We start from the raw sequence: 56,821 nt of genomic DNA, 5'->3' as shown, positions 1-56,821 counted from the left end.
GGCCCTAGAACCGGATACGCTGGTACTGGATGAGCCTACTGCCTTACTGGATCCGGAAGGGACATCTGAGATTTGGCAGCATGTACGTACGTTAGGTCGTGATAAAACATTGTTAATAGTTGAGCATAAAATTGAAGAGATTATCGAATTTGTAGACCGGGTTTTGGTACTGGATCAAGAAGGAGCTTTGGTAGTTGATGGTTCTCCAGAGGAGGTACAACAGAATCATCGCTCGTTACTGGATAGATATGGAATCTGGCATGCAGAGAGCTGGGGTGTTCATGATCAGGGATATCAAATAGAGGTAGAATCTAATACCAATTTCCCAAATGATTCTGAACCCCCATTGCTCGATATCAAACATCTCAAAGGATTTTATAATGAGAAAACTTGTATTACCATGCCCAACGTTCAGGTTCAGGAGGGAGAATGGATTACTATTACCGGTCCTAATGGCGCAGGCAAGAGTTCGTTGTTGATGGCTTTGATGAAATTAATCACTACAAAGGGATCAGCCCAATTGCAGGGCCAGCATATTAGTGATACTACAGAATTGGCATCAGAGATCGGTTTTATTTTTCAAAATCCGGAGCTGCAGTTTGTTGCTCAAAGTGTATATGAGGAGGTAGCTTTTACGTTGCGGAAAGAGCAGCTCCCAGATCAACAAATAGGTATAAAGGTAGAGCATATCTTAAAGCAGTTTAGCCTAAAGGCATTGGCTGATGAAAATCCCTACCGGTTATCTACAGGTCAACAACGTCGTCTTAGTGTAGCATCCGTATTGGTCGCAGATCGCAAATTGTTATTGCTAGATGAGCCTACGTTCGGGCAGGATGCAGGCAATACTTTTACTATTCTCAAGGAACTGGAGAGGTATCGTAAACAAGGTGCGTCGCTGTTAATGGTTACTCATGAACCACATATTATACAGAGGTACGCCACGCGTGTTTGGGAGATTGAAGATGGGGAGCTACAGGCTGATTATGTTGGGAATCGCTTTCAAGAAATAGAGGGTAAAAGCCATGCTGTATAAAGAAAAGTACTCGTCGTGGATTTCTCGTATCAACCCATCGCTAAAACTAGTACTTATGATGGGTGGAATTCTTGTGATACTCTTTATCCACAATATTAATGTTATGATACCTCTGGTAGTAGGATTCGCCGGAATGCTGCTATTGGGGACGGGACAGCCAAAAGGAAAGGTACTACTGTTTGTGCTACCTTTACTGTTTATATTTTTTTCAACGGGGGCTTCGATGATCCTCTTCGGAAAGGGAGATACGGTATGGTGGCAATGGGGGCCGGCGGTGATAACCCGGGAAAGTTTTTATAGAGGTGTACATATTGGATTCCGTGCCCTCAGTTTTGGGTTAATTGGGTTGCTTTTCGCCCTTACAACCCGACCGGTCTTACTGTTCTATTCTATGATGCAGCAGTTGAGGTTGCCTCCGCGATATGCATATGGCTTTATGGCATCATTGCGTTTATTGCCTCTTATTTATGAAGAGTTTAAGACATTACAAAAAGCCTATAAGGTGAGAGGCGTTAGGTCAAAAAGAGGATTGAATGGGTGGTGGCAGAGAATTCGACGATATGCTATTCCACTACTGGCCCAGAGCATCAGAAGAGCACAGCGTATCGCTGTTGCTATGGAAGCACGTCGTTTTAATAATAGTGTACAGCGAACATATTATTATCAGCCCGGTTTTTCGTCCGCAGATGGACTCATGGTTATTTGGTGGGTTGGTATTTTCGTGGGGGCATGGACCGTAGGCGTACAATGGCCGCTATTTGAAATAACAGATGTACGTTTTAACAGTTAATAAAAATGATTATGAGTAAAAAGACAGAACATATAGCAATTATCGGCGGTGGTATCATCGGTCTGGGTATCGGTTGGCAGCTAGTACGCCGCGGTGCAAAGGTTACAATTTATGAGAAAGGAGAAATAGGAAAAGAGGCCAGTTGGGTGGCAGGCGGTATGTTAGCACCCTATGCTGAGGTGAGTTTTGAAGAGATCAAGCTTATGCGGTTTGGTGAACAGAGCTTGAATATGTATCCCCGTTTGTTGGATGAACTTTCTGAGGATACAGAAAATGTACCTGTCCTTGATTCCTGTGGTACCCTGATGGCCGGCATCGATCGCGATGATACAGAGAAGCTCAAGCGTTTGTGTGAATTTAGAAAAGAGTTGAAACTGGATGTGAAAATGGTAACCGGCACGGAAGCCCGGGAGCGGGAACCATTGTTGTCACCCAATGTGGTGTCAGGATTGTGGCTGCCTGATGATGCCCAGATTGATAATAGAAAGTTGTTAAAGGCGATGAAAAAAGCTTTTGAAAAGATGGGTGGTATGGTCAAAGACCATACAAAAGTTGAGGAAGTTGAAATTAAAGGAGAGGCCGTGATGAGCGTTATTTCGGAAGAGGAGACCTATGCTGCTGATCGGGTTGTTGTAGCAGCCGGTTGTTGGTCGCAACAACTCGCTGGTATTCCTGGTCAGCAGTTACCTCCCATTAGACCGGAAAAAGGACAGATTATAACGATGGAAAAAACGGATGACTGTCAGCTCAAAGGTATTATTAGATCCCCGCGGATGTATCTGGTACCAAAAGAAGATGGAACACTTCGTCTTGGAGCAACAGCCGAAGAGCAAGGGTTCGATAAGCGGCCTACTGCCGGCGCGCAGAAAGAGTTGTTAGAGCATGCCTGGGAGATGGTACCGGCTATTTATGAGCTACCATTGGTAGAAACAGTTGCAGGTCTGCGTCCCGCCGGTAAAGATCACCGACCCATTATAGGAGAAAGTGATATATCGGGATTATATTATGCGACGGGGCACTACCGGCATGGAATTATGTTAATGCCGCTAACCGTTTATGCTTTGGTTGATGAAATATTGGATGAAGAGGTATCGGATTGGCTTGCCCCTTTCCGTCCACAACGATTTAATGCAAATTAGTGGAGATATTGTGATGAAATTAACAGTAAATGGAGAACAGGAAAAGACGGAAGTAGAGACATTACAAAAATTACTTCAGTCTTTTGATATTAAACACAGTGAAAAAGGGGTTGCCGTTGCTGTAAACAGTACAGTCATCGCACGAGAGCAGTGGCAGAACTATCAGCTAAACGACGGTGACAAGGTTGAAATAATTCGGGCTACTCAAGGCGGATAAATCTAAAAGGAATATGGTTTTATGAGTTCATTACAAATTGCTGACCGAAAATTTGATTCTCGATTAATTGTGGGTAGTGGTCGATTTCCTGATCCTGAGACAATGCGGGGAGCTTTGCGGGCCAGCGGTACCGAAATGGTGACCGTGGCTTTGCGACGTGCTAATTTAAATACCGATGAGGGTGAAAATATTCTTAAGTACCTCCAGAATGACGGCTACTTTTTGTTACCCAATACGGCGGGATGTTATACCGCCGAAGAAGCTATTACTACCGCCAAACTCGGACGCGAAGCCCTGGACACCAACTGGGTAAAACTGGAAGTTATTGGTGACGATGAAACCCTTTTCCCCGATGTGCCGGAACTGTTAAAAGCTGCCGAAAAACTCATTCTTGAAGGTTTTGTAGTACTGCCCTACGCCAATGATGATCCTATTACCTGCCGTAAATTAGCGGATATGGGATGTGCCGCCGTAATGCCGTTGGGAGCCCCTATTGGTTCGGGGATGGGGATCCGAAACCCTTATAATTTGCGTATTATTAAAGACTTGGTGGATGTTCCGGTTATTGTGGATGCGGGAGTTGGAACGGCTTCGGATGCAGCTATTGCTATGGAGCTGGGAATGGACGCGGTATTGATGAACTCCGCAATATCTCAGGCTAAGCATCCGGTAATGATGGCGGAAGCGATGAAGAAAAGCGTTGAGGCCGGGCGCCTGGCCCTAGAGTCGGGACGTATGCCAAAGAGGTTGTATGCCAAAGCTTCAAGCCCGGAAGAAGGGCTAATTGAGGTGGATCGTGAAGAAAAATAGTATCAGTTTTCGTTATTATTTGATCACAGATCGTAAAGCTTCCGACAAACGATCTCTCTTAGAAACGGTGGAGCTTGCTTGTAAGGCCGGAGTACGGGCTGTTCAGTTGCGAGAAAAAGATATGACTGATGAATCGCTTGTTGCCTTAGGTAAACAGATCAGAAGTATCACCAATGAGTACAATGCCAGACTGTTTGTTAATCGTCGCGCTGATATAGCGCAGTTGCTGAATGCTGATGGGGTACATAGTCCTGAGAATGGGATTCCTTCCATGGCTATAAAAAGAAGTTGGCCTGAACTTACGGTAGGAGCGAGTATTCATTCTGAGAAGGCAGCTAAGCGTGCGGAAGAGGACGGGGCAGATTTCCTGCTTTTTGGGCCGGTGTATTATACAGTATCAAAGGCAAAATACGGCGAGCCGCAAGGAGTTGATAGGTTAAAGGAGGTCGCCGAAAAGTCCTCGGTTCCGGTTTTTGCTGTAGGAGGGATAACACCTGAAAAAACTGCCTCTTGTTTGCAGGCAGGTGCTTTTGGACTAGCAGGTATTTCTGCAATAATGAAAGCTGGTAACGTAGGTCAACAGGTACATAGTTTTAAAAAGCATCTCGGAAAGCTCTAAAGAAAATGATCAGAAATGAGAAAGCAGATATTGCAAGGAGTATATTTAATAACGGATACAGAAGGGCAGGATCGCTATTCCCATATTGAATTGGCAGATGCCGCTTACCGGTCCGGAGTTCAGATGGTACAGTATCGTGCTAAGGATCGGTCAGACCGAAAGGCACTGGCTGAGATTCGGGAAATTGCAGATCTCAAAAGTAAAGGAGATCAGCTGTTGATCGTAAATGATCGCCCCGATCTTGCGAAGATAGGTGGCGCGGATGGAGTACATCTGGGGCAGGATGATCTTCCTATTTCGGCAGCGAAGCAGCTTCTGGGGGAGGAAGCTATCGTAGGCGGGACTTCGGCAAATTTGGATGAGGCCCGGCAGGTTGAAAAGGCGGGTGCCGATTATGTGGCGTTGGGACACATTTTTGCGACATCCACAAAAGAGAAAAAGTATGCCCCCCGTGGATTGAATACTTTAGCTAGGGTGCGCCAAGAGATCCACTCTCCCTTGGTAGCTATAGGGGGCATAACGCTGGAAAATGCTCCACAAGTGATTGATGCTGGGGCAGATGTAATTGCAGTGAGTTCAGCAATATGTCAGGCAGAAAACCCCCAGCAAACAGCAGCCGGGCTAGTGGGTTTGTTTCAATAGCAAGGGGCACGTCTTTTACCTATCTTTGGCATGAAAATATTTGATTAAAAAGAGGTATCTATGGTTTACGAATTTCTTAATAAAAAGCCACAATTTCCTGAGTCATCTTTTGTAGCCCCCAGTGCAGATGTAATTGGTGATATCACCTTTGGGGAGGAGAGCAGTGCTTGGTTTAACGTTACTATTCGTGGGGATGTTAACTGGATTGAAATTGGAGATCGAACAAATGTGCAGGATAACAGTTGTATCCATGTGATGAATAAAACCGGACCAACAAAGATTGGCAATGAGGTCACTATTGGTCATAACGCGATGATTCACGGCTGTACCATTCACGATCGAGCACTTATCGGTATCCATGCTACTATTTTGGATGAAGTAGTGGTAGAATCGGATGTTATTGTAGCAGCAGGAAGCTTAGTTCCGCCAGGCAAAAGATTGGAATCGGGATATATGTATATGGGCAGTCCAGCAAAAAAGGTCCGTGAACTTACTGAGGAGGAGATTGCCTCTATTAAAGAGCATGCTGATAACTATGTGAGATATGCCCGCACTTATATGCAAAAAGATACCTACGAGGAGAACCCTTTTTATGATGATGATCGGGAGTAGGTATTTAATAAGGTAGAGAATGACAGCTATTTGGTAATAGCCAACGTTGTTAGTATTCATATATGTAATTCTTCATCCTCAATTCGAAAGACACTTTGTCTGGAATCTATCTTCATATCCCGTTTTGTAAGCAAGCATGCTCGTACTGTGACTTTTATTTTGTAACGCGAACATCTGAGCGGGAGCATTTTGTACAGCAGTTATTAAAAGAGATTTATTCTTATGCTGATACCCAAAATGCAGAAGAGACGGTAAAGACAATCTATTTCGGGGGTGGTACTCCTTCGTTGCTTGAACCCCGGCAGGTAGAGAAGATTTTAGAAGCGCTTGAACAGATCTTCCAAGTTGATAGCCGTGAAATTACTTTTGAGATGAATCCCGATGATGTCACGGAACCTTTTTTGGCTGATTTGCGAAACCTGGGGGTGAGTCGGGCGAGTATGGGCGTACAGAGTTTTGATCCCGAGTTGTTGAAATTTATGCATCGTGCCCACTCAAGTGAAGAAGCTCTTCATTGCCTGGAGCTGTTAAGTAATTCTCCGTTTGAATCGTACACGGTAGACCTTATTTACGGGAATCCCAATCAGTCAAATGAGCAGCTCGAAACCGATCTTAATAAGCTTCTTCCGTTTAATCCGCCTCATGTTTCAGCCTACTCTCTAACGATTGAGCCCCGAACCCGGCTTGGAAAGCAGGTAGAGCTGGGACGCATTGCGCCTCCTGAAGATGATAAAGTAGCTACCCATTTTGATATTGTTAATAAGCGGCTTTCTGAACATGGAATAAAACGATATGAGGTAAGTAATTATAGCCGTCCGGGTTGTGAGGCTCATCATAATAGTAGTTACTGGGAACACGAAAACTATCTGGGGCTGGGGCCGGGCGCACATTCTTTTTGGTGGGGTGAAAAAGCCTATCGATGGAAAAATGAAGCTGACCTTCGCAGCTATTTGCGTGATGAGGATAGCAAAGAGAAAGAGCAGCTTTCCCTTCAGCAATTGGCAGAAGAGCGTTTAATGATGGGGCTTAGAACTCGTTTGGGTGTTGGTGTCAAAGAATTAGAAAAAAAATATGATTATATCTTAACAGATCGCCAGCAACAATATTTAGTCAAGCGACAACAAGAGGGGAAGTTAAAGGTAGATAACAGGATTAAACTAACTGATAAAGGTATAAAAATAGCTGATGCTATCATTCTTGATTTGGTGACTCTGTATTGATTGCTTTTCTTTATCAAATGGAACAACTTATGATCGTCATTGCCAGCTACAAACTTAACTGACCACAGACCCATGGACGCAAGCCTAAAAGCCTTTATGAAAGGTATTATCGATTATGCCGGTCTCTTTCCCCCGGCAGACCTTTCACTGGATACTGCTATTCGAAAATATAGTATGTATCGTAAGATTGATGACTCTTGGATGTTATCCCGATTTATAATGCCGGGCTGGCAACTTGATGAGCTCAAGCCGTATGGAGAGGAGCTTTTTCAAGAAGGAGAACCTTTTGCTTTTTCTGTGTTAGGGAAAGGTACCGAAACAGTATCTGACTATCAGGAGCATTTGGAAGAGCTTATTGACGTTCTGCAGCGGTTTCATGCAACTCACGGCGACCGGGTTACAACAGATATTCTGGAGATTAAATTACCGCGTGAGGCTGTGTTTGCTTATGATGACAAGTTGTTGGCAGAGATCTATACAGAAACTTTAGAACGGATGGATAGTTCTGCTTCGACACCTAACGAAATTTTCTTTGAGGGCTATTTTGATAAAAATTGGAAAAAGGAGGTAGGGTTAGCCATTGAAATGCTCCATAGTGTTAATGCAGATTTTGATGGGGCTAATGTTAAACAGGGCGCCTTTAAACTACGTTGTGGTGGGGTAAAAGCAGATATGTTCCCTTCGGTAGAACAGGTGGCTTTTGCACTTAATAAGGTTCGTGAGCAGAATATAGCGATTAAATGTACAGCGGGTTTGCACCATCCTATTCGTCATTACGCCGATTCTGTAAATACAAAAATGCATGGATTCTTAAATGTTTTTGGCGGGGCTATGCTAAGTTACGCTCATGATCTTTCAAATAACCAGCTCGAAGAAATTATTCGAGATGAAGATCCCGATCGCTTTAGCTTTGATGATGAAGGATTTTATTGGAACGATTTAAAGGTATCTACCAAAGAGATTGCGGAGCTTCGTGATGTGGCTCTGATCTCTTACGGGAGCTGTAGTTTTGATGAACCACGTGAAGATTTAGAGCAGCTTGGCCTTATGTGATGTTCGAGATAACAAGGGAGGTTAATCTTTTTTATATCTATTATGATTGTAACCAATTGATAACTCAAAATTTTTAATTCAATATTACAAAGATGCATCCAACAAACGATCCTAATTTAGACTCATTTATTGATGTAGATGACAAATCTCATTTCCCAATTCAAAATTTACCATACGGTTTGGCTCGTCCCAAAGGGGGCGGTGAAGTATTTTTATGCTCTGCTATTGGCGAATATGTAGTGAATTTGGCGGCATTAGAAGATGCCGGACTTTTTGACGGTCCAGAGCTTAGTGGTAAAAGAGTATTTCAGGAATCTACCCTTAATGCTTTCATGGATTTAGGGCATAAAGCATGGACTGAAGCACGTACCTATCTGAGCAAATTGTTAAGAGCTGATGAAGCTACATTGCGTGATGATGAGTCGCTACGACAGCTGGTATTTACCCCTATGGAGAAGGTAGAGATGTTACTGCCTATGGAGATAGGTGATTATACCGACTTTTATTCCTCTGAGCCGCACGCTACTAATGTGGGCAGTATGTTTCGTGATCCCGAAAATGCTTTAAAGCCCAATTGGAAACATCTGCCGGTAGGTTATCACGGGCGGGCCAGTTCTATCGTAATAAGTGGTACAGATGTACACCGTCCCCAGGGACAGATTCTACCGCCCGACAGTGATGATACTCCTATTTTCAGTGCTTGTAAGCTTTGTGATTTTGAACTGGAGATGGGTTTTGTAGCCGGCAAGGGAAATGAGCTCGGAGATCCTATTCCCGTTAATAAAGCCGATGAGCACATTTTTGGTTTAATGTTAGTGAACGATTGGAGCGCCCGCGATATTCAGAAATGGGAATATCAGCCGTTAGGACCGTTCCTGGCTAAAAACTGGGCAACCTCGGTGTCTCCGTGGATTGTGTCGCTGACCGCACTGGAGCCGTTTCGTATAGAAGGACCTGATCAAGATCCGGACCCTCTTCCCTATCTGCAGTCAGAAGGAAATTGGACGTTTGATATTAATCTGGATGTCTTTCTGCAGGGTGAAAATATGGATGCTCCGCATAAGATCTGTGCCTCCAATGCCAAGAATTTATATTGGAATGTAGCGCAACAGTTAGCTCATCAGACAATTACCGGTTGTAATGTTAAGGCCGGAGATCTCTATGCATCAGGAACTATCAGCGGCAAAGAAGAAAGCTCCTACGGTAGTATGCTGGAACTTAGCTGGAAAGGAACTGATCCGGTTGAGTTACCGAATGGTGAGGAGCGGACCTTCCTGGAAAATGGAGATGAGGTTACCATGACTGGATATGCTGATACTGATGATTATCGTATCGGTTTTGGTGAAGTCACTGGAAAGGTATTACCTCCTAAAGATTTAGGTTTGTAATTACAGAAATAATACAACGTTAGTGAATGGCGAGGAGTGTGTGCTACACTTCTCGCTTTTTTATTTTAACAGCAAAGGATCTGGGAGTGTAAGTAGGCAGGTGATAGATCGAAAAGAGCAGACGGGAATGGTTATTTCATACTGTCTTCTAAAAAGAAAGATGAAGGTTTAATGAAATCGCTCGTTATTAATTGGTATAGCTTGATACTCTATTATAAATCTAACAATCCATACATTTTTTTAAGGTGAATTGGATGGGTTGAGTAAATTAAGCTTTTGCTAAGATTACTTAACTAAAACGAAATGGGTATTAATCTTGTAAGCCCGCGTTTCATCTCTGCTACTTAATGATAGTCATCTTTTTAGTCTTAACTTTTTGATTAGTCTGCAATCGATAAAAGTAAACTCCGGATGCTAGATCTGAGGCATTAAAGTATTCTGCATGTACTCCTTTGTTCTTACTCTCGTCTACTAATGATCTCACTTTCCTGCCCAGGATGTCATATACTTCCAGCTTTACAGAGCTCTTTTGGGGAACGAAGTATTCAATTAGCGTTTGGTTGTTAAATGGGTTCGGATAGTTTTGGCTTAACTGTATTTTGTCTGGATATACCGTGCGTACAAATAATTTATAGTTGGCATGTTTGGAATCGCTGCCATTAGCAACTATAACACCAAGTTCCTTTAGATCTTGCCAAATCCATTTTGTTTGATGAATAATTGTGTTTTGGCCGCTAGCAGGAAGCATTAACTGTTCAGTAGTACCGTCTTTAAAATAGGCCACAACACCGACTCCCATATTAGGAATAGATAAATTGGTAAGTTCGATGCCAATGGATCCTTCGAAAAGAGAAGGTGTAACTTTTACATATTTTGCCGATAGGGGTTGTAATAGATCTGTTTGGTTATTTGGCAGGTTAAGACTGTCCTGCCCCGTAAATTTGTAATTGATGGTTGGTTCGGGATAGTTAGTGCTCTCATCAAAACCCCAATTAGGTATAGCTTTTTCAGAGCCGGATGTGAAATGCCAGAGGTGTGATTCAATATAGTTTTTGGTGTATTCAGCTGATCCGCCAAGTTCGTTGCGAACAGCTTCAACCATGGTAATACCCTGAGGGTTTGATTTAAGCTCTTCCCAAACATTTACCCAGAAATCGGACCCAAACTTTTCTTCAAAATAAAGGGCCCAAGACACATGGTAATAGGAGCCGGGGTAAAAACTATTTTGTGGGTTGCTAAATATCGAAAAGTCAGATTCTAAGTAATTGTAATAGTCATTCACAACATCATAAACTACTTCCTCCATCAGTGTGGCGTCCATTTCAGCCCAATAATCTGACTCTCCTTTCCATTCTGTGGCTTCATACTGGATAGCATGTTTAAATTCATGGGCCATCGTTACTTTTACGGCTCCCAGCTGATCTCCTTCTGGATCGTCATTGGGGGGGAATCCTTCCGAAAAGTCGTTTTCTATTCTGATATACGTTTCGCCTCCATAGGGGCTTGGTACCCGTGTTTCGCCATAAAACCCACCGAGATTCTGTATTTCCACGCGATAAGTTCCCATGGTTGGCAAGGGATCACTATAGCCCAGAGTTTGCACTTCATGACGATATGATGAGTCTGCGGCTGCTGCCACTTCTTCTACATAGTCAGGGATGTTATTATTGTTTTCATCAGCAGCAGGCACGGCATGTTCTCCTGATGTGTCGTAATGTATGGTGAAATTACCGTCTGGAGATTCATAAGCCTCCGAAGCTTGCATACTACTGCTCGCCATTATCGATTCTATCTGTCGTCGGGTAGTTACAGATAGTTTTTCGCGATTTCTGATAAAGTCAGCAACTGCGGGAGTCCCGCATTTGAGAGGGGATTGCCTTTTTCCTTTAAATGCAGGAGGCAGCTTTTGAGCCGAACTCGCCGCATAAAATTTATATAATACCTTTTGATCAATGTTAAGTTTTCCCTGCTGGAATGCTTTATCAATGGTGGTATAAATGGTGTGGTTATGGGTTCGGATCTTTTTTTCTTGACCACTTACCGTCTGCAGCAGGGGGCACAGGAGTAAAGAAATGAGTAAGAAAGAGCGCAGAAACTTCATCGAATAGATTTTATTAAGCAAAAGGGGTTCATTTCTTCAAAAATTAGCCTTAATTTTGGGTTCTACAAAAGAAACAAATCGTAAGTACGCATTTCTAATAATCGATAGCAACAGCTATGTACGAAGTAATACTGTATTATAAGTTTAATGAAATTGAAGATCCTGAAGCATTTTGTGAGGAACACAAGGCGTTTTGTAAAGAGCTAGGTGTAAAGGGGCGCATCTATATCGGAGAAGAGGGCATCAATGGAACCTTGGGTGGTACTCCCGAACAAATAAAAACATACAAAGAACATCTTACCGGTATTCCCGGATTCGATGGTATTGATTTTAAGACAGATACCAGTGAGTACGTTCCGTTTGCCAAATTAAAGTGCAAGACAAGGGATGAACTTGTGGCTATCCATAAAGAAGACATTGATCCGGAAGATGGCGGGGCATATCTTGAACCCGAGGAGTGGAAGCAAGTTATGGAGTCGGAAGAAGAGTATGTGCTTATCGATGTGCGAAATGATTATGAATCTAAGATTGGGCATTTCGAAGGAGCTGTTACTCCCGAAGTCGAAAACTTTTACGAATTCCCTGATTGGCTCGAAGAGTTTGAGAATAAGGTCGATAAGGACAAAAAAGTATTGATGTATTGCACCGGCGGTATTCGCTGCGAGAAGTTTTCAGTACTTATGAAAGAAAAAGGCTGGGATGATGTGAACCAGCTGCATGGCGGTATTTTGCGTTATGCGCATGAAGAAGGTGGAGATCACTATAAAGGGAAATGCTTTGTGTTTGATGATCGCTTGGTGGTACCGGTGAATGAAGATGATATGGAACCCATTGCAGAATGCGAAATTACTGGGAAGCCGGCGGATACCTATATTAACTGTGCAAATATGCAGTGCAATAAACTTTTTGTCTGTTCCGAAGAAGGAGCAAAAAAGATGGAAGGTTGCTGCAGCGAAGAGTGTCGCCAGAGTGAATACAAGCGCCCCTTCGATCCCGAAAATGCCTTCCGTCCTTTCCGAAAGTGGTACAATTATTTTGATGAGGATTTTAAGGAGCGAGAGGTGGAAGAGAAGAAGTAATCATAATTTCTCGTTAAGACTTTCCAACTTTCCAAAACTTGGAAAATCTGTCTTTGATTCTCCGGCTCTGAAGGAGTTGTACTCCTGAAGAAGTAATATGGCAATGTTTGGTAGTGCCTGTCATTACTTCGCTATTGGTATCGGCAAGTCGCTCCCTACTCATTTTAGGTGCACGCTTATGGATGATTTTTTACTTTTCAAATTGGTAACTGTATAATCCTTTATTGGTTCCTAAGTATAACGTCTCCTGTCCATTCTCTGTAACCGAGATCATATCATTTACCTGCAGGTCCGTCGGGCTGTCGTCCCACTGCACCCGTTCCCAGCTGTCGCCGAAGTCGCCGCTGGCGGCAAAGAAGAGCGTGCCGCAGGATTCGGTGATTCACTGGTACAAGTGGGCTTCGCGGGGATTTGCCGGCCGGTTTACCGAGCAGCAGGTGCAGCGACTGCGCAAGCATCCGCTGGTGGACCATGTAGTCAAGGATGTGTATTACAAAGCCATCCAATACCGAGAGGCACCTACTGAGAGTCGTTCATCCGAAATGATGGCCTCGCAAGCCACGCCCTGGGGTATTAACAGAGTGAATGGCCCCTTGCCGGGTGGCAGCAAATAGTGGATTAAAGTTCACACTCTCTGCAGGGAATGATGAGGATGATTCCAACAATTATTCACCAGGTCGGGTGGAACACTCCAATGTTTGGACGGTTTCGGCGTATGATATTAACGACGTATTTGCTATTTCTTTTTCAAATTTTGGGAATCCGCCTATAGAATATGGTGGCCCGGGAGTTAATATTTTATCTTTATGGAAAAATGGCGGTACTAATGCCATTAGTGGTACTTCTATGTTTGCTCCGCACTTGGCGGGCTTGTTGTTGGCTGCCAGTACCCTAGATACGGATGGGACGGTCAGAGGTGATCTGGATCAAGATCCCGATCCTATTGTTGTTTCGGCAGTACTCGATGTTTCAATTTCCGGTCCCAATTCTCTGGCATTAGGCCAGCAAGGGACCTGGACGGCCTCGGCTACCGGCGGTAATGGCAGTTATTCGTATAAATGGTACTACAGGTCTGCCGATACCAATAATCAGTGGAACGGACCGGTGAGCTACACCAATTCGTACTCCACACAAATGTATAGTTTTGACGACTATCTGGATCTCCGGGTGGATGTAGTTGCCGGAAATGGGGTTGAGGGGAGTAGTATCAAACATGTGGCCTGCTCCGATTGTGAGCCCGGCGGCGGAGGCCGCCCGCTGAGTGTGGATCCTAATAACTAATGTAAAAAACGGTGATTACCTATTTTCTCCCGATAGCAATACCGGGGGGATTTTTTATTCCTCAAAAAAAGCTTTTGCTATAGCGGTAAACCGGTTCGGTTTATCCAGAAAGGCGTAGTGCCCTGCATTGTCAATGACCACCAGTGCTGCCTTTTCAATGCCTGCTTCCATACGTTCGGCTTGGTAGAGTGGGGCCGCATCATCATGTTCTCCCCAAAGAAGAAGTATCTCATGAGGTATGTTGGGCAGGCACGGCTCCAGGTATTCAGTAACTGTTTGTACGAAGGTTTCACGCATCACCCCGCTGAGCTTGCTGTAGTCGCTGGACCCCAGCGATTTCCAGAGGGCCGTTTTTCGGAGGCGCTGGAGTGCTTTTTCACGGAGATTGGGAGGTAGAATATAAAAAGGGGCTTTAAGCGATTTTGCCAAGTACTTTTTCAGATAATAGCCTGTACTGCGTTTAGGTTTCATGCCCGCTCCCCCCGTAATTAGCACTTTATCTATAAGCGATTCTGCTATCGGACGTGCACATAGTTTTAAAGCAATACGTCCCCCAAACGAATGTACCAAGAGATCTGTCCTGTCCAGTTCCAGATCATCAATAAACTGTTGAATAAGGTCAGCATAGTCGTCAATATTCCAGGCTTTGTGCGGAATAGAGGAGTTGCCAAATCCGGGGAGATCAAGGACAAAACAGTCTCGCTGTTCGGAGAGCTGCTTTGCCAGGGGGCTCATAACTTCTTTGTTACTACCCCAACCATGAAGGATGAGTAAAGGCTTATTGTTGTCCATCCCCAGCCGTTGGTATGAGATAGAGAGATTTTGGTAATGATATATTTTTACTGTTTCCATATCTGAGCCAAACATCGAATTATTTTCGACATCAAACAAGCGCGATATTGTAAGGATTACCAATTAGAGTGGTCTTACTTCTAAGAGTGCAATAAAATATCTTGAGAGGGAGAAGATTATGAAGCGGAAAATATTTTTTTGGTTAGAAAATTTGAAAATAACTCCTAAAGAGCGCATGACCATTTCGGGATTATTGATCATACTGGTTGTTTTAACAGTCGCCAATTTCGGAATATCACAACCGGAGCCATTTGATGAAGAAGAGTATCTCGAACTTGAACAGCAGTTCGAAAGGCGCACAGAAATACTTGAAAAAGAAAGGGAGCATTTGTTGGCAAAGTACCATCCTTCAGAACAGCAAAGACATATTATGGCTGATATGGATACTATTCCTATTGATACTACCGCTTCTGAAAAGGAGGAGTCCACGGGTGAAAACAGCCATAAACAGCGAATTAACGTAAACACAGCCTCCCAGGCACAGTTAGAATCTCTGCCGGGGATTGGTCCGGCCTATGCTAGGCGAATCATCAAATATCGAGAAGAAAAGGGGAAATTTAACGCTATTGATGAGCTCAAAAAAATAAAAGGAATTGCCCAAAAGCGACTGGATAATTTGAAACCATTTATCAAACTTAAGGATCCTAATTAATATAGACGGATCCCTATGCCAACACGAATTTTGTGGGCTGACGATGAGATCGATCAGTTAAAGCCACACATCATTTTCTTAGAGAATAAAGATTTTGAGGTTACCCCTGTGACCAATGGGGATGATGCTATTACTCTTATCCAAGAGCGTCCTTTTGATATTATTTTCCTGGATGAACAGATGCCTGGCATGGATGGGTTGGCTACGTTGAATAGGATTAAGACATTGCAGCCGGCCCTACCGGTTGTTATGATCACAAAGAGTGAAGAAGAATCGATCATGGAGGAGGCGATCGGGGGTAAAATATCAGATTATCTTATTAAGCCGGTGAATCCCAACCAGATTCTTTTGACGGTGAAGCGAATTTTAGAACGGCGTCGAATTCGAAATGAGAAATTTGCCCAATCCTACCTGCGTAACTTTAATAAGCTTTCTGCCAAAATCAGTAAAGAGGCTGGCTGGGAGAAGTGGATTGAGATCTATCAGCAACTGACTCGATGGGATATTGACCTGGAATCGGGAGAAGAATCATTACGTCAGGTATTGGCAGACCAATATCGAGAAGCTAATAAGATGTTTGGCCGTTTTGTAGAGGTAAACTATCAGTCATGGCTTGAGAAGAACACTCCAGAGCGTCCGGCCCTTTCTACTGACTTAGTAGACGAATATGTACTGCCTCATGTTAAAAATGGGCAAAAAACCCTCTTTTTAGTGATTGATTGTATGCGTTATGATCAGTGGCTACTGTTCGAGCAGTTACTAAAAGACGATTTTAGTATTGATACCGATTTTTATTATTCGATTTTGCCGACTGCTACACCTTATTCTCGTAATGCAATTTTTTCCGGTTTGTTTCCTTTGGAAATAGAAAAAGAATATCCGGCTTTGTGGCATCAGGGAGAGGATGAAAGTTCTTTAAATCGGTATGAAGAAGAACTACTGCTAAAACAATTAGAACGAAAGGGTCTTGACGCAAAGCTCACATATGAAAAGGTGCTTAATACTGAAGAGGGGCGTACAGTAGCAGATAATATTCATAATTATTTGCAATTTCCGCTAAGTACTTTTGTGTATAATTTTGTAGATACATTAGTTCACTCCCGTTCGGATTCTGATGTGTTGAAAGAAATTGCTCCTGATGTTCCGGCTTTTCGGTCGCTGACAAAAACGTGGTTTCAGCATTCTACACTGTTCGAAATTTTCAAACTGTTGGCAGAGGAGGAAGTTGTCATAGTCGTGACGAGTGACCATGGTGCAGTACGAGCACTTCGTGATACTAAAGTTCTGGGAGACCGAGATACCTCTACCAGCCTGCGCTATAAATATGGTCGTAATCTCTCAGCTGAAGAGGATGCTACCATGATTATTGATAATCCCAGTAGTTATAAGTTGCCTACACCGGGGCATTCTAATAATTATATTGTGGCCAAAGAAGATTACTATTTTGTGTATCCAACCAATTACCATCGTTATCAAAATCGTTATCGAGACACCTTCTTGCATGGCGGTGCAAGTATGGAAGAGATGATTTTACCGATCGCCACATTGCGACCAAAATCTATGTTGTAATGGCATTCGCCTCTTACAGATTGTATCTTCTTATCTTTTTATTGTAAGTGTAATAGTATGGAAAAAGAGTTTACGACGAGGAGTCCCGAAGAAACCATTGCTTTAGGGGAAAAAATAGCTGCTGAGTTGACAGCTGGCGATGTTCTATGTCTAGACGGAGAATTAGGAGCCGGCAAAACCCATTTTGTCAAAGGAATGGCCAAAGCCTATGGAATAGACAGTACCGAAGTCCATTCTCCAACCTTTACGTTGATTAATGAATATTCGGGCACAAAAATGCTTTACCATTTCGATTGCTATCGAATGGAGTCGCCCAAAGAAGCGGTCGAAATTGGGGCCGAAGAATATTTTTATGGGGATGGAATATCGGTTATAGAGTGGCCAGGGCGGATTGAGCCCCTCTTGCCACTGGATGCAATATGGATTTCTATAGAAGTGCCAAACAGGAGGACCCGAAAATTTGTCATTAGAAAAAGGGGTTCATAATCTCGTATATTCATTGCTCATGGCGACGAAAAAGAGGCTTTCATATCGACTTGACAGGCTACCGGTTATCTATCCCTATAACCGCAGGGCAGATAACAATATTCAGCTGGGAGATTTGGTGTATTACGGTCCGTGCCCCGAGTATTACGGTATCGGAGAAGTTGTACGTTCAATGGATGGATATTGCATTGTTGATTTCAGACGCACCGGCCGATTGAATATTGAAAAGGATGCGATGGCTACGAAATACCTCATTCCCATACACAAGCTCAATCTGGGGCATATCCTAAAGAGTACCTAATCGACTATCTCTTTAGTAAACTCCGTCTCTTCTAGCAGTTCGTCGTTCTTTTTGCGGCCGACAATCCAAAATAAGATGCTAATAGCCAATCCGGGATAAAAAGGTTCAATACCATAAAAGGTATAGTTGTATGTGCCTTCGCTTGTTATAGTCCCGAGAATAAGCCATCCTAATGATACGGCAATACTCCCAACCATGGTGGGTAATACCCATCCCTTTCTAAGTGAAAACAGCTTCAGGTATACCCCCATAACCGGGATAAGGAGGCCCGGAATCATAACTGAACCGATAACATACCACAAGTCAATAACGCTGGGGTATATGATGATCAACAAAATGCCAATAAGGGCGGCAATCAGGGTGCTTATACGAGTAAGAGTATTGTTCTTAATTTGCGGAAAGATTTTTACAAGCAGGTCACGGCCAAGCGTTTGGCCTGAAAGAAAAATATAACTATCGAGAGTAGACATAATAGTAGCCAATAGTGCTACAAAGAATAATCCTTTTAGGCCAATAGGAAGAATTTCGTTGGCCAGGTAGGGATACACCATAATGGGTTCGGCTAATTCGCTCCCTAAAATGGCAAAGCCATACATGCCACTAAAGATGGTAAGGAAATCAAAGACAGACCATAGTAAGATAGAGATAAAAATTCCCTTTTGGGCTGTTCTAGGGGATTTGGCTGCCGCGGCGCGCTGGTGGAAGCTGGGGTCCACAAAGGTCCAAAGGGCGATGAAGAACCAAACCAAGATATACTGCCAGTCGTGGCCTCCACTGATATCTTGATAATCGGCGGGGATAGACTCCCAGAGTTGTCCGAAGCTTCCAAACTCCATGCCGGCAAAGATAATCAGAAAGATAAATCCGCCAAACATAAGGGTAATTTGTAGCATGTCGGTATGAACAACAGCATTAAAGCCACCAAAGGTAACATAAGCTACCGAAAAGAGGGCGACGGCGCTGGCGTACCATAAGAAATCTCCTGCACCACCTGTGAGGTATTGGAAAATAAGACCCAGCATTAAAATATAGGGAGCAGGACTGACGAGTATAAAAATCGGGACTGCAGAAAAGAGACCGGCTTTATCGCCGTAGAAGTTACCGACTGCTTCGGGCAGGGAAAGGGCTTTGTTCATCCGGATTTTACCGGCCAGTAACCATGCAAAAAGGGCAGAAAATACATAGAAAGGAATTCCCAGAATAAGCCAGGTAGAAAGTCCATTCTGATAACTAAACTCGCCTACCCCCAGAATCCCCCCATACCAAGTAGATACTAAGGTAGCTACAAAGGCAGCCAGGCTCATCTTTCGGCCCGATAACAGGAATGATTCCTCATCATCGGTCTGCCAATCTTTTTGCCAGGTCAGGTATACCAGTAATCCAAAATAGCAGACGATGATTGCCCAGTCGAAAAGGGTGAATTCTAATTCAGCCAATAGATTCTATTTTTATTCAAAAAGAATTTAAAATACCCTGAAAAGGGAAAGCTGCAAAAATACAGATAGTTATCTACAGACAAAAAGAAGAAGGTCGCCACTCTGGTAAGTAATTTCCACGGTAGGTTTTATCACTTCGTTTGAAGATCCATCGCGGATACCATTGGTAAGAGATTCGTTTTCGAGCGGGTATTTGAGCCCATGGGTTGTGATGCCGGTAACTGTACCCGAAAGCGGGAACAGTGAAACGGTAGTTCCTATGGCTAATTCTGTTTCATAGGTTGGGGTAATCAGTTGTGTATCTCCATAATTATCTTTCATTACCAGCGATTGGAAATTGGAGTTAAACTGTTTGAGTACAGATAAATTTTTTAGCGTTTGGTCGAGCCGATACCCTGTTGCTCCTAAAACGTGTATATGGGTTCCGCCTTCTTTATCGGCGTAGGTTAACGCTTTTTCAAGATCGTTGTATTCTTGGTTCGGTCTACTTACAACCTTAAATGGTTCGTTGCTTACGGGTTTATAACTATCGAGATCACCTATTACCACATCCGGCTGAGTACTAAATTGTCGAGCTATATTACCCCCGCCATCTGCAGCGATAAAGTAATCTGCTTGCGCGAAACTTTCGCGAAATAGTTCCCTGCTGGGAGGGCTTCCGTTGCAAAGAATGAGAACTTTTTTCATAAATAAGTATGTTAACGTGGCTCTAAAGAGGAATTTCCACTGTATAATACAATAAAATGCAGTCAGATTTTACCGGGAAAAAAATATTGCTTTCTTCGTTGCAATGCCTCATTTTATTAAGCTTATTTTTCGCGGTTTAACCCCCGTCATTATGTTTGAAGAACTCATCCAAAAATTAAAACAATACGATACCGTAGGGGTATTTTCTCATATACGCCCGGATGGTGATTGTATTGGAGCGCAGGTTGCAACCTGTTTGTGGTTGCAAAAGAATGACATTGAGGTATATGGGTTTAATGATGATGAGGTGCCGCTGAACCTGCAGTGGTTGGCGGAATACTTTCCTATCCAGAAGCCTGATGAAAAGACTTTAAATAAATGTGATGCATTTGTTGTGCTGGATGGAAATTCGCCTAAACGGTTTGGCAGCTATTCCGATTATATTCAGGATTACCCCAAGCCAACATTTATGGTTGACCATCACCCGGATCCCCATGATGGATTCGATCTTAGCATTTCAGTTGAAAAAGCATCGTCAACCTGTGAGCTTATTTTCCATCTCTTTCTGCAAAATGATGTTACACAGGTTGATGAGAAAGTAGCTAAAGCTCTTTATACTGGTATTCTTACCGATACCGGATCGTTACAATATGATAGCGTGACGCCGGAAACGATGAATATCGCTTCGGAGTTGTTACGTCTTGGCGAGTTTCGACCTAATGAAGTTGCTGAAAAGGTGTTTTCGAATAAAAGTTTGAATCAACTCCATCTGCTGAGTAAAGCAATGGGTACGATTGAGCTATTCGAAGACAATCAAATTGCGGTGATGTGCGTTACCGAAGAAATGCTGGAAGAAACAAATACAACAAATGACGATTGCGAAGGTTTTGTAGCCTACCCCTTGAGTGTAGCCGGTATTAAAGCGGCCATTTTATTTAAAGCACTCGGTGATGGGGTTAAGATGAGTTTACGTTCTAAGAGTAATGACGTAGATGTGAATAAGTGGGCTCGCAAAATCGGTGGCGGTGGACATAAGAAAGCATCTGGTGCATGGCACCCCGGTCCACTCGAAAAAGCAATTGAAGAAGTTGTTGAAATTGGTTCAGATCAGCTTGTTAGCATAGACAAGCCGTAACAAAAAGCTGTTTTACGATGAATAAGTGCTCAGTTGGTATTTCCGTACTTCTGCTATCTCTAATAATTTCATTCGCTAGATGTGAGAATGAAGCTTCGAACTCTTCTGGGTCCTCCACGGATAATGTTTCTCAAGCATCCGGAGCACGCCTCTCTCAAATTGTTGAAGATTCAGGAGCAGAAGAAAAATCGCCTGGTGGGTTTGCCAGTACTCAACAGGTGCAGCACAGTGTTCCTCAAAATACAAATGCCCGGATTGATAAAAGTCGCCAAACGGCTATTACCAGCGCTGTGAGAAAGGTAAGCCCTGCAGTAGTAAGCATAACCGTAACTGAAATGGTGAAAGGCGGTCGCCGATTAGCTTTTGATGAGTATTATAACCGCTTTTTTTCGGTTCCCATTGAGCGTGAGGTAAGTAGTATGGGGTCTGGCTTTATTATAAATGAGGATGGTTGGGTAGTAACAAACCAGCATGTAGCTAACGAAAATGCGAAAAAGGTAGTCGTTTCTATGCCCGATGGCTCGCAATATGAGGCTAAAGTATTGGGTTCTGATGAGCTTGCTGATTTATCCCTGCTCAAGATCGATGCCGAGCGGAAGTTTCCGGCGGCTGAATTCGGGAACTCGGACAGTGTGCTTGTAGGAGAGTGGTCATTGGCTGTTGGTAATCCTTTTGGGTTGTTTGAAGCTGCCGAGCCTTCAGTCACAGTAGGGGTGGTGAGTGCATTGCATCGCGACTTCCGTCCCAATCCCAATGAGCCTCGCGTTTATATCGATATGATACAGACCGATGCAGCTATTAATCGCGGTAACTCGGGTGGACCACTGGTCGATAGCCAGGGTAAGGTTATTGGAGTGAACACCTTTATTTTTACAGGAGGCACTAGCGGGGGTAATGTAGGACTTGGTTTTGCTATCCCCAGTAATAGAGTACAAAAAATTATACGCCAGTTGGCAAGGACCGGTGAAGTTCACCTTTCCTACGATCCTGGTTTAAGCACCATTGAGATGACCTACCAACTGGCCGCAAAGTATGGACTGCCGGCGCGAATGGGCCTGTTGGTGAATAGTGTGAACAGGGATGGACCTGCATTTGAGGCCGGTATCGTACCCGGTGATATTATTATTAAAATTGGTAATGAGCGTGTGCAGAGTAAGATGCACGGCCAGGCATTGTTTAGGGAGTATGAAGAGGGCGATTCTATGCGTGTGGAGTTGCTTCGAAATCAAAAACATTACGAGACTAAGATGTATTTACGTAAAAAAATAAAAGAGTAAGTTTACTTACGTTGGTTGAGTTGTTGTCCCGATCAGCAATTGATTTTGATGTTGAAGCTTTAGAGAAGCAGTTTGTCAAATATTGTATATTTCAGTCCTCCGTTACTTTGAAAGTGTCGGGGATTTTGTATCCTTAGTTCTATTTCCGCTGCAGAAATTTTTCTACGCGCTGCTCATGTAGGTCGCTCTCCCAGAATTCGGCAAAAGTATCCAGTTCAGCATCGATGGCTCTCCAGCGTGCTTCAGTAATACGCATAGCTCCCTTTTTAAGATTATTGATAAAGGTCCGGTCATTTCTACTCATCTGTTGTGCCCATTCAAAAGCATCTTTTTCTAACTTATTTGCAGGTGCATTGCGATCAATGAGTTTATGGCGCAGAGCGGTCTCTGTATCAATTATTTTAGCTTCGGCGAGCCATCGCAGTGCAGTAGAACGTCCTACTTTCTCTACCAACCGTGTTAAACCTCCCCAACCGGGCGGTAGATAGAACTTGCCCTGTGTAAAACCAAAGGTGGCATCTTCTGATGCGATACGGAAATCAAAGGCAAGCATCATTTCACAGCCGCCTCCGTATGCTGCCGCGTTTATTGCGGCAATGGTCCAGCAAGGGAGTTGTTCAATTCGCTTGAGGATTGAGAGCATACGCTTTGCCATCGGTTTGGCTTCTTCGGCTGTTTTAATAGTATGGAACTCTTTGAGATCTCCCCCCGAAATGAAAGAATCCCTGCCTTCGCCGGTGAAAATAAGGCAGCGAATGTCATTATCGGTTTCCAATTCGTCAAGTAATTGCTCTAATTTATCCATCACGGCATAGTTAATTGCGTTATGGGAAGAGGGGCGATTAATTATTACTTGACAAATATGTCTATTTTGTTCGACTTTTAGGACGCTCACTGTTAGGTTGTGCTTTGTTTAGAAGTACTATTCTGATATATCGTTTTAATCAATATGAATCTATATGTATCTCGTAAATAAAGAAAAGATAAATAAATCACTATCGGCAAAAATAGTTGATGCACGGGTCGCACAGGTCTTTAATTCATTTGGGGATGTATTAGTAACTTCATCATTTGGTACAACCTCAGCGGTGTTGCTTCATATTGTGAGTCGTGTCAGGCCTAACTGCCCGATTTATTTTATCGATACGGGTTATCACTTTAAGGAGACTATTCTCTATAAAAAGCGCCTATCACGATTATTAGACCTCAATGTGATCGATTTGCGGCCAGACCCAGCTGACCACTCCATGACTGGCAAGAAACAGCTTTGGTCTCAGGATCCCGATCACTGTTGTTATATTAATAAAGTGGAGCCTCTTGATCGCGTGAAGTTAAAATATAAAGTTTGGATGTCTGGGCTTATTGGTTTCCAAAATAAAAATAGAAGTGACTTGGAGATTGTAGACGAAGAGGGGGAAATCATAAAGTTTTATCCGCTGATAGACTGGAATAGCTCATTGGTGGAAGAATATATGGAATCACATAGCCTGCCTCAGCATCCGCTTAAAGATAAGGGATATGAATCTATAGGCTGTACACACTGTACCGTAGCAGGGGCAGGTAGAAGTGGCCGATGGAGTGATAGCGCAAAGACCGAATGCGGTCTCCACAAATAGCCAAGAAGAAATCGTTTGTATCTCTACTATAGTTTTCTCTCTCAGAAGGGAGGAAGAGAAAGCTATAGCATATTTCTAAACTCAGATTACAGAGGTAATGTTTTAAATGTCATCAATTTCATAGTTGATGGTTTGGCGCTTCGAGTTTTTTATCAGCCATTGTTGGTAATCGTCATTACCTTCCTGTTCAGTCAGTTGCAGAGAGATAATGCATGGACATTCGTAACTGTGAAGCTCTTTTACCCGGGTGGTCAGTTCTTTGACATTGTGGTAAGGGGTTTTTGCGATAAGGATGGTTTCTGAGTCTTCAACAACTTCCCCTTCCCATCGGTAGATAGCTTCCATACCATCAACAATATTTACGCAGGCTGCCAGCTTTTCTTCTACCAATGTTCGACCAATTGACCTGGCTTCTTCTTTGTCTTTAGTAGTAATATAGGCAAGGCGGAGATTATAGAACATGAAAGGCTGTTGTGGTTTGGGTTTTTAGAGTACATTGGAAACTACAAAAAATGCTTAAATGACTCACAGGCTTTTTCTAAATAGTATTTCCTTCTCAATAGTTGATATCAGGAGAAAAAAACCGTATTTTTCCCGCCACCTAAAATCGTGTAGTGATAAATTTGTGCTACACGGTTCTAATACTTGCGAGAGTGGCGGAATTGGTAGACGCGCTAGATTTAGGATCTAGTGCCTTTTAGGCGTGGGGGTTCGAGTCCCCCCTCTCGTACACTTGTTCAAAATGAATAATGTCATTCTTACCGTTCTAACTTAAATACCTTTTTGGAGTAGTTCTGTGGAAATAACTGTAAATGATATCACCTCCGTTGATAAAGAAATTGTAATATCGGCTGTGCGCGAAGATTTAGAGCCGAAATTTAAGGAAGCCTACAAGAAGTATCGTGGGCAAATAAATATGCCCGGATTTCGCCCCGGTAAAGTGCCGATAAAGATTATCAAGAAGCGTTTTGGGGATGAAATTGAGTCGGAAGAGATTAGTAATTTTGTTCAAGAAATTTTCGAGGAAAAGGTTGTACCCGAGCATGAGCCTGTTGGCGAAAGCCAGATGCTGGAACTCAGTTGGGAAAATGATGAGCTCGAAGCCAAATTTAAAATTGGGGCACGTCCTGATTTTGAATTGACTGACCTCGAGTCGATTGAAGTTGATCGTCTTGTACATGATGTTACAGACGAAGAGGTTGAAGAAGAGATAGATCGTCAGCTACAACAGGCCGGCAACTGGGAAGAGGTTGAAGAAGAGATTCAGGATGATTACCGGGTCACGGTAGATGCTATCCCTGTTGATGAGGATGGAGAGCTTGACGAAGAAAACAAAGCCGAAGAGGTTATTGACCTCAGTAAAGAAGAGTCTAATGAGTTTCGTGATGATCTTCTTGGCCGAAAGAAGGGAGATGAAGTAGATGTTGAGATTGGTCACGACGATCATACACACAACTTTCAGCTAGTCGTTAAAAAGGTTGAGAAGCCACATAAAGCTGAGCTTACTGACCAGTTTGCCAAGGAGCAAAGTAACGGAGAAGCGAAAAATGTTGATGAGTACAAAAGCTTAGTAAAGAGCCAAATACAGGACTATTACGACCAGTCAGCAGATGATCTTTTCAAGAACGATATTATCGATGGTCTTGTTGAAGAACATGACTTTGAGGTACCGGATGTATTTGAAAGTCAAATATTGAACCAGTATGTAGAGCGTGTTAAGCAGCAGTCTCAGGGGCAGCTGCCTCCCGGTTTTGATGAAGAAGAGTACAAGGAGAATATGCAAGAGCGGGCAACGCGTGATGCGATGTGGTTTTTCTTGAATGAAAAATTGCAAGAAAAATTTGATGATATCGAGATAAAACCCGAAGATATAGATGAGCACTTAGAAGGCGAAGCGGCTCGTTATGGCATAAGCGTTGATCAGATGCGCAACATGTTTGCACAGAATCCGCAACAGCTCGAGAGCTTAAGAAAAAGCATACGTGAGCAAAAAGTATTTGATAAGTTGAGAGATGAGGTTCATGTCAACGAAATTGATAAAGAAGAATATCAAGAAAAGCATGACGAGAAGATAAAAGCCTAAATTTTTGGCTCTGAAGAAGTGAATTAAATTTCAGATAATTATTACAGCAGTCTATGGATAAGCAACCACTTTACGAAATGCCAAACATTGGAAATGGTGAAACATCTCGGATCCAGAATAACAACTTGGTTCCGATGGTCGTTGAAAAGACAGAGCGTGGGGAACGCGCTTTTGATATCTACTCGCGCTTGCTTAAAGATAGGATTATCTTTTTGGGTACCCCTATTAATGATGCAGTAGCTAGTTCGATTGTTGCCCAGATACTATATTTACAGGCAGAAGATCCTGAAAAAGATATTAATATCTATATTAACAGTCCCGGTGGCGTTGTTTCTGCCGGTTTGGCAATTTATGATACTATGCAGTATGTAAGTTGCGATGTAGTTACTACCTGCGTAGGGATGGCGGCATCTATGGGAGCAGTGTTATTAGCCGGTGGAGAGGCTGGCAAGCGTAATTTACTTCCTAACGCTCGTGTAATGATTCACCAGCCTTTGGGCGGTGTGCAAGGGCAGGCCAGTGATATCGAAATTGAGGCACAAGAAATTCTGCGAATTAAGCAGCTCCTCTCCGAGATTTTGGCTGAACACAGTGGAAAAGATGTTGAGACAGTGATGGAAGATTCAGATCGAAACAAGTGGTTAACCTCGCAAGAGGCAAAAGATTACGGTTTGGTTGATAACATCATGGAGAATGCCAAGAAGAAAGACAAAGAATAGTAAACCAAATTAGTATAGAAGGTGTAGGCAAAGTATAATGAGCGACCAAGAAAACAATAGCGATAAAACAATACACTGTTCGTTTTGTGGTCGATCGAGCCATGAAGTGAATAGCATGGTTGCCGGTCCTAATGACGTATATATTTGCGATCGGTGCGTAGCAGATGCTTCTGGGATCGTTAAAAGCGATTTGGCATCCATGTCAGAGCAGCGAGAAAAGAATTATCAGCCATTACTGAAGCCTGCTGAAATAAAGTCACGCCTGGATGAGTATGTGATTGGCCAGGAAGGGGCAAAAAAGACCTTGTCTGTTGCTGTTTATAATCACTATAAGCGCATAAGTTCTGAGCTCAGTGAAGAGTTTGGTGATACAGAAGTAGAAAAGAGTAATATTGTTCTGCTGGGACCTACCGGCTGTGGAAAAACCCTGCTGGCTAAAACAATGGCAAATATTATTGACGTGCCATTTACCATCGCCGATGCCACAGTATTGACTGAGGCCGGTTATGTTGGTGAAGATGTTGAAAGCATTCTATCAAGCCTGTTGCAGTCAGCTGATTATGATGTTGAGCAGGCTAAACGTGGGATTGTATATATCGATGAGGTGGACAAAGTGGCTCGTAAGAGTGATAACCCTTCAATAACACGTGATGTCTCTGGAGAAGGAGTACAGCAGGCATTATTAAAGATTCTGGAAGGTACTACGGCAAATATTCCTCCCAAAGGTGGTCGCAAACATCCCGAGCAGAGCTTTATTCAGGTTGATACCTCAGAAATTTTGTTTATCTGTGGTGGTGCTTTTAGCGGACTTGAAGAGATAATTGCAAAGCGTCTTTCTGTAAGTTCTCTAGGCTTCCATACCGAAGAGCAGGTAACTTTTGATAAAGAAGATCCGGATATCTTTACCCATGTTGAAGCGCAGGATCTTCAGCGTTATGGGTTAATTCCGGAATTGATTGGTCGGTTACCGGTTATATCCGGATTGCATCAGCTTTCAAAAGATGCAATGATTGAGATCTTGGTTAAGCCTAAGAATGCCCTTACCAAGCAGTATAAAAAGCTGTTTAAGATGGAGGGGGTTGAGCTAATTTTTGAAGAAGAAGCGCTCGAAGTTATCGTTGAAAGAGCAATGAAACGCAAAACCGGTGCTCGTGGTCTCCGTTCCATTATGGAAGATTCCATGCTTGAGATTATGTTTACCCTCCCATCAATGGATAATATAGAGCGGTGTGTGGTGACCCGCGAGACTATCGAAGATGGTGCACCTCCGGTATATGAAAAGCGCAAAGCTTCGGCATAAAGACTAAAAGAAAAAATCTTTTAAAGGCATCATCATTCGGTGATGCCTTTTTTATTTTGTAAAATGTCGGGTGGTTTACTATATATTTAGATCTTTTTGACGGTCCAAAAGGGGAAGTATGAAAATTCGACTCACATCAAATAGGATAAATATTGCTCTTATCGGGCTTTTGATACTACTGGGTATTGGCTCGTTTGCATACAATAAATACCTGGTTGATCGTATCCTAACCCAAGAGCGATCGGGTATTGAACTTTGGGCAGAGGCAATAGAGTATACAAGCAATCCCACCCAGGAACAGATTAGCCGAAACTTGTTAGAAGTTTCTCGATACTTACGCCAGCATGATGCTGTTCCGGACAGTATCGCTGCGATTATTGAAGAGGCAGAGGCTGATCGGGCGTCACAAACGTTTGTGACACAGGAAATTGTGATTAGTGAAGATCGGTTTTACGTTCCCCGAATTATTGTAGATGAGCAGGGAGAAATTATTGCGGCCTATCATGTTGATGAACCCTTGAGTAAAGATCTGATTGAGCGGTATGGCGCTATGCATGATCCCATAAAAATAACGTTGGGCAACCAACAGTATTCGCAGGTTCAATATGTGTACTATGGGGAAAGTCCTACTGTGCGTTATCTTCGCTATTTTCCCTATATCCAATTTAGCTTGCTAGCACTTCTGCTAGGGATCGGTTTTGTCAGCTATCGCACTATAACAAAATCAGAGCAGTCTAACTTATGGGTAGGTATGACCAAAGAAGCTGCCCACCAACTGGGAACCCCCTTATCGAGTTTATATGGTTGGGTAGAACTATTGAGAGAAGAAAAAAAAGATGATGCGTTTACCCAGCGGATATGTAGTGAGTTGGATAATGATATTTCCAGATTGCGGGGAGTGGCTGAACGTTTTAATAAAATTGGTTCGGAGCCCGAACTTAAGCGTCATAAATTAGCTCCCATTTTGAGAGAGGTTCTAGATTATATGGAACAACGATTGCCCCAGTTGAAAAAAAATGTAGATGTCTATCGTAAACTGGATGAAAGCGTACAGGCAAAGGTAAATCCTGATTTGTTTCAGTGGGCGATGGAAAACCTAGTCAAGAATGCGATGGATGCAATTCATTCAAAAGCAGCAAAATCACAGGTGTCAATAATACTAAAAAGGGTTGGTGATGAGGTGTATATTGATGTGAAAGATACTGGAGTGGGTATTGAAAAAAAGTATCACAGCGAAATTTTCAAACCCGGCTATAGCACGAAAAAGAGAGGCTGGGGGTTAGGATTGAGCCTTACACAACGTATAATTGAAGATTACCACCGTGGGAAGCTAGTACTGTATGAGTCTGAGTTGGGGAGTGGAACAAGTATTCGGATAATATTATCAAGTGATCCTGGTGAAAATAAGCAGGAACTGCAAAGTACTTAGGGGGCGTCAAACTTAGCTAACAGACTCCTAGTTTCGATCTCTATTTTCAGAAAGGGTTATTCCGGATCAGGTTGGTAGCCGCGTTTTTCAGCATATTCAACCAGCTGGTCTTTAAGCAAGTTTCGTCCCCGGTGCAAGCGAGAACGTATGGTACCGATGGGTACATCAAGCATATTGGCAATCTCTTCATACGTGAAATCTTCGATATCACACAATAAGACCACAGTTCGGAAATCTTCAGGTAGTTCCTCCAAGGCATTGGAGATATCATCATCAATAAGATCCCGGAACATTTTGTCTTCCAGGTCCGAAGTGTCGGTACGTTCGGCCCTTATTGTTTCATAAAAAGTGGCTACTTCGTCGTAGTCAACCTGGCTCGGTTGCTTCGACTTTTTGCGATAGTTATTGATGTATGAATTTTTCAGGATTCGAAACAGCCAGGCTTTAGCATTGGTCCCTTTTTCATAACTGCTAAAGAAGCGAAATGCTTTGACAATAGTATCCTGCACCAGATCTTCAGCATCGCTGGGATCCGATGTAAGGCGCAATGCAAAATTATACATGGCATCCAAGTGCGGAATGATTTCTTCTTCGAAATCTTCCTGCTTTTGGATTTCCTCTTTTGTTAGTTTAGCCATCCCGATGGATAACGGTTTATTGAAAGATCCTATTAGCGCAGTCGCACGAAATAATGGTACACTTTTAAGACATCCCTAATTCCTTTCTACATTTTTACACTTATAGTATATCAATTATAAGATTAAAAGGTTAATCGTTTTACTAGATGACCTATATAGTCATAATTTAATACGTAAAAAGCTAATATATGGTTTTATATATACTGATGGTTTTTGAATTCTTTTTCTTACCAAGAAAATAGTAACTGGTTGTGCAATATCTACAACGTTCCTAGTAGATAATAACCATGATATCATAAATAGCATGAGTCCATGCTGCAACTCCAAACCCACGCCAAATGTAAATTGCATTGAGTGCTAGTCCAAAGAGAAATCGAAATAGGAATGATCCCATAGTGAATGGATCGCCCATGACTCCTATATAGTGCACAAGGCTAAAAATAAGTGCCGCAAATATAATTGCAGATCCAAAAGAGATATATTTGTTAGAAAAAAATCTTTTAAAAATGTAGAGCAGTGCAGATACCAGAATTACGCGAAAGAAAAGTTCTTCATACAATCCAGCCCCCAATGATAGCGCAAACTGTTGTAGCATTGAAAGGCTTTCAATAGGCGAAGTTTGCAGCATCTGTAGCAAGTTGCTTACCGTAACCGTAAGCATGAGGCCGAGAATAAAGGCATATACCGATGATTCGAAGATCATGCCACCAAAGTAACGTAACTTCAAGGATGAGAGTTGTTCTCTTTCACTGTAGAGTACATAGATCCCTAATAAAGCTACAAATATGAGGGTTATGGAAAGTACGTCTTGGCCAATATAAGAGAACAGGGTTTTAACCCATACATCAACAGAGATGCGTACCACTTGTTCGGAATTAGGCTGAGCAATAAAAATAAGCACTTCATAGGCCAACAGCAGAGGCAAGCTAATCAGGTAGCTGTACAACAATGAGTGAGTAGTAGAAAAATAATTCCGAATACTTTTTGTGGTATTAGTCATTAATTTTGATAGATCGTTACCGTTGGTTCACTGCTGCTAAATTCTAGGAGCTGCCAGGCAGTAGAAGATAGTTTGAGCGTATTGCCGGAGTTGCGATCATTAATACGTACAAAAACTCCCTTATTATTGTTGGGATTTTCAATATAGACGACCGACCCCAGTGAGATATTTGAATGTGCAGCTGTCAGGGCTGCAGGATTGTAGAGCTCACCATTGGTGGTAGGAGTTGCCTTTTCTTTTTCGCTGTATTTAGAAACGGGAGTGGTCCCCAGGCTTTGCATATTCGAATCATTGAGATACGGATTTTGATACTTTTTTGAAGGGGGGGCTAAAACAGTAAGGTTTTGGCCGGGATATAAAGTGGTGCCTTCAACACCGGGATTAAGTGCGCGAAACTCTGTTTCAGTCATCTGAAATTTTTTGAGTAACACATCAAGGGGTTGTGAACTGCCGGAAATTTCATGAGAAATAAATTTACCCTGTGGAGAGGAGTTCGCTTTGGAGGCTATCGAGGGTGTAGTGTCATCGCCTTGGCCTCTTACTGTTAGTTTTTGACCAATACGGATCGTATTAGAAGAGAGATCGTTAAGTTCCTTAAGCTCAGTAATCGTCATGTTATGAGCTTGGGCAATACGATAAAGTGAGTCTCCACTTTTAACAGTGTAATAAGTGTTTTGTTGAGTATTGTCTTCTGCAACTATGGATTGTTGGATATTGCCTTGTTCTTTACTCGGATAGATGACCAGTTTTTGCCCTACTGATAAATTATTTGATGATAAGTCATTCCAAGATTTTATCTCTGCAATACTCACATTATAGGATTTAGAGATCGAAAATAACGTCTCTTGCTCTTCTACAGTATGGGTAGTTTTATCTTTGTTATCGGTATTGGTAGAGCGAATAACCAGCGATTGTCCGACCGATAGATTTTCGGCCGTTATGTCGTTCCACTTTTTAAGCTGTGGGATTTCTACTCCATACTTTTGGGCAATACTAAACAGAGTTTCACCTTTCTTAACGGTATGTGTTGTGCTCTGGGCCAAAGATACCATCGTTACCATCAGAAGTAATGCCAAAAGTGGGATAATGGATTTTACGAAAACAGTTTGTTGCTTGGTCATTAAGTTGTTCGTTGTTCAATTTCGATTTCTACTTGGCTCAGCGCTTCTTTTAATTCTGTTTTTGTACGCCCTTTATTTTGCTTCTGCGCAATATCAATTCCTTTCGTATAAAGTTTTTTGGCATCTTTTAGTCGATCTAAGGCTTCATATAGCTTCCCAAGATGGTAATAAACTCCGACATACTCCGGGTCGCTGCTCAAAATATCCTCGAAAAGAATTCGTGCCTTTTTAAATTCTCCGTTTTTGCGAAATTCCAGGGCCAGGGCAAATTTTGAAAACGAATCACCGGGATTGTTCTTTATTTGCCTTGCCAGCTGTTTGATCTTGGATTTATTGTCTTCACTCATAACCAGTTACGCTAACGTATAGCTTGGGATGGTATTCTATGTTTCATCAAGAGGCCACAAAAAATATACGTGCCTCAGATGCAAAGAGATTCAACTCTCTTTAGAGAAACTAATGATGTACGTTGAATTTATAAACTATAAGGATGAAAAGATATGCCGGTATTTTTTTGAGTTTTAAGGTAGTGGCACTTACGACACCTTTAAATTTTAACCAGTCGATAGGATAGGTGGTTGAATTAAAAATTTAAAATTAAGAAATGAGGGTTTGGATGCTCGTTTTTTGTTCTCTGCCAAGGGTTACCAATAAGGTACTAATTGCATTGCATATTTTGTGATAAAATCACCTAAATAGTCAATCACAGGGTCGATGGTAAAAGGTTGTGCCGGCTACTCCCTTAGGGCAAAGAGGCGGTTGTCGGTCATCAGTGGTCTCTGTTTCTTTGTTACATTGCAATTTTGTTACTTGGTACTTAATCACCAATCAATACTTACAGCTATGAAAAGAGACCTAAGCAATCTGCTTCTTGCCATGTTAGTATTATTTCTGGTGGCCAATTGTGGCACCGGGCCGGACCCGGAACCCATTCCCCAGACTGAAATCCTGGAGATACGATTGACGCCCGATACCGCTGCCGTGGGGGATACGGTGTTGATTCATTGTGTAATAGAGGACAGCTTGGATGAGCGGTTTAAATTTTATTGGAGCTTAGACGAAGAACGATTAATACCCATTAATGGTACTATCACCGGTCCGAAAATTAGATGGAAAGCAAGTGGATTTGAATATTTGGAAGCAGGGGAGGTAACAATTGTGGGGGGAGATGTCCGAGTAGATAACGGTTCAGAAGATTCTGTTGCAGTAACAAAATTAATAGATATACCTGTTAAACAAGTTGATTAAATAACAAATTAACAAAAAGAGAGGAACAATTATGCTACGTTGGCGCAATGTATTGGTGGTACTATTTCTATGCTTGTATTCTTTAATGGGAGCTAAGTTAGCCTTTGGGCAAACATGGAACTTGCCGGATAACCGAAAGAATACCCGGTTTACCAGTGATCAATTTGATATCCCCCGACCAGCCCTGTCAATGCGGGGCTTTGATAATACCAAGAACGATTCCTATCAGCATCACTATAGTTCTACTACATTTGGAGTTAAACAGGTACTTGAAAAAGCTTATGGAATTGAACAAGCAAGAGATTTAACAGTTACAAAACCCTTTAGGAAAATAATTGGGTTACATGATGATGGATTGAAAGTATTTACAACAGCCAATGCAGAATATAATAGCGCTGTTTTGGAGTCAATGGCATTTGTAGCTCTTATGACTTTAATAATTGAAGAGAATGATGGAGATAATGGGGAACCAAACATATTCACATCTTCTCTCAAGGATTTGTTTGTTAACATGCCCTCGCATTCTGAAGTCCTGATTGATTTCATCACTGCCTTACACAATCGTGGGAATTACGTCCGTGACGTCTCGAAGGGCAATGCCTTTAAGCGTTCTAACTCACTGATGAAAGTGGCCCGGGCCTGGGACCTTTATCTGGCCCTGGAAAATGCCTATGAAGATCTGGGTGGAAATCTTGGGTTGTTATTAAACCAGTCAGACAAGCAATGGTGGAATGACTATATATACAGTGAACTGAAAATTCTGTGGCAAGATTCTAATGGTAACTTGCCAACAATTTGGGATGATCCCTATTCGGCGGGAGTACAGATGCATGAGATTCAGGCTGGTAATTGGCCGTTAATATCATTTGTAGCCACGGGCTATGTTGCCCTGGGCTTTAATGGTCCGTTTACGCCCATTATTGATGACGATGATATGGAGTTCCATGATCTTGATTCTATTTTCGATCGGGCTATGAAATCAACGGCATTTCATTATACCGATAGTGGAGATAAACGTTATAACTATTGGTGGTATCAAACAGATGGCGGGAAGCCTTTTTGGGCCGAAGGATCGTACTATTTTGATATAGCTTTACGGAGAGTGATTCCTTTTTGGCATGTTGTCAGGGCTAATAATTTATTAAATGATCCCCCGCATGGGGATGGGATAGATCCATTCCGCTATTCAAAATTTCTGGCTCCGTTAAAGTGGCATGCTAATATTGCTACACCTGACGGAAATACGCCCCCTATTGATGACGGTAATAAAAACGCCATGAAATCCTCGATGTTATTGAGCTGGAGTTCAGCCTATGGTGACCCTGTTGTTGGAAAAAAGTTCGCATATATTCGTGATCTGCCAGAGCTTAAAGGCCCGGGCTCTAAACGAAATTCTCGGTTAGTAGAGATCGCAATACCAAGGACTTCTGTGGGAGAGGGAACTGCTCCGCCCAATACCTATGGCAATACTTCGCCGGGTTCCTTATATCATCAACAACTTGTGACCCGGAGGAGAGATTCCGAGGGGAAGCTACATTATTTATTCCTGAATGGGGAATCTGGGGAGCAGTTCATTGAAGAACTTAAAATGCAGTTAATTAAGTGATTAATGCATTAATCATCCCGATTTTTTTATGATGTTTAGATTGAGCAAATATAATTGCACAGTGTTAATTCTTTGTTAAAAAATTAAATGAAGTAGTCTATTTGCCCTTTTTCTTTCGTCTTTTTGTACTTAAATTCCCTAATTGTTTATTAGGAAATTAGACACCCTTCCCGCTTTGTGGTACTCCCCTCAAGGGGAGGTTAGGGCAGTCGTTGGTCTTTTGGCACATAGTAATCCAATAATCGATATTCCTGGTATCCAAATAACACCGGGGAAAGAAATTACTTTTTATAGCGCTCCTCAATTTCTTCGATCGAGTCGCCGCCGAACTTTTCCAGGAACGCATTGGCCAACACTGTAGCAATAACACTTTCGACTACAACGATGGCACGAGGCAGGGCACAGACGTCTGATCGCTCATAACGAGTATCTTTCTTTTCCTTAGATTTGAAATCAACCGTATCAATGGGGGTGAGCATGGTGGGTATCGGTTTCATAACACCGCGCACAATTAAGGGCATACCCGTGGAGATTCCTCCCTCAATACCGCCCATGCGATTGGTGCGGCGCTTAAAGTCATCGTCCTTATAGATAATTTCATCGTGAACCTCCTGCCCGTGGCGACGGCCCGATTCAAAGCCTTGTCCAATCTCCACTCCTTTCATTGCCTGGGTACCCATAATGGCTTGTGCAATTTTTCCATCCAGCTTACGGTCCCAGTGTACAAAGCTACCAAGCCCTGCGGGTAGTCCGGTAACAATTACTTCCCAGTGGCCGCCCAGTGAACTTCCCTCTTTGCGACGTTTTATTATAAGATCGCGCATCTGCTGGGTGAGCCCCTCATCCAGGCAACGAACAGGCGATTGGTCGGCTTCTTCAAATACCGTTTCGGCTCCATCGTCCAGCATGGGATCTACCCGTTTCCGAACATCTTCCCAGGAATTTTCGTAGCCTACACTTCCGATCCTTGTTACATGTCCGCCTATTTCGATTCCAAAATGCTTGAGGAATTGGCGAGCAATAGAGCAACACGCTACTCGCATAGCAGTTTCGCGAGCACTGGAGCGCTCAATAGCGGGTCGAATATCATCATACCGGTACTTCTGCACTCCCGTAAGGTCGGCGTGTCCGGGACGCGGTACGGTAATGGCTTCTACATCACTGCCGTCGCCTTCTTTGTTAAGTACTTTGGGCCAGTTTGAATCATCTTTTTCATGGGCCCGATTAGGGATGCTCATTGCAATAGGGGCCCCGGTGGTTTTTCCAAAACGAACGCCGGAGAGAAAGGTAGCCCGATCTTTTTCGAACGCCATACGGCCGCCGCGTCCGTAACCTTTTTGGCGACGGGCAAGGTGTAATGCTATTTCGTCTTCTGTTATAGGGAGCCCTGCCGGAACGCCTTCTGAAATGCCAGTTAATTGTGGCCCGTGTGATTCACCGGCTGTTAAATATCGTATCATGCAGATTGGGTATTACTTTGATGTGGGTTAATATGTTTCATAAAGTCGTGCTTGGATACACGTTCTTCGAGCGTGCGAAAATCTTTACATCCTTGTTCACGGAGGTGTTTAATGCGATCAATATCACCGAGTACAATCAGCGAGTCTCCAATATTAATTTTGTCGTTACTTCCGGGGTTAAAATGGATGTTATCTTTACCCTCTGGGATAATTGCAATAATTACCACAAAATATTTTTGTCTAATTTCTGCTTCTGCCAGCGTTTTACCGGCGAGGGGAGAGCCGTCAAAAATTTTAACTTCATCAAAAATGTGATCTTGCTCCGGATTTTTCCGAAGACGATCCATAAATTGGTCAACATGAGGACGAAGAATAACATTTGCCATTCGGTCGGCCCCGATTTCATAGGGCGAAATTACTTTATTAGCTCCTGCTCGCAGGATTTTTTTTGTGTTTTGATGTTCATTTGTTCGTACGAGAATAAAGATATCGTCATTGATCTCGCGGGCGATAAGGGTAACAAAAACATTATCTTGATCACGGGAGAGTGCACATACTAGTCCTTTGGCTCTGTTAATACCTGCTTCTCGTAAGACAGATTCATCTTGGGCATCTCCTTCAACATAAAGCAGTTGGTCATCTTGTATACGTTCAATACTGCTTTCACGGTTTTCGATAACAACAATAGGGATGTCTGCTTCTTTTAAAACTTCAGCGATACGGTGACCAATGCGCCCGTATCCAGCGACAATATAGTGTTGCTCCATTTTTTCGAGTTGTTTCTTCATAGCTCGTTTTTTGAATATTTCGCTTTCAAAGATCAGCTGTGTAGTTTGTGATGCAATATATGAGATAACACCAATACCCATTACAAATACAACCATCGTTAATATACGGCCGGCTGAAGACATCTGCGTAACTTCAGAGAAACCGATGGTGGTAATAGTGATAAAGGTCATGTAAAATCCATCAAAAAAGGCCATCCCTTCAACAAAATGATACCCGAGCGAGCCTACGATAAAAACAATAACCAAGATGGTTGTGGCTATAGCGATTCTTCGGGCTATAATATTATCAATAATATTGTTGTAAAATCCTTGCATAGAGTTTGTAATCGCCGGAATTTAAGATGGATGTAATATAGTTGAAAAAATAAAGCGCACGAAATGACAACTACGTGGAAATTTAATAGTTTCCAAGCGTTATTTTAGTAAAATGTTATTTATGGAAGCACTTGAAAAACTAGGAAGATACAGTCTGCTGTTATATCGGTCGCTACGCTCGTTGTATGAATTTAATACATATAAAAAGAACTTAGTTCACGAGCTACTTAAAATAGGCTACGAATCTGTGCCAATTGTACTATTGACGGGTATTTTTACCGGCGCAGTGATGACGATACAAACAGCATACCAGCTGGATTCAGCATTTATCTCAAAATCGTTTATTGGATCTATAACTGCCGAATCACTGCTTATTGAGTTGGCAGCAGTAATAACCAGTTTGGTGCTGGCCGGTAAAGTGGGGGCCCGTATTGCAACCGAGCTGGGAACTATGCGAGTGAGCGAGCAGATAGATGCCCTTGAATCGATGGGGTTTAACTCGGTCTCTTTTTTAGTTCTACCCCGTGTATTGTCAGGACTTATTATGTTTCCTATGTTATATATTTTTGCAAGTATATCAGGTATTTTAGGGGGGTTAGTAGCCGGTTTCATGTCAGGAGCAGTTACACCTGCCGAGTATGTAGAGGGGGCGCGTGCCCTGTTTTATCCTTGGGATGTTACCTTTGGTCTTCTCAAAGCCTTTGTTTTTGGATATGTTATAACTTCTATCTCTTGTTTCAAGGGATACTATGCAAGCGGAGGAGCTGAAGGTGTAGGAAACAGCACAACCCAAGCTACAGTTTTAAGCTGTATATATGTACTATTAGCTGATTTCGTATTGGCTGCGGTATTTTTATAATTTTAGTAAGGAAGAATGATAGAGATACGTAATCTCACAAAAAGTTTCGGTTCAAACCTCGTCTGGAAAGACGTTTCTTTTTCTATAGAGGATGGAGAAACGGTTGCTATCATTGGGCGGTCCGGGTGTGGTAAGTCGGTGCTGGTAAAGCACTTAAATGCTCTTATGTACCCCGATTCTGGAGAAGTTATTATTGATGGCAGAAATGTGTTTGATCTCGAATATATAGCGTTGAGAAAGATGCGCCAGCGATTTGGGGTGCTATTTCAGGGGTCGGCCTTATTTGATTCCCTGAATACCTTCGAAAATATCGCTTTCCCACTTCGTTATTTTACCGAACTTAACGAAGAGGAAATAACTGATAAAGTGATGGAAGCCCTGGGAATGGTAAATCTGGCGGGAACTAGTGAAAAATCGCCGGCTGAGCTTTCTGGTGGGATGCGGCGCCGAGTGGCTCTTGCACGAGCTACAATTTTACAGCCCGACTTTTTAATATATGATGAGCCTACTTCAGGTCTTGATCCTAAAACTTCTGAGGAGATAAATCAGCTCATCATTTCTATGTCAAAAAATTTAAATATTACATCTATTGTAGTAACACACGATATACATAGCGTTCTTAAAATTGCAACAAAAGTGGCATTTTTAGAAAACCAACGTCTTGCCTGGTATGGAACTGTTGAAGAATTACGAAACAGTGACAGCGAAGATGTTATAAGTTTTGTAACTGCCAGTGAGTATCAAATAAGAAATTAACAGGAGATATTTTGAAAATAAGTAATGAATTAAAAGTAGCACTAACAATATTAGCTGCCATAGTTTTTGGCTTTATCGGCTATCGTATAATGAGTGACCTTCCCCTGCTTCGCCAGTCTAAGGTAGTACACTCATATTTTGATCGTACGGATGGACTTTCACCCGGTAATTATATCTATATCAATGGGGTAAAAGTAGGGTCCGTAAAAAAATTGCAGCTGGCGAATAATGACAGCGTAAAGGTGACAATGAGTTTTGATCTGGATGTAGGAATTCCTGAAAATTCAGTAGCTCATCTGGAATCTTCCGGTCTGCTTAATGAAAAAGCAATTGTGGTGGAGCGAGGAAATTCACCAAAAAACTTGAAGTATGGAGATACCCTGAAGGGCGTTTATAATACCGGTATGATGGAAACATTAAAAGAGGAAGGTGAGCAACTTAGTGAAGATGTTTCTGAGTCCTTTGGAAAGTTGAATGAGTTACTTGAACAGTTGAACAAAATTGTGGACAAAGAAAATCAAGGCAAGGTAGACAAAGTAATAGAAGATCTACGCAGTACGACGAACGATATGGCTTCTCTTTTTGAGCGTAAGAAAGAAGATTTGGAGTCCAGTATCGGGCATGCGAGTAACTTTTTGGCGAATGTGGATACGGTAAGTATGCGCAATAAGTCTCGGGTAGATTCGGTAATGATCGGATTTGAGAATTCATTGGAAGAGCTGGAACGTTTGAGTACAGATCTCCAGAAGACCAATAGCCAGCTTAATCAAATATTGACCAAGATTAATAATGGGGAAGGCAGTTTGGGTAAGCTCGTTAATGATTCTACTCTCTACAATAACTTGGAGTCGATGTCGGGCGAGATGGATTTATTGATAAAAAATATCAACGAAAATCCCAGAAAATATCTCAAGCATATGCGGCTTATTGAGGTATTTTAACCGTAGAGAATCGTACAGTTCGAGCAAGATTGATCAACAGTAAGTTTCTGAAGCAGTGAAATTGCTCTTAGCAAAGGCTTCTTGTATATTTGGAAGCTTATAAATAGGTGGTTTATTCTGCCAATATTTTTTTGAACCAATTAAGACGTAGATAAGAGGATTTATATATGGGTGTAATGGAAAAAATGAGGAAAGGTACCGGAGTTATTCTATGGGTGCTTATTTTCTCATTCGGTATACTTTGGATGTTGCAGGACACCGACTTTTTTAGCGTGCTACAGCGTGGTCCACGATCGCTTGGCGCTGTTAATGGTGAAACAATTTCACTTGAGGAGTATAATAACCGAATGCAGTATTATACTCGGCAGTACAACCAGCAAAGTGGCAATTCCATGACTCCGGAAGTACGTGCTCAGTACCAGGAGCAGGTTTGGAATGAACTTGTGACAGGGAAGCTGATTCAGCAAAAGATGGATGCTTTGGGAATAAAAGTTACGGACCAAGAGGTCGTTGATATGATTACCGGACCTAATCCTGATCCCTTTATTCGCAAACAGTTTGCTAGAGAAGATGGTACTATTGATCGTGTTGCCCTTCAAAATGCTATTGAATCTCCGGAGAATAAGCAGGTTTGGATTCAAATTGAGCAGCAGATGCGCCAAAAACGTCGTCAGCAGAAGATGACAAACTACCTGCAGTCCTCAATGGAAGTAAGTGATTACGAAGTTGAGCAAGAATATATTCGACGTAATACCTCGACAGATATTTCTTTTGTTCGGTTCCCCTATGCAGAGGCCACAGAGAGCGAAGTTGCGGTTACTGAAGACGAAATGCGGGAATATTATAATTCGAATTCTGATAAATATAAACGTAAAGAGTCTTATCGTTTTAAATATATTTCTTTTGACAAAAAACCTACGGCACAGGATACAGCCCGTACAATTAGGGATATGAAGCAACTAAAGTCAGATTTTGCTAAAGCAGAGAATGACTCTTTATTCTTAAACCGATATCAATCGACCACGGAATACAGTGCAGAACTTGTTCCTAAGGAAGATGTTCGAGAACTCTTTCGGCCCGTTATTCAGGTTGATGAGGGGGGAGTGACTGATCTTATTAAAGATGGTGGTCGCTTGTATTTGTTGAAAAAGCTGGAAGAAACATCAGATGAAGTTCGCTTTGTTGTTTTTAGCCAGGATATTACTGCAGATCCTATTGCTACTATTGATAAACGAGCAGAAAAAGCAGATGACTTCAGTTTTTTCGCAGAACAGGAAGGGTTTGAGACAGAGGTTGAACGTCGTTCTCTGAACGTTAAGGAGGCTTTTGCTACAAAAGGAAATAACTTTATTTCCGGTATTGGCCAAAGTCGCCAAATTATGAATTTCCTGGAAAATGCGGAGGAAGGAGATATTTCTAATACAATCGAATTGGCAGGGCAGTTTGTGGTTCTGAAAGTATCTGAAATTACCCCTCCCGGTACGCGACCTTTTGAAGAGGTGAAAAATCAGATTCAGACCCTTGTTGAAAATAACAAGCGTAAGCAAGTTATGTTGGACCGGGCCGATAAGCTGGCATCAGAAAATGAAAGTATGAGCGCCTTGGCAGAAGCGGCAGGTAAAGAACTTGCTACGGCACAGTCTCTTACACAAGATGCTAGTACTATTCCCGGAGCAGGGCGAGAACCAAGAGTAATTGGTATGGTTTTTGGTCTTGAGGAAGGTGAGCGTTCTTCTGCTATCGAAGGGAAAAGTGCGGCTTTTATCGTCAAGATTGATAAGCTTCGTGAAGCTGATGTTTCAAATTTGACATCTTCTGCTCGCCAGCAGATCCGCCGTCAACTTCAGCGTGAAAAGAGTTCGGCATTTATGAGCACCTGGATTGAGCAATTAAAAGAAGAAGCTGATATCGAAGATAACAGGGCTCAGGTTTTACGAGGATAAATCCTATTCGGTTTTTAATCTTGAGGGCAAGAAGGAATTCTTCTTGCCCTTTTGTATTTTAAGTGTTTCCCTCACAGCTTTTTTTGATTGTTAAGTTAAGGGCCTTGTAATGGTTATAGTTTAAATCCTTATTTATATTTTTCATGAAATTATGAACGAAGAAGATAAGAAATGGATGAGTCTGGCCCTCGAAATTGCCGATAGGGGGGCGGGCTACGTCTCACCCAACCCCATGGTCGGTTGCGTGATTGTATCGGCAGAGGGGGAGAAAATAGCACAGGGTATCCACGAGCAATATGGACAGGCTCATGCCGAGAGAAATGCGGTAAATTCAGTTTCAAATAAAGAGTTGTTAGATGGAGCTACTGTTTATGTAACGTTAGAGCCCTGTGCCCATCATGGGAATACTCCTCCCTGCTGTGAGTTATTAGCAGAGCTACCGATAGGTCGGGTTGTGGTGGCTATGGAAGATCCCACCCCCAAGGTTGCAGGAAAAGGCATTGAATATCTCCGGGATCATGATATTGATGTTAAGGTTGGTATATTGGAAGAGCAGGCAGAAAGGTTGAATGAGTTTTTTCTGCATCACCAAAAATGGGGGCGACCGTTTGTTGCGCTAAAGATTGCACAAACATTAGATGGGTATATTGCCGCCCCGGATGGGGATTCTGAGTGGATTAGCGGCCAGCACTCAAGGGCTCTGGTACATAAATGGCGGAGTAAGTATGATGCCGTAATGGTTGGCAGAAATACCGCCTTGTTGGATAACCCCCGGCTTACGGTTCGGCATGTAGAAGGGCGGCAACCTAAGCGAGTAGTGATTGACGGACCATTGGAATTGCCTGATGATCTAAATTTATTTACCGATCAGTATGAAGAAAAAACAATTGTAATTACACATAATGAGCAAAAGTACCGAGAAGAAGCTGATCCTATGCTTAATATGTTAAAGTCAGACTACTTTCGTGGATCTACTTTGCTGGTAGATGAAAAAAATGGGCATACCAATTTGGCTGATGCTTTAAAAGAACTGGGGAAACAACCGATTACCTCAATTTTAGTAGAAGCAGGGCAGAGTTTGGCTTCGGCTTTACTTCGTGAAAACTTGGTTGATAAAGTTGAATGTTTTATTGCTCCCAAAATGCTGGGGGGAGGCACAAGATCAGTTTTGGGCGTGGGGATAAATCATATGTCGGAGATAATGGAGTTTCGGGAAGTGGAGTGGAAACAGGTCGGTGATGATATCTTATTTAGCGGTTATTTTTAATTTTCAGATAGCAATATGTTTACAGGAATAATAAAATCAGTTGGTAATGTAAAACAGGTAACGAACCTGGATGGCGGCAAAGAGATCACTATTGTAGCTGATTTCGCGGATAAGCTGGATATTGATCAAAGTATCTGTATTAATGGTGTTTGTCATACGGTAACAGGCTGTGACAACGTATCTTTTACAGTGCAAAGTGTAGAAGAGACGCTTCGAAAAACTAATATTGGGGACTTGGAAAAGGAGTCATTGGTTAACCTGGAGCGATCCTTGCGTCTCGACCAATTATTGGATGGTCATATAGTACAGGGGCATGTAGATGCAACGGGTACAGTAACAGATATTAAGAAAGAAGGTACCGATTGGCTTTTTACTATTGAATATCCCCAAGAGCATTCGGGGTTAATTGTAGGACGAGGAAGTATTTCCATAGATGGTATTAGCTTGACAGTCGCTAATGAGCAGGAAAATAGTTTCCGTGTTGCGATAATTCCTTACACCTATGAACATACCAATCTGTGCACAAAAAAAGTGGGTGATACGGTAAACCTGGAGTTCGATATTCTTGGCAAATATGTGTTAAAGTATCTCGAAAATCGCGAATCTTAAAAATTTCCACCACCAAAGCCGCGTGGTGACCTACCGGTACCACGAGATCCCCTCTCAAGGTTATTGAGTCCCGGGAGCTTTTGGATGATGCCCTGCAGGCGACTGGCATTAATTCGCAAGGAAAAGAAATAGTACTTTCTTTCTCCAAAAGGGTTCATGGTAAAAGAGAGGTCCCAGCAATGTAGCTTTCTGTTTAACGAAAATTGGGAAGGAGTGAGTTCCTTACGAACGAAGTCATATCCTATTTGGGTACGAAAGTCCCATTTGGGAGTAAGTTTTAAGTTTATATTCCTGGCATTTATCGTCGCGCTTTTATTGTTTTTGCCCGTAGGGTTTAAACGCCAGTTATAACTGAAGTTAATTGAAAATGAAAAAGGTGACTTAAAATCCTGAATGGGTTGTGTATTAAAATGGGGATCTACAGGCCGGAAGATACTTTGGTTTAGTGGGTCGTAGTTAGCCGGATAATGCGGTTTGTTATTAGGCTGAAACCCTTTCTCACCGAGCTGCACTGAATAACTGGTGCTAACTTGAAATCGAGTGAGTTCAAGCATTTTTTTTGAGTTGGTGATAAGAAACTTATCAATCTTACGGCCTTCAGAATTGCGTTTATAAAAATTAAAGTTAGCACTGGCATTAATATTCATGCCAGGTAATATTTTTGCTCTGAGGCTAGAGTTTAAATCCGATAGTTTTAGGCTGTCAGCTGCAAAATTATAGCTTGATCTAAAGTCTAGTTGGTCTATAAGACTAATTACATTTTCCTTTTTTTCTCCGGTAGAGTCACGCTTCACAGATTTAGCTTCAAATACATTTCCGAGTCTGAAATTTAACTGTTGTTGTTCGCCTCTTCCGGGCCCTCCGAATATTTCATTTTCAAATATTGAATACCGTTGGGTGGGTACGGGTTGGCCGGGTTGGCTTACAGTATCTGTTTGTACTGTTCTATAATAGCCCCAAAGATCTTTACTAAAATCCGGTTGGTAGCTAAACCCAATAGAAGGTTTCAGGGTATGTCTGAAGCTTGTGAGGTTTCCCAATCTGAGATTCATTAACCCATAAATTCGTGTCGAGAAATTGAGACTCATATTGAATTCATGCGCTGATGTAAGCCCTCGAACTTGTTGTTCTACCACTTCAGCCGAATCACTGTTGAAGGTTTTTCGTGTAGTTGTAGGATACCAATAGTCGTTATAACGAAAGTTTAAGCTCGTATTCAAAAAACGACTGGGCAACAGCTGGTTCATGCTTATACCGGCATTTTGTTTGAATCCAAAACGGTAGTGATCAGACTTCCCTGTGGCTTCACGATATATTGAAGGAGCTTTTAGGGCATCGAACCAATTATAACGGGCTGAATCGGCATCTATAGGGTTGTATCGGAATTTGGAATTAAAAGAATTGCTGTAATTAACGGAGATAGATTCATACCATTTATCCTCATCTCCCGTTGTTTCTTCATTTTTAAAAGGTGAAAGTCGCTTTAAGCTGAAGTTTAACTCCGGTCCGGTAATGTTTGTCGTATTAGTAGCAAAGTTTTGATTCTGTCGAATAGAAGCATTTAGTGAATAAAGACTTTCGGGATGTCTATATTTATAGTTGATACTAGAGCTGGCATCAGTTTCTGCTATTGCAGTAGGATCATTAGCATTTATTTTATTAAAGTTTTCCGTGCGCAGATGAATACTGGAGTTAAAGCTGGCATAGGGCGAAAAATCTTGGTTATGACTAATCTGAATTTCTTTAGCAACTCTGGAACTAAAGTCTGGGTCAGATGGCTCAAGGCCGCTGTTATTTCGTGAATATCCAATCTGGGCATTGCCACTTAATTTATTTCGAATGCGGTACCGTACTCGGCTATCAACAAAGAAATCACCAGAAGTAAAGATATCAAAGGAGGCTTGTCCTGTTAGGTAATCATTAAAGTATTGAAACCAGCCTAGGTTTTGTAGCCCAATACCCCGATTTTGTCTGTTTTGGTAGGCATACGTGGGTTCAAGAATGCCCGATTGTTTTTTGTCGAATTTTCCGGGCAGATAGCCAAAGGGAAATACCAATGGGTATGGTATATCGAGAATAAAGAGACGAGCTTGCTCAAAAAATATCTTTTCTCGATCTACCACTTTCATTCGTTTTGCCTGGATGTAATAGTGGGGATGATCTAATTGGCATGTGGAATAAATTGCATCTTCAAGGAAGACCACATGACGGCCAGTATTTTTAACTTTTGTACCTATTAAGTTACCATCTTGCACTTCAACACGAGCAACTTCAAATCGTCCTTTCTCAGTTTTATAGTTGAAATCTATTTTATTGCTCCGTACTCGATCATTTTCGCGAATTAATACCGGCTGAGAAAGGGTGTCTTGTGGTGTTTGCGTATTAGCACTTACAAGAGAGCTGTCTAGATTCATTGATATTTTGCCGGACTGCAGTTCACCTGAATTGTGCACCACCGATGAGGATCCATAGAGTGTGGCTATGCGGTTTTTTTTATTTTTAAAAACCAGTGAGTCGCTAGCTTCAAAGTTAATTTGGCCCTCTTGTTGTTGAGCTTGTGAACTACCCGTACGTGCTGATTGCTTCGTTGTATCTGGTTGAGTCGTTTGTCTTTCTTGTATAGGGGGGCGGTTAACCTGGGCTATCAATGAAGAGGAGAATCCTAATAGTAGCAACAGCAACAAAGCCGAATAAAAAGCACTGTATGTAGCAGTTCTATTCATGTAGATACTGTTGCTAAAAAGGGTTTTAAAAAATGTGGAGTATTATTAACACGAATAAGATGGCTATAGTATAAGGTAGAACAATTAAGAAGTGAAGGGGAAAGAAGATGTAACAGTAATAACTAATCAACTTCTTTGATTTTATAAATGTACTCTCCTTCTCTTTTCATACCATATTCTTCACGAGCAATACGTTCAAGTAGAAAAGGGTCTGTTTTCAGCTTTTCTATTTTTTTCTTTAGGATAGCTGTTTCCTTTCTAAGTTCTTGTTTTTTTTCTTGAAGCTCGCTTTTTCGTTGATTTAGCTCGACTCGAGTCCATATACTATAGGTATCGATAAATGTAAACCAGATAAGCAAAAAACCTCCCAAAATGAGAGCGAGAAACGACTTGCGCCAGCGTAATGGATTTAATAGCTGAAGGTTCATTGATGTAATTGCTAAATGGCCTGTTATTATCGTACATTTACGCTGCAAAAATACTACAATTTATAGATGAAAAACAATTTCAATGATTTTTAGGCAATTATCATTGCTACTTCTATTTCTGGTAGTTTCTTTATGTGGGCATACTCAAACAGTGCACTCCGATACCAGCAATGTAGAATGGATAAAGGTGTATTTTAATATGCCTGCTGATTACTCAGTGGCACAACCGGCTAATATGAGTAACAGTAATGTTGACTTAGTGGGTACATTAGAGTCACTTATAGGTTCTGCTAAACATAGTGTCGATCTTGCTATTTACGATCTGGAGCATATCCGTATTGGAGAGGCGTTGGCGGAAGCAAAACAACGAGGTGTGCGAGTCAGGGTTGTCACCGATAACTACAACCGAACCGATGCAAAAGAAATTGATTCAACGATGTGGGCTGTTTTGAGAGAAGCGGATATCAGTTCAATAGATGATGATGGTGATGTATATAACGCTGATGGGGGAATTGCCGATTACTCACTTACCAATTCCGGAGCTGATATGCATCATAAATTTGCTGTAATAGATGCTAAAAGTAGTTCAAAACAAGATGATGTCGTTTGGACAGGATCTACTAATATGACATACACAGGTGTATACAATACCAATAATACAATCATTATCAAGGATAGTGGTATTGCGGAAGCGTATCTTCAAGAGTTTGAACAGATGTGGGGCGGAGACGATAATTTACCTAACCCTGATCGGGCACTGTTCCATAAAGATAAAAAAGAGGTTAGCAATCATTACTACTATGTAGGTGGTACAAAGGTTGAGGTTTTCTTTTCTCCGATAAATCGCGATGGTACAAAGCCCAGTATAATGAAACGCTTGGTAGAAGTTATCCGAGAAGAGTCACAACATGATGTTGTATTCCAAGCTTTTGCCATCACTCCCTTTATACCATTAAGCAGAACAATTTGGAAGAGGTCTGCAACTGGTGAAATATCGCTCAATGGAGCTATAGATCCTATGTTTTATTATCGTTATAAAAGTAAAGGGGATATTTGGGCTTCACGAGAGGCTAAGCTTTCTAATCGATTAATTTTACCTGCAAATGAGATGAGAAAGTTGCATCATAAAGTGATGCTAGTGGATGCTAATCATCCTGATTCTACAGACCAAGGAATAACGATTGCTGGTTCTTATAACTTCTCAAAAAATGCAGAAGTTAATAATGATGAGAATCTGTTGATTATCCATTCGGATTATATTACCAATCAGTATTATCAAGACTTTTGTGGGGTAATAAGAAGAGCGCAGGGCAAAGCGCCCATTCCTTCTCCCCCTCTTGATAGTGAGAAATGGTATACTGTTAAGGAGGTGAGTGACGGTAGCCAATTCGCAGTAGAAATAGCTCCCGGCTTTCAATATAACGTCCGATTATTAGGGGTTGATGTGCCACGCCTATATGCAGGCCGTGACTCCTCAGAGTATTATTCAGCTGAAGCTGCAGAATATATGCGCAATTTGATATCAGGAAAAAAAGTGAGGTTACAGGGACCAACCAGAGAGGTCCCCAATACACGTTATGGCGCATTTTATGCTTATATAACGCTTAAAAACCATGATAAAACGATATCCCTAAATAAAAGAATGTTACGGCGAGGCTTGGGTGATTTTTCAAACTTTTTGGTTCAACATCCTGATTCTGTTAATGCCTTTAAAAAGTATGTGAAAGAGGCAAAGAAGAAGAAAAAGGGGATCTGGAAGCAATCGGAAAAGGTCGGTAAAAGATATTTGCGTGCAAAGATAGTGGGCCTACAAGCAAAGCCATCTGATGCCTTTCCAATAAATATTAATACAGCTGACGAGGCCTTATTAGATCTATTGCCGGGTGTTGGACCGGCCTATGCCAAGAGAATAGTTACATATAGAAAAAAGCACGGACAATTTATTGATATCGATCAGTTACAGAATATTAGGGGTATTGGGCCAAAAACATTACAGAAGCTTCGTCCGAATGTGGTAATAGAGTAAAATGGTTTTATTAGAAAAAGTTTGTTTATTCATGCACCATACAATTAGAAGATTTTATTGAATTGCTGTTTTATGGGTGAATCTATTGATGCCATACAATTGAACTTAGGGGATGAGGGATTGCTGGTGATGAATATATCACTGGCGATTATCATGTTTGGTGTAGCTCTTGAACTATCTGTAAAGAATTTTCGGCGCCTATTGACAAATCCAAAGCCAACATTAGTTGGACTTTTTTCTCAACTTGTATTATTACCGGCTGTGACGTTTTTATTGGTTCTTTTATTTGAGCCTCATCCAAGCTTGGCCCTTGGAATGTTTATGGTTGCAGCATGTCCCGGTGGAAATATCTCAAACTTTTTCTCTCTGTTAGGCAAAGGAAATGCAGCTCTTTCGGTGAGTATGACAGCAGTAGTTACTTCACTAGCTATCGTAACTACCCCTTTAAACTTTACTATATGGGCTAGTTTATATGAGCCAACGCAAATGATTATGAGAGATATTCATATCAACCTTTGGGAGGTCTTTAAAATAATAGGTTTAATACTGGGCGCCCCGTTAATATTGGGCATGACGGTGCGCCATTTTAAAGAGAATTTGGCTCGGCGAATAGCAAAATGGATTAAGAATTTTGGGATACTATTTTTTGCCGGATTTGTACTCGTAGCTTTTGCGATGAACTTTGAAAATTTCCTGAGCTATGTGCATTTGGTGATTTTATTAGTGTTTTTCCATAATGCCTTTGCTCTGACAGGCGGTTATGGGTTGGCCTCAATATTTGCTCTTCCTGAAAAAGATCGACGTTCTATTGCTATTGAAACTGGCATCCAAAATTCAGGATTAGGACTACTGCTTATTTTTAATTTTTTTGATGGACTTGGTGGTATGGCACTGGTAGCAGCGTGGTGGGGCCTATGGCATGTAGTAACCGGCCTGGGCTTAAGCTGGTACTGGTCAACCGGAAAGTCTACTATAGAGCGTGTATTTCGTAATGCGCAACTTGGAAGCTAAAAAGCTGACTATATTGATCTGGATTAGGTGCTATGATCGGCCCGGCCTAAATGCATTTTCATAGTGCTTAATATCCGGTGCTTCATTGCCTTTTTGGAGTATGGCAATAACATCAAACCGCACAGGTGAGCCATCCATTTTTCGTTCATAGAGCCAGGCCTCGGCAGCTTTGTAAACGTTCTGAATTTTCTCTTCATTCACATACTCTTCCGGTGCTCCGTAGCGGTTTGTAGAGCGTTTTTTTACTTCTACAAAAACGATGTGTGAGGCATTGTTATAGGCAACAATATCCACTTCGGCATGTTCAAAGTGATAGTTGCGTTCAAGGATGGTATATCCTTTTGATTCCAGGTATGCGGTGGCCAGCTCTTCGCCTTCATCACCAATTTCTCGTGTTGTTTTCTTACTCATCATTATCTGGAGATACGTTTGTGCCGGGTTTTTTGCCAGTGATGGTATGTTTCATTTCGGCCAGTTTAACCAAGTGTTTTAAAAACTTGAGGTTTTTCTTGTTTATATAAGGTAACAGGGCCTCAGTAAAACGTTCAAACATTTCCAGGAACTGAGTGAAGTTTTCAATGCGTTCTTGAAACGCTTGTTCCTCATCGGTCAGGTCCGCTTTTTCATCCAACAGGTCGAGGGTGCCATTGAGGTTTTCCCGGATAGGTGCCACTTCACGCTGTTGCCGTTCTCGAATGATCGTGGAAACGATGGTCCAAACGTCTTTTTCGGCCGTGAAGAAGTCTTTTCGTTTTCCTTTAAAATGTACTTTGTGAATAAGCTGCCACTGCAAAAGATTACGCAAGTTCATATTTGCATTCCCTCTGCTGATATCCAGCTGCTCCATAATTGTATCGGTATCCAATGGTTCTGCTTCGGCATACAGCAGGGCATGAATTTGGGCCATCGTTTTATTGATACCCCAGGCTGATGCCATCTCGCCCCATAGCAATACGAATTGCTCTAATGCTTCTTCATGGGTTTGGGAGCGAGTGGAATTTGCCATTTAGCTGGATGTGCTTTTGGCTGTTGTTGATGAAGAGGTGTCTGCAGTGTTGTTTGCAGTTCCATTATTTGAAGCACTGCTTTGGCCATTTTTTTGATCCGCTTCCTTAGCACGTTTTTCTTTGCGGTCGCTATCTTTATAATCTGTGACGTACCAACCGTCTCCTTTATAGACTACACCGCCACCGCCACTAATAACACGTTTTACTTTTTGACCGGTGTCGGGACACTCCTCCAGTGCATTGTCGTTAATACTTTGTCGTATTTCAAAAGTTGTTCCGTCTTCTCGTTTATATTTATATGTAGGCATAAGGGTAAAAAGATATTTCTTTCATTGTTTAGCACCTGATACAAGCATAAAATGTGCCAAACTGGTGTGTTTGTACAAAATTTCAGTATTATGATAGCTCTGATAACCCTTTTTGCAGGCGATGCATGGCTTCTTTAAGATCATCCATCGAGGAAGCGTAGCTCAAACGTACGCCATTGGGCTCTCCGAAAGCATCACCGGGAACAGCTGCTAATCCATGCTCCTCAATAAGATACATGCAGAGTGCTGTGCTGCTATCAATGGTATCACCATTAGTAGCCGTTGTGCCCAGGTAGTATGAAATGTCGGGGAACACATAAAAGGCCCCTGACGGTTTAAAGCATTTAACCCCGTCCATAGAAGAGAGTTGTTCTGTAATAAAATTACGCCGTTCTCGGAATGAATCTCGCATATCTCTGACAGGGTCAAGGCTGCCGGTATAGGCAGCTTCGCCTGCCTTTTGTGAGATGCTGGAAGGAGCAGATGTTTCTTGGCTTTGGATTTTCGCAACAGCATCTGCAAACTGTTGGGGGGCTGCAAGATATCCAAGACGCCAGCCTGTCATCGCAAATCCTTTTGAAAAACCGTTAATTACTACAGTGCGATCCTTTAATTCCGGAGCAGCATTCAAAATGCCTACATGTTCTCCCTCAAAGACGATATATTCATAGATCTCATCAGAAATAATATTTATTTCTGGGTGGTCAGCTAATACATCTGCTATTGCTTTAAGCTCTTGCTTAGAATAGCATGTGCCGGTGGGGTTCGAGGGTGAGCAGAGCATAAAAGCTTTCGTATCTTCTGTAATAGTCTCTTCCAGTTGCTCTGCGGTTATGCGGAAGTTATTTTCAAAGGAGGTGCGTACCGTTACCGGTGTTGCTCCGGCCACTTTCACCATTTGGGGGTAGGAGACCCAATATGGGGCAGGAATAATCACTTCATCCCCTTCATCAACCATGGCAAGTATGCTAAAGCCTAAGGCCTGTTTTGCGCCGTTGGTACAGACAATTTGAGAAGGAGCATAATCTAAATTGTTATCGCGTTTTAATTTATTGCTAATACTCTCGCGGAGTTCCGGAGTTCCGGTATTCATGGTATATCCGTGGAAACCATCCTTTATTGCGTTGATGGCATTGTCACAAATATGTTCTGGAGTATTAAAGTCGGGTTCACCGGCACTAAGCGAGATAATAGATTTTCCTTCTCGCTTGAGCTCTTTTGCTTTGGCTGAAATTTTCAGTGTTTCTGAGGGAGAAACCGATTGCGCACGCTTTGAGATCATTATTCTATTCTTCGTTGACGGGTAGAATTATGGCAGAACTGAAAATAGAAAAAAGTGGACAAAAGTAATAAGCGTCACAAGATTTTGTAGAGAGATTAGCCAAATCGCTCTACAAACTAAAAACCCCGCAAGGTTTCTAAAAATCTTGCGGGATTGTATTGTCTTTTACTCCTCAAACTGGTAGCTGTAGACGCCTATATAGGTGCCGAGGTAGAACACCTGCCGGTGGTCTACCATGATCGATATTATTATTAGTTTGTACTCCAGTGGCTAAGATGATCTATTTTGGAAGTTTTTGCTACATTCTGAAATGTCGGGAACTTGATGAACAAGTTACCAGAGGTCTTCAGTAAAGATTAAAAAGGTTTTATTTACCGCCGTCATCGTAGCGAACTAGCCGACTATAGTATTTGGTTAGTGTCGTCATTTCAGAAGTGTTGCCATCATCATCTAAGTCTTGCTGGTCGGGATATTGTTGTTCCAACAGTAATCCAGGACCTTCAAAAGTGTAGGATTTGCCAATTATTTGAAAGGTTTCGGAGAAAGATTCATCGACAAAATTGAAGCTGGTAAAAGTGATTTTATCGCCGGTCTTATATATAGATGTGGTTGACTCTTCAATGGTTACTGAAAGGTGGGAATTTTGTATCTGATATGTTGCTTCTGCCTGACCATTTTCATTTACGATATCGGATTTTATTTCAATTTGTAGACCATCGTTTTTTAAAAATTCGAACTGCTCTGCAAAATACCCTCCGCCCATCCTGCCAGCCGAAACGACATTTTCGTTGATTGTAGTACGTTGCGCCTGAAGTGCGTAGGTACCAGTTTCAACGGCATTCGAAGATTTTCCCTTGTCAGTGGTATTGCAACTACCGGCTAATAGGATCGCGAAAGCAACAATGAGTATATGAATTTTAGAAAGTGCCATTATTCTACCTCTCTTCAATCTAATTAAGTTGAAAATCCGTTTTAACCTATTAAATGTTTGCAAAAAAAAGTAATCATTAGTGTAATCCATGTTATTCAGTAAAGTAGAGTAGTTTCACTTGGGATAGTAGAAGCTCCATTTGGTCCCTTAGATAGGGATATACCACCTAAGTATTACGAATAACGAAAGGCTATCTCATCGATTTAATTTAAAAATAAATAAAAGATGAGGTTATGAAATATATCAAGAAGGTAAGTATAGTATTTTTAGCAGCTGTTTTTTCTTTCTCTTGCGGTCAAAATAGTTTTTCTCCGACTCAATCGGGAAACATTCCAAATTTTAACAGTAATAAAGAAACGGAAAAGACAACTACCGAATCTTCAACTTCCGTTCGTTATGACGATTTGCCTGATGGTGCTGATTATGTAGCGGAGGGAAGGAAGTGGAACCACAAAAATCTAACTTATTATTTTTCAAATGGAACGGGAGATATCTCAGGAAATCAAGAACAACAAGCAATTGCAGATGCCACAGATTTATGGGAAGAGGTATCTGGTTTAACATTTAGGGAGGTTAGTTCCGCTTCTCAAGTTGATATAATTATTAAATGGGCAACAGGAAGTCATGGAGATGGTTCTGCATTTGACGGTCGAGGGGGCGTATTAGCTCATGCTTTTTATCCACCCCCGAATGGTACTTATGCCGGTGATTCCCATTTCGACGATGCTGAAACATGGACGCTTTCAGAGAGATCAAGCTCCAGTCAACCAATGGATTTAACAACTGTAGCAGCTCATGAATTAGGTCATTCATTGGGTTTAGGCCATTCGCAGGTTCAAGGCTCATTAATGTATGCTTACTATGATGGTTCTCATCGTTACCTTTCTCAAGATGATATAGATGGCATTCAAAATTTATATGGTCCTCCTCCACTTGAGGTTACAATTAGTGGCCCTAGCTCGCTGTCGAAAGGCCAGCAGGGCACCTGGTCAGCCTCCGTGTCCGACGGAGACGGCAACTACTCCTACGAGTGGTACTACCGCTCGGATGATACGAACAACCAGTGGGATGGGCCGGTCAGCTATACAGACTCCTATTCTACTCAAATGTATGATTTTGACGGCTACACACTGGATATTCGCGTTGATGTCAGTGACGGGTCCCAGCGAAATGGCAGCAGTAGCGTAAGGGTTACGTGCACCGACTGCGATCCGAGCGGGGGCGGTGGTCCGCTTAGTGTTGAAAATAACTAATGGATTTATGCAAGCTTTACGGGTAGCGCCCGGCGGGAATTAATAGCCCTGTCGGGCGTTTTAATGTCTAATAATAGCAGTTTCTTATTTGTGAGGCCGAGCGTAAATGATTTATCTGATCGGCGGGTCTAAAACTACTGTTTCTGATCCTTGAATTTTTCGTGCAGTGCTTCCGCTACGTGGTCGGGCACAAAAGAGGATAGGTCGCCTCCCCAATAGCCAATTTCTTTAACCAATGAAGCGGAAATGAAGGTGAGTTGTTCATTGGGCATTAGAAAAACGGTATCTACATCAGGGGCCAATCGTCGGTTGGTTAATGCCATCCGGAACTCATATTCAAAATCAGAAACCTGCCGAACACCACGTACTAAAGTTTGGGCATCTTTTTCTTTGGCAAAATCAACGAGCAGACCGGTAAATTGTTGGATCTCAACCCTTTTTGCCCACTCCTTATCGGCCAGGCATGTTTTGATAAGTGCTTCTCTTTCATCCCCGGAAAACACCGTTTCTTTCTGTTTATTTACAGCTACGGTGATAATTACTTCATCAAAAAGGTCGGTGGCACGTTCTAAGATGTCAAGGTGCCCGTAGGTGATGGGGTCAAAAGAACCGGGATATAGAGCCAACGTTTCCATAATAGTAGATTTGTTAAAATTCTATTCCTTCTTCAGCCAGAAAGATACTTACATGTGTACGACCGTATTCCTTGTAATAGGCACAATGGGGGTGATCGGTAAAATTATGACGCTTGTCATGTTCCAGGATGAGCCATCCGTTTTCGGCCAACCAGCCATCAGTAGTTATTGTATTAACCATCTCGTGCATGAGGGGGAAATCGTATGGAGGATCAGAAAATATGATATCATAGGGCAGTGGCATGCCTTCCAGAAATCGTTCAACAGGAGTGCTGGCCGTACGAATTTGGTCTGAAATACCGAACTCTTCACTTATTTTTTCGATGTGTTGGGTATTACGGCGGTCATTGTCTACAAATAATACTTTTTCGGCACCCCGAGATATTGCTTCAATACCGAGATTCCCGGAGCCGGCAAAAAGGTCAAGCACATGTGCTCCACGAATATATTTTCGAGCTTCCAATATAGAAAATAAGCCCTCTTTGGTTCGGGCAGAAGTAGGGCGGACATTTAAGGTTTTTGGAATATTTATCTGTCTGCCTTTCAGCAGGCCGGTAATAATACGCATGTAGTTGTACTTTGATTGTGCAAAATCATTTTAGCCCTAAGGTAACAAAAATAATGTTGTGGGACTTAATGGATCCCCCTAGATCCTTTGTTAGTTGCAGTCTAGAGCTAGCATTATCGCAGGGAAAGCGTTTTCAAGGTTAAAGCCATAGGTTTCTTCATCCGCATCAATTTGCATTTTTTCGAGTGTATCCATTTTAGTAACCGTGCCGGCCTCATCCCAAAATGGTTTTAGTATTTCAATGGTGCGGTAAGCTTTAGAGCCGTAGACATAAATCTCTTCATGTAACCCTTTCATCCAGTTTAATGCTTTGGTGCGCTGCAGCCACAGGTAAGGCAAATCTTGGATATTGTCATAAGGAATGAAGGTTGCGCCCCGAAGTTTTCCTAAAATAAATGAAGAGATAGAGATGCAGTTATTAAAGCAGCAGATAGTCATAAAGGAACCACCGGGATTGGCATGTTGCACCCAGCGACTTCCTATTTCAAAGTTACTAATAAGGTCGGTAGTAGAAGTGTCTGAGGCAAGTTCCTGCATTAAATGCATCGAATCGCTGTTACGCAGGAGCAAAA

Annotated in this window: 58 protein-coding genes, 1 tRNA gene and 1 pseudogene (2 of these 60 running past the window's edge); 38 read left to right on the top strand and 22 right to left on the bottom strand. The window is 42.1% G+C overall.

What is annotated here, in order from left to right:
- The 11 genes from FCN14_RS14720 to fahA all read left to right on the top strand — a co-directional run.
- Positions 1-1,033 carry the 3' portion of an ABC transporter ATP-binding protein gene (locus tag FCN14_RS14720; protein WP_138432049.1) on the top strand. Its footprint begins 473 nt before the window's first position, so 1,033 of the gene's 1,506 nt are visible here — the last part of the coding sequence; its start codon lies beyond the left edge, outside the window; the stop codon is at positions 1,031-1,033.
- Positions 1,023-1,823 (top strand): energy-coupling factor transporter transmembrane component T family protein, encoded by an 801-nt coding sequence (locus FCN14_RS14715; RefSeq protein WP_138432048.1) that lies wholly within the window; start codon positions 1,023-1,025, stop codon positions 1,821-1,823. The genes FCN14_RS14720 and FCN14_RS14715 overlap by 11 nt, the downstream gene beginning before the upstream one ends.
- Before the next feature lie 11 nt (positions 1,824-1,834).
- Positions 1,835-2,962, top strand: a complete 1,128-nt coding sequence (gene thiO / locus FCN14_RS14710; protein ID WP_171032953.1) for a glycine oxidase ThiO — start codon at positions 1,835-1,837, stop codon at positions 2,960-2,962.
- Positions 2,963-2,975: 13 nt separating this feature from the next.
- Entirely contained in the window at positions 2,976-3,179 is a 204-nt protein-coding gene (gene thiS / locus FCN14_RS14705) for a sulfur carrier protein ThiS (protein WP_171032952.1), read from the top strand.
- A 21-nt stretch (positions 3,180-3,200) separates the two neighbouring features.
- Entirely contained in the window at positions 3,201-3,989 is a 789-nt protein-coding gene (locus FCN14_RS14700) for a thiazole synthase (protein ID WP_138432045.1), read from the top strand.
- Entirely contained in the window at positions 3,976-4,608 is a 633-nt protein-coding gene (gene thiE, locus FCN14_RS14695) for a thiamine phosphate synthase (RefSeq protein WP_171032951.1), read from the top strand. Before FCN14_RS14700 ends, thiE (FCN14_RS14695) begins: the two co-directional genes overlap by 14 nt.
- 15 nt (positions 4,609-4,623) lie before the next feature.
- A complete protein-coding gene (thiE, locus tag FCN14_RS14690; protein WP_138432043.1) occupies positions 4,624-5,250 on the top strand; it encodes a thiamine phosphate synthase in 627 nt (208 codons plus the stop codon).
- A 60-nt stretch (positions 5,251-5,310) separates the two neighbouring features.
- Positions 5,311-5,862: a gamma carbonic anhydrase family protein gene (locus tag FCN14_RS14685; RefSeq protein WP_138432042.1), complete on the top strand. Its 552-nt coding sequence runs from the start codon at positions 5,311-5,313 to the stop codon at positions 5,860-5,862.
- A 95-nt stretch (positions 5,863-5,957) separates the two neighbouring features.
- Complete coding sequence (hemW, locus tag FCN14_RS14680; RefSeq protein WP_138432041.1) at positions 5,958-7,082, top strand: radical SAM family heme chaperone HemW; 1,125 nt, start codon at positions 5,958-5,960, stop codon at positions 7,080-7,082.
- Between the two features lie 72 nt (positions 7,083-7,154).
- Positions 7,155-8,135 (top strand): hypothetical protein, encoded by a 981-nt coding sequence (locus FCN14_RS14675; protein WP_138432040.1) that lies wholly within the window; start codon positions 7,155-7,157, stop codon positions 8,133-8,135.
- 92 nt (positions 8,136-8,227) lie between these two features.
- On the top strand, positions 8,228-9,523 hold the full coding sequence (fahA, locus tag FCN14_RS14670) for a fumarylacetoacetase (RefSeq protein WP_171032950.1): 1,296 nt from the start codon (positions 8,228-8,230) through the stop codon (positions 9,521-9,523).
- 340 nt (positions 9,524-9,863) lie between these two features.
- Here the strand turns inward: fahA and FCN14_RS14665 are convergent, their stop codons facing one another.
- The gene (locus FCN14_RS14665) at positions 9,864-11,624 is read right to left on the bottom strand and encodes a T9SS type A sorting domain-containing protein (protein ID WP_138432038.1); all 1,761 of its coding nucleotides are present in this window, start codon (positions 11,622-11,624) and stop codon (positions 9,864-9,866) included.
- Between the two features lie 116 nt (positions 11,625-11,740).
- Between FCN14_RS14665 and trhO the strand changes: the two genes are divergently transcribed.
- The 4 genes and pseudogenes from trhO (at position 11,741) to FCN14_RS14650 (ending at position 13,984) form a co-directional block, all read left to right on the top strand.
- Positions 11,741-12,703 (top strand): oxygen-dependent tRNA uridine(34) hydroxylase TrhO, encoded by a 963-nt coding sequence (trhO, locus tag FCN14_RS14660; RefSeq protein WP_138432037.1) that lies wholly within the window; start codon positions 11,741-11,743, stop codon positions 12,701-12,703.
- A gap of 362 nt (positions 12,704-13,065) precedes the next feature.
- A pseudogene (locus FCN14_RS16145) lies at positions 13,066-13,140 on the top strand (hypothetical protein); the annotation flags it as partial.
- A complete protein-coding gene (locus FCN14_RS15975; protein WP_246043183.1) occupies positions 13,141-13,317 on the top strand; it encodes a hypothetical protein in 177 nt (58 codons plus the stop codon).
- Positions 13,304-13,984, top strand: a complete 681-nt coding sequence (locus FCN14_RS14650) for a S8 family serine peptidase (protein ID WP_212747661.1) — start codon at positions 13,304-13,306, stop codon at positions 13,982-13,984. The genes FCN14_RS15975 and FCN14_RS14650 overlap by 14 nt, the downstream gene beginning before the upstream one ends.
- 54 nt (positions 13,985-14,038) lie before the next feature.
- Here FCN14_RS14650 and FCN14_RS14645 read toward each other — a convergent pair whose 3' ends face one another.
- Positions 14,039-14,875, bottom strand: a complete 837-nt coding sequence (locus FCN14_RS14645; RefSeq protein ID WP_246043182.1) for an alpha/beta fold hydrolase — start codon at positions 14,873-14,875, stop codon at positions 14,039-14,041.
- 79 nt (positions 14,876-14,954) lie between these two features.
- Here FCN14_RS14645 and FCN14_RS14640 point away from each other — a divergent pair, with 79 nt between their 5' ends.
- Genes FCN14_RS14640 through FCN14_RS14625 form a run of 4 tightly spaced genes read left to right on the top strand, consistent with a single transcriptional unit; the run spans position 14,955 to position 17,844 of the window.
- Complete coding sequence (locus FCN14_RS14640) at positions 14,955-15,488, top strand: ComEA family DNA-binding protein (protein ID WP_138432033.1); 534 nt, start codon at positions 14,955-14,957, stop codon at positions 15,486-15,488.
- Positions 15,489-15,503: 15 nt separating this feature from the next.
- Positions 15,504-17,057, top strand: coding sequence for a T9SS response regulator signal transducer PorX (porX, locus tag FCN14_RS14635; protein ID WP_138432032.1), 1,554 nt, complete (start codon positions 15,504-15,506; stop codon positions 17,055-17,057).
- 57 nt (positions 17,058-17,114) lie between these two features.
- The gene (gene tsaE / locus FCN14_RS14630) at positions 17,115-17,543 is read left to right on the top strand and encodes a tRNA (adenosine(37)-N6)-threonylcarbamoyltransferase complex ATPase subunit type 1 TsaE (RefSeq protein ID WP_138432031.1); all 429 of its coding nucleotides are present in this window, start codon (positions 17,115-17,117) and stop codon (positions 17,541-17,543) included.
- Positions 17,544-17,562: 19 nt separating this feature from the next.
- Positions 17,563-17,844 (top strand): hypothetical protein, encoded by a 282-nt coding sequence (locus FCN14_RS14625; RefSeq protein ID WP_138432030.1) that lies wholly within the window; start codon positions 17,563-17,565, stop codon positions 17,842-17,844.
- Here the strand turns inward: FCN14_RS14625 and FCN14_RS14620 are convergent.
- Both FCN14_RS14620 and FCN14_RS14615 read right to left on the bottom strand, forming a co-directional pair.
- Positions 17,841-19,280 carry a sodium:solute symporter family protein gene (locus FCN14_RS14620; protein ID WP_138432029.1) on the bottom strand — a complete coding sequence of 480 codons (1,440 nt, stop codon included), beginning with the start codon at positions 19,278-19,280 and terminating at the stop codon, positions 17,841-17,843. The genes FCN14_RS14625 and FCN14_RS14620 overlap by 4 nt on opposite strands.
- 69 nt (positions 19,281-19,349) lie before the next feature.
- The gene (locus FCN14_RS14615) at positions 19,350-19,967 is read right to left on the bottom strand and encodes a thiamine diphosphokinase (RefSeq protein ID WP_138432028.1); all 618 of its coding nucleotides are present in this window, start codon (positions 19,965-19,967) and stop codon (positions 19,350-19,352) included.
- Positions 19,968-20,118: 151 nt separating this feature from the next.
- Between FCN14_RS14615 and FCN14_RS14610 the strand changes: the two genes are divergently transcribed.
- Together FCN14_RS14610 and FCN14_RS14605 are read left to right on the top strand one after the other, a co-directional pair.
- Positions 20,119-21,102, top strand: coding sequence for a DHH family phosphoesterase (locus tag FCN14_RS14610; RefSeq protein ID WP_138432027.1), 984 nt, complete (start codon positions 20,119-20,121; stop codon positions 21,100-21,102).
- 17 nt (positions 21,103-21,119) lie between these two features.
- Complete coding sequence (locus tag FCN14_RS14605) at positions 21,120-22,379, top strand: S1C family serine protease (protein ID WP_138432026.1); 1,260 nt, start codon at positions 21,120-21,122, stop codon at positions 22,377-22,379.
- A gap of 139 nt (positions 22,380-22,518) precedes the next feature.
- On the opposite strand, the gene FCN14_RS14600 is transcribed toward FCN14_RS14605, so the two are convergent.
- Positions 22,519-23,274 (bottom strand): enoyl-CoA hydratase/isomerase family protein, encoded by a 756-nt coding sequence (locus FCN14_RS14600; protein ID WP_138432025.1) that lies wholly within the window; start codon positions 23,272-23,274, stop codon positions 22,519-22,521.
- A 64-nt stretch (positions 23,275-23,338) separates the two neighbouring features.
- On the opposite strand from FCN14_RS14600, the gene FCN14_RS14595 reads away from it, so the two are divergent.
- On the top strand, positions 23,339-23,995 hold the full coding sequence (locus FCN14_RS14595; protein ID WP_138432024.1) for a phosphoadenylyl-sulfate reductase: 657 nt from the start codon (positions 23,339-23,341) through the stop codon (positions 23,993-23,995).
- 102 nt (positions 23,996-24,097) lie between these two features.
- Here the strand turns inward: FCN14_RS14595 and cutA are convergent, their stop codons facing one another.
- Positions 24,098-24,457, bottom strand: coding sequence for a divalent-cation tolerance protein CutA (gene cutA / locus FCN14_RS14590; protein WP_138432023.1), 360 nt, complete (start codon positions 24,455-24,457; stop codon positions 24,098-24,100).
- A gap of 185 nt (positions 24,458-24,642) precedes the next feature.
- Between cutA and FCN14_RS14585 the strand changes: the two genes are divergently transcribed.
- From FCN14_RS14585 to FCN14_RS14565, 5 genes are all read left to right on the top strand, one after another.
- Positions 24,643-24,725: transfer RNA gene (locus FCN14_RS14585), tRNA-Leu, on the top strand.
- A 66-nt stretch (positions 24,726-24,791) separates the two neighbouring features.
- Positions 24,792-26,078, top strand: a complete 1,287-nt coding sequence (gene tig / locus FCN14_RS14580; RefSeq protein WP_138432022.1) for a trigger factor — start codon at positions 24,792-24,794, stop codon at positions 26,076-26,078.
- Between the two features lie 77 nt (positions 26,079-26,155).
- On the top strand, positions 26,156-26,797 hold the full coding sequence (gene clpP / locus FCN14_RS14575) for an ATP-dependent Clp endopeptidase proteolytic subunit ClpP (protein ID WP_138432087.1): 642 nt from the start codon (positions 26,156-26,158) through the stop codon (positions 26,795-26,797).
- Positions 26,798-26,834: 37 nt separating this feature from the next.
- Complete coding sequence (clpX, locus tag FCN14_RS14570) at positions 26,835-28,097, top strand: ATP-dependent Clp protease ATP-binding subunit ClpX (protein ID WP_138432021.1); 1,263 nt, start codon at positions 26,835-26,837, stop codon at positions 28,095-28,097.
- 118 nt (positions 28,098-28,215) lie between these two features.
- Entirely contained in the window at positions 28,216-29,526 is a 1,311-nt protein-coding gene (locus FCN14_RS14565; RefSeq protein ID WP_138432020.1) for an ATP-binding protein, read from the top strand.
- Between the two features lie 56 nt (positions 29,527-29,582).
- Here the strand turns inward: FCN14_RS14565 and FCN14_RS14560 are convergent, their stop codons facing one another.
- The 4 genes from FCN14_RS14560 to FCN14_RS14545 all read right to left on the bottom strand — a co-directional run bounded on the left by FCN14_RS14560 (position 29,583) and on the right by FCN14_RS14545 (position 32,632).
- Positions 29,583-30,164, bottom strand: coding sequence for a sigma-70 family RNA polymerase sigma factor (locus tag FCN14_RS14560; protein WP_138432019.1), 582 nt, complete (start codon positions 30,162-30,164; stop codon positions 29,583-29,585).
- 271 nt (positions 30,165-30,435) lie between these two features.
- On the bottom strand, positions 30,436-31,164 hold the full coding sequence (locus tag FCN14_RS14555) for a CPBP family intramembrane glutamic endopeptidase (RefSeq protein WP_138432018.1): 729 nt from the start codon (positions 31,162-31,164) through the stop codon (positions 30,436-30,438).
- Positions 31,164-32,285 carry a LysM peptidoglycan-binding domain-containing protein gene (locus FCN14_RS14550; RefSeq protein WP_138432017.1) on the bottom strand — a complete coding sequence of 374 codons (1,122 nt, stop codon included), beginning with the start codon at positions 32,283-32,285 and terminating at the stop codon, positions 31,164-31,166. The genes FCN14_RS14555 and FCN14_RS14550 overlap by 1 nt, the downstream gene beginning before the upstream one ends.
- On the bottom strand, positions 32,285-32,632 hold the full coding sequence (locus FCN14_RS14545; RefSeq protein WP_138432016.1) for a tetratricopeptide repeat protein: 348 nt from the start codon (positions 32,630-32,632) through the stop codon (positions 32,285-32,287). Before FCN14_RS14545 ends, FCN14_RS14550 begins: the two co-directional genes overlap by 1 nt.
- Positions 32,633-33,128: 496 nt before the next feature.
- Between FCN14_RS14545 and FCN14_RS14540 the strand changes: the two genes are divergently transcribed.
- On the top strand, positions 33,129-33,533 hold the full coding sequence (locus tag FCN14_RS14540) for a hypothetical protein (protein ID WP_138432015.1): 405 nt from the start codon (positions 33,129-33,131) through the stop codon (positions 33,531-33,533).
- A gap of 31 nt (positions 33,534-33,564) precedes the next feature.
- On the top strand, positions 33,565-35,139 hold the full coding sequence (locus tag FCN14_RS14535; RefSeq protein WP_138432014.1) for a hypothetical protein: 1,575 nt from the start codon (positions 33,565-33,567) through the stop codon (positions 35,137-35,139).
- Positions 35,140-35,420: 281 nt separating this feature from the next.
- Here FCN14_RS14535 and aroC read toward each other — a convergent pair whose 3' ends face one another.
- On the bottom strand, positions 35,421-36,599 hold the full coding sequence (gene aroC / locus FCN14_RS14530; protein WP_138432013.1) for a chorismate synthase: 1,179 nt from the start codon (positions 36,597-36,599) through the stop codon (positions 35,421-35,423).
- Complete coding sequence (locus tag FCN14_RS14525; protein WP_138432012.1) at positions 36,596-37,702, bottom strand: potassium channel family protein; 1,107 nt, start codon at positions 37,700-37,702, stop codon at positions 36,596-36,598. Before FCN14_RS14525 ends, aroC begins: the two co-directional genes overlap by 4 nt.
- 121 nt (positions 37,703-37,823) lie before the next feature.
- On the opposite strand from FCN14_RS14525, the gene FCN14_RS14520 reads away from it, so the two are divergent.
- From FCN14_RS14520 to FCN14_RS14495, 6 genes are all read left to right on the top strand, one after another.
- Positions 37,824-38,561, top strand: a complete 738-nt coding sequence (locus tag FCN14_RS14520) for an MlaE family ABC transporter permease (protein WP_138432011.1) — start codon at positions 37,824-37,826, stop codon at positions 38,559-38,561.
- A gap of 15 nt (positions 38,562-38,576) precedes the next feature.
- A complete protein-coding gene (locus FCN14_RS14515) occupies positions 38,577-39,317 on the top strand; it encodes an ABC transporter ATP-binding protein (RefSeq protein WP_138432010.1) in 741 nt (246 codons plus the stop codon).
- An 11-nt stretch (positions 39,318-39,328) separates the two neighbouring features.
- A complete protein-coding gene (locus tag FCN14_RS14510) occupies positions 39,329-40,258 on the top strand; it encodes an MlaD family protein (RefSeq protein ID WP_138432009.1) in 930 nt (309 codons plus the stop codon).
- A gap of 167 nt (positions 40,259-40,425) precedes the next feature.
- Complete coding sequence (locus FCN14_RS14505) at positions 40,426-42,201, top strand: SurA N-terminal domain-containing protein (RefSeq protein ID WP_138432008.1); 1,776 nt, start codon at positions 40,426-40,428, stop codon at positions 42,199-42,201.
- A gap of 151 nt (positions 42,202-42,352) precedes the next feature.
- The gene (gene ribD / locus FCN14_RS14500) at positions 42,353-43,468 is read left to right on the top strand and encodes a bifunctional diaminohydroxyphosphoribosylaminopyrimidine deaminase/5-amino-6-(5-phosphoribosylamino)uracil reductase RibD (RefSeq protein ID WP_138432007.1); all 1,116 of its coding nucleotides are present in this window, start codon (positions 42,353-42,355) and stop codon (positions 43,466-43,468) included.
- Positions 43,469-43,483: 15 nt separating this feature from the next.
- Complete coding sequence (locus tag FCN14_RS14495) at positions 43,484-44,077, top strand: riboflavin synthase (RefSeq protein ID WP_138432006.1); 594 nt, start codon at positions 43,484-43,486, stop codon at positions 44,075-44,077.
- Here FCN14_RS14495 and FCN14_RS14490 read toward each other — a convergent pair.
- Together FCN14_RS14490 and FCN14_RS14485 are read right to left on the bottom strand one after the other, a co-directional pair.
- Complete coding sequence (locus FCN14_RS14490; RefSeq protein ID WP_138432005.1) at positions 44,074-46,800, bottom strand: putative LPS assembly protein LptD; 2,727 nt, start codon at positions 46,798-46,800, stop codon at positions 44,074-44,076. The genes FCN14_RS14495 and FCN14_RS14490 overlap by 4 nt on opposite strands.
- Before the next feature lie 122 nt (positions 46,801-46,922).
- Positions 46,923-47,228, bottom strand: a complete 306-nt coding sequence (locus FCN14_RS14485; RefSeq protein ID WP_138432004.1) for an FtsB family cell division protein — start codon at positions 47,226-47,228, stop codon at positions 46,923-46,925.
- 103 nt (positions 47,229-47,331) lie between these two features.
- Between FCN14_RS14485 and FCN14_RS14480 the strand changes: the two genes are divergently transcribed.
- Positions 47,332-49,254 (top strand): phospholipase D-like domain-containing protein, encoded by a 1,923-nt coding sequence (locus FCN14_RS14480; RefSeq protein ID WP_212747660.1) that lies wholly within the window; start codon positions 47,332-47,334, stop codon positions 49,252-49,254.
- A 72-nt stretch (positions 49,255-49,326) separates the two neighbouring features.
- Entirely contained in the window at positions 49,327-50,265 is a 939-nt protein-coding gene (locus tag FCN14_RS14475) for a bile acid:sodium symporter family protein (RefSeq protein WP_138432002.1), read from the top strand.
- 30 nt (positions 50,266-50,295) lie between these two features.
- On the opposite strand, the gene FCN14_RS14470 is transcribed toward FCN14_RS14475, so the two are convergent.
- The 5 genes from FCN14_RS14470 to FCN14_RS14450 form a co-directional block, all read right to left on the bottom strand.
- Positions 50,296-50,679, bottom strand: coding sequence for a YraN family protein (locus FCN14_RS14470; RefSeq protein ID WP_246043181.1), 384 nt, complete (start codon positions 50,677-50,679; stop codon positions 50,296-50,298).
- Positions 50,669-51,271 carry a GbsR/MarR family transcriptional regulator gene (locus tag FCN14_RS14465; RefSeq protein ID WP_138432001.1) on the bottom strand — a complete coding sequence of 201 codons (603 nt, stop codon included), beginning with the start codon at positions 51,269-51,271 and terminating at the stop codon, positions 50,669-50,671. Before FCN14_RS14465 ends, FCN14_RS14470 begins: the two co-directional genes overlap by 11 nt.
- A complete protein-coding gene (locus FCN14_RS14460) occupies positions 51,272-51,580 on the bottom strand; it encodes an FmdB family zinc ribbon protein (RefSeq protein ID WP_138432000.1) in 309 nt (102 codons plus the stop codon).
- An 88-nt stretch (positions 51,581-51,668) separates the two neighbouring features.
- Entirely contained in the window at positions 51,669-52,862 is a 1,194-nt protein-coding gene (locus FCN14_RS14455) for a pyridoxal phosphate-dependent aminotransferase (protein WP_138431999.1), read from the bottom strand.
- A gap of 367 nt (positions 52,863-53,229) precedes the next feature.
- Positions 53,230-53,793 carry a hypothetical protein gene (locus FCN14_RS14450; protein WP_138431998.1) on the bottom strand — a complete coding sequence of 188 codons (564 nt, stop codon included), beginning with the start codon at positions 53,791-53,793 and terminating at the stop codon, positions 53,230-53,232.
- Positions 53,794-54,026: 233 nt separating this feature from the next.
- Between FCN14_RS14450 and FCN14_RS14445 the strand changes: the two genes are divergently transcribed.
- Entirely contained in the window at positions 54,027-55,046 is a 1,020-nt protein-coding gene (locus tag FCN14_RS14445; protein WP_138431997.1) for a M10 family metallopeptidase domain-containing protein, read from the top strand.
- Between the two features lie 134 nt (positions 55,047-55,180).
- On the opposite strand, the gene coaD is transcribed toward FCN14_RS14445, so the two are convergent.
- The 3 genes from coaD to FCN14_RS14430 all read right to left on the bottom strand — a co-directional run.
- Positions 55,181-55,681 carry a pantetheine-phosphate adenylyltransferase gene (gene coaD / locus FCN14_RS14440; protein WP_138431996.1) on the bottom strand — a complete coding sequence of 167 codons (501 nt, stop codon included), beginning with the start codon at positions 55,679-55,681 and terminating at the stop codon, positions 55,181-55,183.
- A 13-nt stretch (positions 55,682-55,694) separates the two neighbouring features.
- Positions 55,695-56,249, bottom strand: a complete 555-nt coding sequence (rsmD, locus tag FCN14_RS14435; RefSeq protein ID WP_138431995.1) for a 16S rRNA (guanine(966)-N(2))-methyltransferase RsmD — start codon at positions 56,247-56,249, stop codon at positions 55,695-55,697.
- Between the two features lie 90 nt (positions 56,250-56,339).
- Positions 56,340-56,821, bottom strand: partial view of a hypothetical protein gene (locus FCN14_RS14430; protein WP_138431994.1) — the 3' portion only. It continues 382 nt past the right edge of the window; only the last 482 of its 864 coding nucleotides appear in the window; its start codon lies off the right edge, out of view; its stop codon occupies positions 56,340-56,342.

This window comes from Fodinibius saliphilus, assembly GCF_005869845.1.
GTDB lineage: Bacteria > Bacteroidota > Rhodothermia > Balneolales > Balneolaceae > Fodinibius > Fodinibius saliphilus.
The sequence above is the reverse complement of the archived record's forward strand: the minus strand, read 5'-3'. Positions and strand labels throughout refer to the sequence as shown.

What these genes read in the sequence shown, in the direction of transcription:
- FCN14_RS14715 (WP_138432048.1), top strand. Translation starts at nt 1,023, where the DNA reads ATGCTGTATAAAGAAAAGTACTCGTCGTGGATTTCTCGTATCAACCCA.
- FCN14_RS14640 (WP_138432033.1), top strand. Translation starts at nt 14,955, where the DNA reads ATGAAGCGGAAAATATTTTTTTGGTTAGAAAATTTGAAAATAACTCCT.
- cutA (WP_138432023.1), bottom strand. Translation starts at nt 24,457, where the DNA reads ATGTTCTATAATCTCCGCCTTGCCTATATTACTACTAAAGACAAAGAA.
- FCN14_RS14615 (WP_138432028.1), bottom strand. Translation starts at nt 19,967, where the DNA reads ATGAAAAAAGTTCTCATTCTTTGCAACGGAAGCCCTCCCAGCAGGGAA.
- FCN14_RS14470 (WP_246043181.1), bottom strand. Translation starts at nt 50,679, where the DNA reads ATGATGAGTAAGAAAACAACACGAGAAATTGGTGATGAAGGCGAAGAG.
- FCN14_RS14475 (WP_138432002.1), top strand. Translation starts at nt 49,327, where the DNA reads ATGGGTGAATCTATTGATGCCATACAATTGAACTTAGGGGATGAGGGA.
- clpP (WP_138432087.1), top strand. Translation starts at nt 26,156, where the DNA reads ATGCCAAACATTGGAAATGGTGAAACATCTCGGATCCAGAATAACAAC.
- FCN14_RS14490 (WP_138432005.1), bottom strand. Translation starts at nt 46,800, where the DNA reads ATGAATAGAACTGCTACATACAGTGCTTTTTATTCGGCTTTGTTGCTG.
- FCN14_RS14545 (WP_138432016.1), bottom strand. Translation starts at nt 32,632, where the DNA reads ATGAGTGAAGACAATAAATCCAAGATCAAACAGCTGGCAAGGCAAATA.
- FCN14_RS14595 (WP_138432024.1), top strand. Translation starts at nt 23,339, where the DNA reads ATGTATCTCGTAAATAAAGAAAAGATAAATAAATCACTATCGGCAAAA.
- FCN14_RS14665 (WP_138432038.1), bottom strand. Translation starts at nt 11,624, where the DNA reads ATGAAGTTTCTGCGCTCTTTCTTACTCATTTCTTTACTCCTGTGCCCC.
- clpX (WP_138432021.1), top strand. Translation starts at nt 26,835, where the DNA reads ATGAGCGACCAAGAAAACAATAGCGATAAAACAATACACTGTTCGTTT.
- thiS (WP_171032952.1), top strand. Translation starts at nt 2,976, where the DNA reads ATGAAATTAACAGTAAATGGAGAACAGGAAAAGACGGAAGTAGAGACA.
- FCN14_RS14460 (WP_138432000.1), bottom strand. Translation starts at nt 51,580, where the DNA reads ATGCCTACATATAAATATAAACGAGAAGACGGAACAACTTTTGAAATA.
- FCN14_RS14560 (WP_138432019.1), bottom strand. Translation starts at nt 30,164, where the DNA reads ATGGCTAAACTAACAAAAGAGGAAATCCAAAAGCAGGAAGATTTCGAA.
- FCN14_RS14520 (WP_138432011.1), top strand. Translation starts at nt 37,824, where the DNA reads ATGGAAGCACTTGAAAAACTAGGAAGATACAGTCTGCTGTTATATCGG.
- thiO (WP_171032953.1), top strand. Translation starts at nt 1,835, where the DNA reads ATGAGTAAAAAGACAGAACATATAGCAATTATCGGCGGTGGTATCATC.
- FCN14_RS14445 (WP_138431997.1), top strand. Translation starts at nt 54,027, where the DNA reads ATGAAATATATCAAGAAGGTAAGTATAGTATTTTTAGCAGCTGTTTTT.
- FCN14_RS14675 (WP_138432040.1), top strand. Translation starts at nt 7,155, where the DNA reads ATGGACGCAAGCCTAAAAGCCTTTATGAAAGGTATTATCGATTATGCC.
- FCN14_RS14565 (WP_138432020.1), top strand. Translation starts at nt 28,216, where the DNA reads ATGAAAATTCGACTCACATCAAATAGGATAAATATTGCTCTTATCGGG.
- thiE (WP_138432043.1), top strand. Translation starts at nt 4,624, where the DNA reads ATGAGAAAGCAGATATTGCAAGGAGTATATTTAATAACGGATACAGAA.
- aroC (WP_138432013.1), bottom strand. Translation starts at nt 36,599, where the DNA reads ATGATACGATATTTAACAGCCGGTGAATCACACGGGCCACAATTAACT.
- FCN14_RS14495 (WP_138432006.1), top strand. Translation starts at nt 43,484, where the DNA reads ATGTTTACAGGAATAATAAAATCAGTTGGTAATGTAAAACAGGTAACG.
- FCN14_RS14685 (WP_138432042.1), top strand. Translation starts at nt 5,311, where the DNA reads ATGGTTTACGAATTTCTTAATAAAAAGCCACAATTTCCTGAGTCATCT.
- FCN14_RS14535 (WP_138432014.1), top strand. Translation starts at nt 33,565, where the DNA reads ATGCTACGTTGGCGCAATGTATTGGTGGTACTATTTCTATGCTTGTAT.
- FCN14_RS14555 (WP_138432018.1), bottom strand. Translation starts at nt 31,164, where the DNA reads ATGACTAATACCACAAAAAGTATTCGGAATTATTTTTCTACTACTCAC.
- ribD (WP_138432007.1), top strand. Translation starts at nt 42,353, where the DNA reads ATGAACGAAGAAGATAAGAAATGGATGAGTCTGGCCCTCGAAATTGCC.
- fahA (WP_171032950.1), top strand. Translation starts at nt 8,228, where the DNA reads ATGCATCCAACAAACGATCCTAATTTAGACTCATTTATTGATGTAGAT.
- trhO (WP_138432037.1), top strand. Translation starts at nt 11,741, where the DNA reads ATGTACGAAGTAATACTGTATTATAAGTTTAATGAAATTGAAGATCCT.
- FCN14_RS14610 (WP_138432027.1), top strand. Translation starts at nt 20,119, where the DNA reads ATGTTTGAAGAACTCATCCAAAAATTAAAACAATACGATACCGTAGGG.
- FCN14_RS14605 (WP_138432026.1), top strand. Translation starts at nt 21,120, where the DNA reads ATGAATAAGTGCTCAGTTGGTATTTCCGTACTTCTGCTATCTCTAATA.
- FCN14_RS14465 (WP_138432001.1), bottom strand. Translation starts at nt 51,271, where the DNA reads ATGGCAAATTCCACTCGCTCCCAAACCCATGAAGAAGCATTAGAGCAA.
- FCN14_RS14515 (WP_138432010.1), top strand. Translation starts at nt 38,577, where the DNA reads ATGATAGAGATACGTAATCTCACAAAAAGTTTCGGTTCAAACCTCGTC.
- tsaE (WP_138432031.1), top strand. Translation starts at nt 17,115, where the DNA reads ATGGAAAAAGAGTTTACGACGAGGAGTCCCGAAGAAACCATTGCTTTA.
- rsmD (WP_138431995.1), bottom strand. Translation starts at nt 56,249, where the DNA reads ATGCGTATTATTACCGGCCTGCTGAAAGGCAGACAGATAAATATTCCA.
- FCN14_RS14485 (WP_138432004.1), bottom strand. Translation starts at nt 47,228, where the DNA reads ATGAACCTTCAGCTATTAAATCCATTACGCTGGCGCAAGTCGTTTCTC.
- FCN14_RS14525 (WP_138432012.1), bottom strand. Translation starts at nt 37,702, where the DNA reads ATGCAAGGATTTTACAACAATATTATTGATAATATTATAGCCCGAAGA.
- FCN14_RS14450 (WP_138431998.1), bottom strand. Translation starts at nt 53,793, where the DNA reads ATGGCACTTTCTAAAATTCATATACTCATTGTTGCTTTCGCGATCCTA.
- FCN14_RS14625 (WP_138432030.1), top strand. Translation starts at nt 17,563, where the DNA reads ATGGCGACGAAAAAGAGGCTTTCATATCGACTTGACAGGCTACCGGTT.
- FCN14_RS14700 (WP_138432045.1), top strand. Translation starts at nt 3,201, where the DNA reads ATGAGTTCATTACAAATTGCTGACCGAAAATTTGATTCTCGATTAATT.
- FCN14_RS14505 (WP_138432008.1), top strand. Translation starts at nt 40,426, where the DNA reads ATGGGTGTAATGGAAAAAATGAGGAAAGGTACCGGAGTTATTCTATGG.
- FCN14_RS14540 (WP_138432015.1), top strand. Translation starts at nt 33,129, where the DNA reads ATGAAAAGAGACCTAAGCAATCTGCTTCTTGCCATGTTAGTATTATTT.
- FCN14_RS14455 (WP_138431999.1), bottom strand. Translation starts at nt 52,862, where the DNA reads ATGATCTCAAAGCGTGCGCAATCGGTTTCTCCCTCAGAAACACTGAAA.
- porX (WP_138432032.1), top strand. Translation starts at nt 15,504, where the DNA reads ATGCCAACACGAATTTTGTGGGCTGACGATGAGATCGATCAGTTAAAG.
- FCN14_RS14550 (WP_138432017.1), bottom strand. Translation starts at nt 32,285, where the DNA reads ATGACCAAGCAACAAACTGTTTTCGTAAAATCCATTATCCCACTTTTG.
- coaD (WP_138431996.1), bottom strand. Translation starts at nt 55,681, where the DNA reads ATGGAAACGTTGGCTCTATATCCCGGTTCTTTTGACCCCATCACCTAC.